The following is a 52254-nucleotide window of genomic DNA, read 5'->3' as shown; positions in this document are numbered from 1 at the left end:
CCTCGGTGACAAGGTGCGGGTCAAGGTGATGGGGGTGAGCCTGGACGATCGCAAGATCGACTTCGTGATGGTCGAGGAGCCCCTCAAGATGACCGGCAAGGGCGCCAAGCAGGCGGTGCGCAAGATGGCCGACATCAAGAAAGAGAAGGCCAAGACCGAGCGTCGCCGCGACAAGCGCAAGGCCGAGGGCAAGGAGAAGAAGAGCGGTGGCAGCGCCAAGCCGAGCAATCGCCGCCCCGGCAAGCGCGCCCGCGACAAGGCCAAGGGGTAACCCATGGCGTGGGTCTGGTGACCCCTGCCTTGGCCGTGAGGGGCTGATGGCCCCGGGTTATCTCCCTCAAAGCCAGACTGCCCCTTGAGAGCAAAAAAATCCGAACCCTGTTACCGGGGTTCGGATTTTTTATGGTCAGCGAAAAGGGGGGCTCAGCCCTCGGCGGAGCTCGGCCAAGCTCCGTGCCTATGGCGAGTGACTTTTCTTTGCGTGGCCAAAGAAAAGTCACCAATCGAGCGGCCAACCCCCGGCAAGTCGTCCGCTGCGCGGATACCCTCGGCTTATTGTGCGGGTCTGTTGGCTGTTACGCGGCACTCAGAATGGTGGGTGTCCCATTTTCATCCCATTTTCGGTCATTTTCGGTCGTGACATCCCTGTCTCGCGGCCTGGCAGCGTGCTTTCGTCTCGGCGAATCAGAGGGGGAACCAATACCGTGCCCGCCTGTGACAGGGTTGGCTGGCTGTTGAGCTGTTGTCTGCTACGCGGCGCTCAGAATGGTGGGTGTCCCATTTCCTTTGTGCCGTAAACACTAAAGTTGAATCAAACTGAGAATGCCAAGCGTTGTGAATCCGTCTTAAACGCTTTGTTAGCTTTGTTCCGCAATACCTTTGCCTAAATTATCCAAATACTCCTTTTGTTCAGGATTTAAGCGTCCATATTCTGTTAAAGGGAGGAATTTTGGTGAAAAAAACTTTGATACCATACCCACTGGAAAAACTTTATAAGAGTAGCTATCGTGCGAGTCTAACGCCTGAAAAACCCCCAAATTGGGCTTATCTTTGGCATGGTCTAATAAATGAGCACAAGCCATTAAAACTCTTTCTTTTGAACTATCTGATGTCTTAGGACCAAAGATAACTCCTTTTATGTGGCGACTATTTACTTTTAAGCAACGATGCTCTGAAGGCAGCTCTTCATGAGTCGGGAATAGTAAGCGAACCTCTTGCTCATACTTCCAATCAGTGAACTTAACTAACCCTACTTTATCTATTTCCATTTGGTCAATCATACCCAGAAAGCTTTCAGGTACATCGTAATGTGCTTCTCTTTCACTGAAACGGAATTTATGTATAAGCCTTTCAAAAGCATTAATTTTACAAGGTTGCCTAGAGTAGCTAACGTCTTTTAACATCAAACTTTCATTGGTATAGCTACCTATCTCATACCTCCCTTCTTCTTTTTTTCGATAACCAGACAAGTTGGACAATGTTGATTCAACGTCAATACAACCATCAGAGCTTTCATATATAACGACAAAACCAGTTTCGGCCGCTCCATAGTGTCCCCACATAGTAGGGTTTATCGCATTTTTGGAAAACGAACAAATGTGTTTGTTTTCCAAAAGTTCGCTCTCACTTAACCCTAACAAGTAATGCTCAGTATATTGTTTGATCTTCTTTTTTTCTTCTGGAGTAAATTCTTCGCCTAGAGCAGTATCGAAACCAAAATTAAAAAGCTGAACAGTATCATATACAGTCAAGTTTTTTTTCTTTATTCGTCTATAGCCAGATTCAAAAATAGGCTCAGCTAATTCAATCAGTTTGTGTGCATCTTGAGGCGAATGATAAAGACGGTATTTAGAGCAAATTTTACACAACACATAATCGACAAATCGAATCCAAACCTCTTTTGGAGCATTGAATAGGTATCTAGCTCTACACTCATGCCTATCATTCAACTCGCTTGCCGAGGCAAAATAGACTTCACCACGTTTTAGCATCATTAAAGATAGTGGACTAACACTCTGATATTTGTACAAGTACATCTATAAATATCTCAACTTATATACATTTGAAAAAGCTAACAGTGATTAGATGGAAGGCGGTACTAATCCATTAGCAGAGAATTCCATATAACTCCGTAACATCGTTATCGCCGCCAAGTGAAATCTATCATTAAATCATGATGTTACCAGCTTGCTGTTAGTGCCGAGCGTATTCGCTTGACTTCCTCTTTTTGCGCCACTGTTACTACTGTATGGAAAAACAGTGCACAGATCAGTCTTGGAAAGCGTCGTCTCATCACGCCAGCGTGAACAGCTCAGAAATAAGCATGAGGCCGTCACCATGTTGAGCCTGTCGTTGTGGGCAGCTCTTGTTGATCCATTCCAACAGGCAAGGCTACCGCCCCTGAATGTCAGCCTTCAGTCTGCTGCTATTAACCTGCGCGGCTTCGCTGGCCTGGCTCATGGGTGACTCCGACGAGACGGTTTCCAAACGGCTATGGTAGCGAGTGCCGTCGGGGAGAAAAGCGGGAGATGATGGTTTCCTGAGCAAGATCAATAAATTAATCATCCTGAGCAGTGTTGAAGTTGAACATCAACAACGACAGGACTCATCTTCAAGTACCTGTGCGAGCGTCAGAGGGGCAGGGTATTGGATAGCCCCTGCGATTCGCTGAGAGGAGGCGGCAGGTCCAGGCCGCGAGACAGGGATGTCGAGCGAGTGGCGGCGGGCCAGGGGCCAATTCGGATTAGGGCGAGCACTGCTCGACCCCGATTTGGCGCGAGAACAAGGAAGTTCGAAGCGGGCTTTGGCCGAAGCCATGGATGGCGTAGGCCAAAGGCCCGTCGGCGCGTGCCGTTGGACCTGACGGTGAGTCGAGGGAACTCGACGAAGGAGAGGAGATTCTGGGACACCCACCGTTTTGAGCGCCGCGTAGCGAGTCCACTTGGCCACTGTCGGGCACGGTATTGGTCCCCCCTGCAATCCGTCGAGGGGAGGAAGCAAGGTCAGGAGCGCCATCAGGGATGATGGCGCAGCCGCAGCGGGGCAGGGATGCCCCATCTGCGGCGGTCCGTCCGACCTGGTGACCGACCCGAGGGCAACCGCGTAGCGGCCGGATTGGCGGGGTTGGCCTTTCTTTTGGTGACTTTTCTTTGGCCACGCAAAGAAAAGTCACTCGCCACAGCCCGCAGGGCGGGCGAAACCCTTTCGAGGGCATCGCCCTCGAGTCCCATGCGGCGCAGCCGCATCGAGGGGCCAGCCATAGGCCAGGAGCTTGACCGAGCTCCTCCGGGTGGGCGGGGGAAGGCCTTTCTTTTGGTGACTTTTCTTTGGCCACGCAAAGAAAAGTCACTCGCCACAGCCCGCAGGGCGGGCGAAACCCCTATGCGCGCAGCCGCATCAAGAGCCGAGCCATAGGCCAGGAGCTTGACCGAGCTCCTCCGGATGGGCGGGCGAAACCCCGCACAGCGGCAATCCCGCAGGGATTGGGATGCTTGGCATAGGCGAAGGAGTTTGGCTGAACTCCCTCGCGACGGGTGTCTCTGGTATGATGCCCCATCATTATTTCGCGACCGGTGACGACGCCACCTTGTGGCGGTCAGGTTGCCGGTAGGGCCATTTTCCCCCGGGGCGCATTCATGCGACCCGACACCACGGATTTTGAACATGAGCAGTGAACTGATTTACGGCATCCACGCGGTGGCCGCCCTTCTCGAGCGCGAGCCGGAGCGTTTTATCGAGGTGTGGGCCCTCAAGGGGCGTGAAGACGAGCGCCTGCTGCCCCTGCTGACCGAGCTGGAAGGGCTCGGCATCCGGGTCCAGCCGGTGGGTCGCAAGGCCCTCGATGAGAAGAGCGAAGGCAATAACCACCAGGGGATCATGGCCCGGGTCAAGGAGGCGCCGCGTCTGTCCGAGCACGATCTCGCCACCCTGCTCGACGAGCTCTCTGCCACGGCCGAGGCCCCCTTCCTGCTGGTGCTGGACGGGGTGACCGATCCCCACAACCTGGGCGCCTGCCTGCGCAGTGCCGACGCCGCCGGGGTGCACGCCGTGGTGGTGCCCAAAGACAAGGCGACCGGGCTGACCCCGATCGTGCGCAAGGTAGCCTGCGGCGCCGCCGAGGTGATCCCGCTTATCCAGGTGACCAACCTGGCGCGCACCCTGCGCGAGCTGCAAGAGCGCGGCGTCTGGATCGTCGGCACCGCCGGTGAGGCGGATCACGATCTCTATCAGGCCAAGCTCACCGGCCCCATGGCCCTGGTGATGGGCGCCGAGGGCAAGGGAATGCGCCGCCTGACCCGGGAGCACTGCGACGAGCTGGTCAGCATTCCCATGGCGGGGGCCGTCTCCAGCCTCAACGTCTCGGTGGCCACCGGTGTCTGCCTGTTCGAGGCGGTGCGTCAGCGTCGCGGCTAATCCCCGATGATCGATCGTTCCCCCTTCGATTGGCGGCGGGTCTCGGATCAACAGGAGGCCGCGCGCCTCCTCTCGTTTGCCCGTCCCCAGGTGCTCCCCGCCAAGTCCTGCCTCTGGCACGCCGGGGAGCGCCCGGATCTGTTGGTGCGGGTGGAGCAGGGGTTGCTGCGGGCTCGGGTCGAGCTGGCCGACGGGCGCGAGTACATCAAGGAGTTCTACTGGGAGGGGGATGAGTTTGTCGATTTTCACCACCTGCTCAGTGGCGAGCCGGCCCGCTACAGCGTGGAGGCGCTGGAGCCCTGCCGGTTACAGCTGTTTCGGATCAGCGAGTTGCGCCGGCTGCCCCTCTGGGGCACCTGGTACCAGCATCTGCTCGAGGTGCAACTGCGCATCAAGGAGGAGAAGGAGTTGCTGCTGCTGACCGCCGGCCCGGAGGTCCGTTATCGCCACTTTCTCACCCACTATGCCCCCCTCGATGCCCGCCTGCCCGATCACCAGATCGCCGCCTACCTCGGCATCACCCCCATCAGCCTGAGCCGGATCCGCAGACGATTGAAATCCCTTAACCAAGGTTAATGTGTCCACCGTTTGTCCCGTTTATCCTGAGATCCCATCTGATAAGGAGTCGATGATGAACTGGAACCTGAAATCCTGGAGTGAACTCTCCACTGATGAGCTGTATGACCTGCTGGCCCTGCGGACCCAAGTGTTCGTCGTCGAGCAGACCTGTCCCTTCCAGGATCTGGACGGGCTGGATCGCCAGGATGGCGTGTATCACCTGCTCGGCTGGCAGGGAGAGACGCTGGCGGCCTATGCCCGTATCATGGCGCCCGGTGTGGCCGATGAGCAGGGGGCCGTTATCGGCCGGGTGGTCACGGCGCCGGCCTGCCGGGGTGGCGGTCTGGGTCATCGGCTGATCGCCGAGGCGGTGCAGGCCTGTGAGACGCACTGGCCCGCACACTCCATCTGGCTCGGTGCCCAGGCGCACCTGCAGGGCTTCTATGGTCGCCACGGCTTCGTGCCAGAAGGGGCCGAATATCTTGAGGATGACATTCCCCATATTGGCATGCGCAAGGGATGAGTGTCAGGGGTGGGCCGGTACCCCCTGCGGCCCTTGCCCGGCAATCGCAGTGAGCAGCCGCTGCTGCATCTGTCGCCAGCGGCCACTTAGCATCAGCCGCTGCTGGGCCTCTTCCAGTTGCCGGGCTGCCGGCTCCTGATCCCGTCTCAGATAGAGAAAGTAGTCGAGGCGAGCGAGCCGGTGCCCCTGCTCCCCCCCTCTCTCCTCGGCCCCGGGCCAAAATTGGATCAGCCACTGGATTCGCCCCCGCCTGAGCATCAACTCCCCCTGCTCCTGATCGTTGAGCCAGGTGATCTGCTGCGCCGGGAGTTGCCGGCGGCACCAAAGGGAGCCACGCAGGCAGCCATATTGATCGCCCTCGGCCGGTGGCCAGTTGCCGCTGCCGATGGCATAGACCCTGACGGTGCCGATGGGGACACCGACCGGTTTCAGCTCGGGGTGCGCACTCTCATAACCGCTTACTCTGACCAGCTCGCCATCGATCTCATCGCTGCCCTCGATCAGGCGCTCGCAACGGGCCGGCGTGCAGGGGGTGAGCGCATATTCCAGCCCTGCGGCCTCGAGCCACTCCTGATAGAAGGGGGTGAGCAGGGGTTGGTAGTGGGCGATCACCAGCAGTTGCAGGGGGCGTGCCCCGACCAGCAGCGGTAGCCAAAAGAGCGCGAGCACCAGCATGCCTCTGTTCATCCTCTGCCATCCTGTACCGCCCTGATGAGAGGAGTGTAGTCGCGGCCGTCGGGCCGGCTACTCTGCCTTCCCCCTGATGGCCAGGGAGTCGGAGGGCTGCAGGACACACTCCAGTGCATCCCGCTTGTTGCGCTCGCTGTAGCTGATCCCCGGGGGCGTCATGGCCCGGGAGAGGCTGATGTCGATCACCTTGTCTCCCCTCTGTGCCCGGTAGGCATAAGCCGTGAAGGCGTGCACGATCGCCATCTTGTCGTTGATATAGACCCGGCCATCGCGGGCCCATACCCGGGTATGGGGGGCGCAGAGGGCATCGAAATTCGGAATGGCGGCCATGCCCGGTGCCATGGTGAGGGCTGCGAGCATGACCAGAGGGGGGAGCCTGACGCTGTGATTCATGGTGTCCTGCTGAGGAGAGAAAGGGGTGCAAACGTGTGGGCAAGCTACCCCCTGCGCTCCCTGGCAGGCAGTGAAATAAAATGAAAAGTTATGTGGCCCTGTTCGAGATCATTCTGTTTTTAATCAGTATGTTAGTTATTTTGTTCGCCCATTTGGAGGCCGCCGGCCGGGGAGAGGGCGGCGGGGATCGGCCAGATGCGATCGTAGGCCCAGGTGAAGAGGATGATATAGACCAGATAGAAGCCGACGAAGCCGAGATCCAGGGCCAGCGCCTGCCACCATCCCATATCGAGCCAGAGCATGACGCAGGGCAGGGAAAAGGCCATGAAGCTGGCCTCATACCCAAGGGCGTGCAGCACCCGATCCCGTGGCCGCTTGTCGGTGCGCCCGCACCAGCGCAACAGGGCCTTGTCGAACAGCAGGTTCCAGCCATAGGTCCAACCGGTGGCGACCACGGAGAAGAAGATGGCGAGGCTGCCGACGGCGGCCACCTCTTTGTCGAATACCCGGCTGATGAGGGGGGAGACGAGGGCCAGACCGATCGCCTCGTAGAGAAACAGATAACGCAGGCGATCGCCCGTGCTGCGCAGTTGGGTGCTCATGATACTCCTCCTGTGGGAGGGGCATTCTAGTGAGCGGATGGTTAAAAGAGAAGCAATGTTCAAAAAAGAGGCGGGGGCGAGCCCCCGCCGACTATTGATCGAGCAGCCTGAGTGCCTCGGCCAGTTTTTCCACCGAACCCTGGTGATCCCCCTGCTTGTGCAGGGTCTCACCCTCGGCGCGCAGCGCCTTCACCCTGGCCAGCGCCTCCTGGCTCAGGGGTGGCTTTTGGGCCAGCAGTTCGTCGATCTTCTTCATGTCGGCCGGGCAGTGAAATGCCAGGGCCGGGGCCGCCAGCAGCAGGGCCAACAGGGTCATCCAACGCTTCATCGCTCACTCCTTGTGACAGGGCCTGGGGCCCTGCATCAAGGGTAGCGTCCCGGCGCAGGGTTACCTGGTCTGCAAGTCCAGTTTCAGGATTTCCACCGGCCAGCGGGTGCGGTTCTTGCCCCCCTGAAACAGTGAGACCCTGTCCATCTGGGGGACCGGCATCCAGATGACATTCTGATCGTCGATCACCGGCGCATCGACCCAGTGCAGGCGCTCATCCTGAATGACGGTCTCGATGCGCCCGTCCGGCAGGCGGCGCTTGAGTGCGCTCTGCTCCAGATCCGAGAAGTAGAAGGTACCATCTTTCCCCATGGCCGTTCCCCCGGTGGGCGGCATGTCGAACCAGACCTCAACCTGTTTGGCCAGTGCCGCGTCGTCGAGGGCCGGGTTGTCCAGGGCCCGGGTGGGGATGCGGTACATGGGGCCATTGAGCGGGCCATAGTAGAGCCATTGCCGGTCGGGGCTGAGCTCCAGCGGATCGGCATTGACCTTGAGCAGTGAGCCATCGGGCGTGAGCACCACGTTGTTGCCGGCCCAGATGGCCTTGTCGCTGGCCCGGGTCGAGGGGCTGTCGGTCAGCACGCGCCGCGCCGCACCGCTCTCCAGGTCCAGGACGATGAGCCCGGGCCAGCCCGCATCGGTGAGGTAGGCGTGCCTGCCCTTGATGCGCACGTCATCCACATAGCTGTGATCGCCGGCGATCTCGGGGCCGAGATAGTAGATCCGGTCGGTGTTGCCGGTGGCGATGTTGAACACCACCACCTTGGCGCCCTGCGGCAGGGGCTTGCCCCCGAAGTCGGGGGCGCCGGTGTCGACGACCCAGAGCTGATCGCCGATGCGGCGGATGGCATTGATATTGATGAAGTGCCGGGCGGCCGGTTGGCCCAGGGTCCAACTGTTCCACTGGCGATCGGGCCAGGCGTGTTCGTCGCCTGCCTGATCGATCCAGACCAGTTGGGAACCACGGGAGCGGGTCCAGCGGGGGGCGGCGGCAAACAGGGTGTTGTCCGCCCTGGGGGCCACCGCATTCCAGTTATGGGTGTGGCTGCTGGCGGCGACCGTCAGCTCGGTGCTCTGGGCCAGAGCGGGGGTCGCCAGGGCCAGGGCGATCGCCAGGAGAGAGGGGTTGAGTTTCATAGGGTCAATCCTGTTGGGGATCAGGCGCTCTGCCCGATCAATGGTTGCATGGCGGTGATGGCCTCAAGGGAGACCTGCTCCAGGGGGTCACCGAGGCGGCTGACCCGATAGTCGAGGCGCTCGATGAGCTCGTTACCGAAGCGCAGGGCGTCGAGAGCCGCGACGCACTCTGCCCCCAGGGCCTCGATATGCTCCTCCGGCGCCAGCAGCACGGCTCTGTCTGTGCCCCCCAGCAGGCCCTTGGGCTCTTGCAGTTCGCGAATGGTGTGGATGGCGTGCAGGAACTGGGGCCGCCACAGGGGGACGACCACCCAGCGCCCCTCTGCCACTGCCTGCTCGAAGGCGGCCAGGCAGTCGGCCTCACTGCCGCTGCGAAACTCATAGCCGGCCTCCTCCAGTTGGTATTCGGCCATGATGCGCCGGGAGAAGCGGGTGATGCCCGCCCCTTCGCCAATACCCTGGATGAGCGGTGTCATCTGCCTGACCACGTCGGGAGCGAGCAGGTCCTGCACCGAGCCCACCCGATCGGCGGGTACATAGTCGGGCACGCCCCAGAGGGCATAGGACTCATAGTGCAGGCCCAGCTCTCGCACGGCCCGGCGCTCCCTGACCCGCTCCAGGTAGCCGCCGTGACTGTGAGGCAGCCAGGCTGAAGTGAGCAGATCCAGCTCTCCGGCGGCCAGGCACTCGAAGTTGGCCTCGTGGGGGGCGTAGTGGGTGGTCACCTGGTGACCGTGTTGTTCCAGCACGGTACGCACCAGGGCGCCAGTCATATGGTGAAAGGAGAGATCGGTGACTCCGAGTCTGATGAGCATGTTGCCTCCCGGGCGGTGAAGATGAGCTCGATGGTGACCCCGTTGTTATCCTCCAGAAAGAGTTGCCACTCCTTGAGTTCGGGGACCAGACGACGGGTGTAGGGGGTGTGGTGAGCCTCGAGCCGGGCCGTCATGGCGGCAAGGCCCTCGGCCTGCAACGAGATGTGGTCGATGGCGCCGCTCCCGCTCAGGCCAGGGCGATAGCCGAGGTAGTCGGTGAGCCCCTCCTCCTCTGTGACCGGTAGCAGGTGCAGCAGGGGGCGCCCCTGGCTATAGAGCCAGTGGCCGGGAAAGGGGAAGGGGGGGCGTGCTCCCTCCTCCAGCCCCAGACGATCCCGGTAGAAGGCCAGGGTTTGGTCCAGATCCCGGGTGCGCAGGGTGAAGTGATCGATGGCATGAATCACGGCATTCTCTCCTGTGGGCCGCCCCGCAGGGCGGCGAGGGTGGATCAGAGGGCGCTACCGGGTTGCGGGGCCCGGCCCGTGCGCTCCTGGGTGAGGATAAAGAGCAGACCCAACAGCGGGAGCAGGGCGCCGAAGAAGGGGAGACTCGCCGGCCCGAAGTGGCTGTCGACCACGGCGCCCCCGATCACCCCTCCCAGGGCGTTGGCGACATTGAAGGCCGAGATGTTGGCGGTTGCCGCCAGCTCGGGGGCGCGGGTGCCGTGGCGCATGACACGCATCTGCATGGCGGGCAGGTTGGCGAAGGTAGCGACGCCAAACAGGAAGGCCGCCCCCAGGAAGAGCCACTGGCTGCCGGCGACCAACCCGACCAGCAGCATGGAGGCCAGGGTCATCAGCGGCCAGATCCGCAGGGCGCGCTGCAGGCTGTGGTCGGCACTGTGCCCCCCAATGCTGTTGCCGATGACCAGGCCGAGACCCACCACGACCAGTACTCCGGTGATGCTCTCGCGCTCGAAGCCGGCCACCTGCTCCGCGAGGGGGGCTATGTAGCCATAGAGGGCCATGAAGCCGGACCAGCCGAGGACGGTGAAGAGCAGGCTGGCGATCAGATCCCAGTTGCGAAACGCCCCCAGTTGATGACCGAGTGAGCCCCCCTGCTCCGCGGGTTGGCGGGGAATGGCCAGGGCGATGGCCAGCAGGGCGATGACGCCGAGCAGGGCCACGGCCAGGAAGCTGGTGTGCCACTCCATGGCGTTGCCAATCCAGGCGCCCGCCGGCACCCCCAGCACGTTGGCCAGGGTCAGCCCCGCAAACATCTGGCCGACGGCACGGCCTGCCATCTTCTCGCTCACCATGCGGGTCGCCACCACGGCACCGATGCCGTAGAAGGGACCCTGGGTCAGGCCGGCCAGGATGCGGCTCACGATCAGGGTGGTGTAGTCGGTGCTGTAGGCGGCGATCAGATTGGCGATCACAAAGAGCACCATCAGGGCCAGCAGCACATTGCGCTTCTCGAAGCGGGCCAGCCAGAGGGTGAGGATGGGGCCGCCGAAGACGATGGCCAGGGCATAGGCGGTGATGAGGTTGCCCGCCTGACCTGCGGTGACCCCCAGGGTGTCGGCCACCTGGGGCAGGATGCCGGCGATCAGAAACTCGGCGGTGCCGATGGCAAAGGCGCTTAAGGTGAGGATCCAGATCCGGGCCGGTAAGGTTTGACGCTGTTTCATTCTGGTCGCCTCAGTTGATCAGGGCGCCGCCATCGATGTCGATGATGGCGCCGCTCATGAAGGGGTTGTCGATAGCCAGCAGATAGCCGGCGGCCAGATCGTCGGCCCGACCGTGGCGGCCAACCGGCAGGGTGGCCGCAGCCCGGCTCAGCATCGCCTCTTTGGCTTCCCCGCTCATGGCACCGTAGGCCTCGGTGTCGGTGAGGCCGGGGCTGACCACGTTGACCCGGATAGGGGCCAGCTCGCGGGCCAGTATCTTGGCGGCCGCCTCGAGGGCGGCATTCATGGTGGTCTTGACCAGGGTGCCCGGGACCGTCTTGCGGGCCAGGAAGCCGCTGGTCAGGGTGATGGTGCCGCCGGGGGCCATATGGGAGGCGGCACAGCGAATGACGGCCAGGGTGCCCCAGAACTTGATGTCGAAGGCCGCCTTGGCCGCCGCCAGATCCAGACCGAGCAGATCTCCGCCCGGCGCCTGGGATCCGGCGGTGATCACCAGGTTATCCACCTGGCCGAGGGGGGCGAGGAGCGCCTCGATGGAGGCGATGTTGGTGATATCCAGGCCGCTTCTGCGGCTGGCGGTGATGACACGGCCGGGGCGCTGACCCAGGGCCTCGGCCACGGCGCGACCAATACCTGTGTGGCCACCGATGATGACGGACAGGGTGTGCTGATGAAATGGCATGGGCATGATCCTCTCTGAGACGGCGGACAATCCGCGCCTTTGTCTGCTGGAGAAGATAGATTGGACGGTGTATTTTGATAATTGCCGTAAAATCTAAAACATAATTCGGAATATCAATACAATCATGCTCGACAACCTCAACCTGTTTCTGGTCATCGTGGAGAAGGGGGGGCTGGCCGCCGCCGGGCGCGAGCTGGGCCTCTCCCCGGCCACCGTCTCGGAGCGACTGGCCGCGCTGGAGCGCTACTACGGTGCCACCCTGCTTAGCAGGACGACCCGCTCCATCAGCCTCACCGAGGAGGGGCGCCTGCTGCTCGAGGAGGGGCGCCACCTGTTGGCCCAGGCCGATGGTCTGCGGCGCCGGCTGCGTGACGGGGGAGACGAGATGAGTGGCCTGCTGCGCATCAGTGCCCCGCTGGACTTCGGCACCAGCCGTTTGGTTCCCCTGCTCGATCGCTTTATGGCGCAGCATCCGGGGATCGCCCTCGATCTCAATCTGACCGACGGTTATCTGGATCTGGTGGGACAGGGGGTCGATCTGGCCCTGCGTTACGGGGATCTGGCCGATAGCACCCTGAGAACCCTGTCGCTGGGAGAGAATCGCCGGGCCGTTTGTGCCTCACCCGACTATCTGGCGCGTCGGGGTGTGCCGACCCATCCGGAGGAGCTGTCCGCTCACGACTGCCTGCTGATGCGCTTCGGGGAGCATCCGGAGCGCTGGTGGTCGTTTCAGATAGGGGGGGCGCTGAAGCGGGTGATGGTCCAGGGACGGCGCATCAGCAACAACGGCCATCTGGTGCGCCAGTGGTGCCTGCGGGGGGAGGGCGTCTGCCTCAAGTCCCGTTGGGATGTGGGGCAGGATCTGGCCAGTGGACGCCTGGTGGAGATCCTGCCCGAGTTTGCGGCGCCGGCATCGCGCTTGCAGATTGTCTACCCCTCGGGGCGTCACCAGCCACGCCGGATGCGGGCTCTCATCGACGCCCTGGTGGCCGAGTTTGGTCGCCCCGCTCAGGGGTAGACCCGGGTCTCCATCACCAACCCCTCGTCGGTCGGGGAGAGGTTGACCTGTACCCGGCCCAACTCGGCCAGGGCGGTGGCGTGGGTGCCGCCGCAGGGGATCGTCACCTCGCGCCCGTCCAGGGTGCAGTGCCACCAGCGTGAATCGATGATGGCCTCTCCGTCGCGGCTGCGGCGGATCGCTCCCCCCGTGGCCAGCCAGTCGGTGAGCCGGGCGTTGACCGCCTGCTCGATGGCCGGCAGGGCCGCCAGCAGCTCGGGCCCCATCACCCCCTTCTTGCGCAGACTCTTGCCGATGCGGTAGTGCTCGCTCGAGCCGTGGGGCTCGACCCGGGAGCGGGTGATGGCGAGACGGTCGAAATCGGGTTGGTCGAGGGCATCGCGCTCGGTTGGCTCTTTCTTCCAGAAGGGGATGAGCGCCTGATTGAGGGCCAGGGCCGCCAGATGACAGCCGCTGTGGCCAAGGGAGAGGGGGAGGCGGTGGGCCCCGTCGACCCGCAGGGTCACCGGCGTGCCGGCGCTCAGGGCATGCACGCCCTGAAGAGGGTGCACCACCACGAAGGCCCAGCCCGGCTCACCGCGCTTGACCGGAATGGCCCGGTCGACGAAGAGCGCTCCCTCCGGACTCACTGCCCCCATGCGGCAGGAGGCGATGGGCGCTTCGCCCCCCTCCCAGTACACACTCCCCAGATCCCCCGGTTGATCGGGCCAGAGGTGGCTCTCGGGATGGAAAGGCGTGAGATCGGTAACCATCAGGGTCTGGTTGTCGGCGATCTGGGTGAGCAGTACATGGGCCTGCTCCTCCAGATGGCCCAGCACGAAGCTGGCGCGGGTATGTTCCATGGGATCCTCCGTCGATGATGGGGGGAGGATACCGTAAAAGCGGCGGACGCCTCATTAACCGATGTTAGTGGGCGCCCGCGATATCCGGGTGATGAGGACGCTACAGCAGGGAGACCAGGAGATAAGCGTTGAGGCCCACCACCAGGGTGACGATGACGCGCCCCAGGGCCTGGGTCAGGGGGTGGTTGCGGTGCACGCCCATCAGGGCGCGCTCCCCGGTCAGCATCAGCAGCGGGATCAGCGCCAGCGCGATGCCAAAGCTCAGCACCACCTGGCTCATCACCAGAATCTCGGTGGTGTTGAGCCCCATGGCGATCACCACGAAGGCGGGGGCCATGGTGATGGCACGGCGCAGCCAGAGCGGGATGGTGAAGCGCACGAACCCCTGCATCACCACCTGGCCGGCCAGGGTGCCGACCACGGTGGAGCTGACTCCCGAGGCGATCAGCGACAGGCCGAACAGGGTGGCGGCGGCCTGACCGAGCAGGGGCGTCAGGGTCGCGTAGGCGGTCTCGAGCTCGGCTACCTGCTGGTGGCCGCTGGCGTGGAAGGCGGCGGCCGCCATCGCCATCATGGCCAGGTTGACGAAGCCGGCGATGGTCATGGCGATGGCCACATCCACCCTGGTCGAGTGCAGCCGCTGCTCCACGCTGGAATCGGCCTGCTGGCCCTGGGTCAGGGCCGAGTGCAGGTAGATGACGTGGGGCATCACGGTGGCGCCGAGCACCCCGGCGGCCAGATAGATAGCCTGATCATTGGGCAGGGAGGGCAGCAGGGCCCCCTCGAGCAGGCTCGGCAGGTGCGGGCGGGAGAAGAGCAGTTCGACCAGGTAGGCGGCGGCCACAAACAGCAGCAGGCCCCCGACCACGAACTCCAGCGGCTTCTGGCCGCGGCTCTGCAGCATCAGTATTCCCCAGGTGATGACGGCGGTGAGGCAGGCGCCCTCGAGCAGGGTGACCCCCAGCAGCAGCTGGAAGCCGACGGCGGCCCCGATGAATTCGGCCAGATCGGTCGCCATGGCGATGATCTCGGCCTGTACCCAGTAGGCCCAGACGGCGGGGCGTGGCAGCCGGTCACGGATGTGTTCGGCCAGGTTCTTGCCGGTGACGATGCCGAGTTTGGCCGACAGGGTCTGTACCAGCATGGCCATCAGGTTGGCCCACACCACCACCCACAGCAGTTGGTAGCCGAACTGGGAGCCGGCCTGGATGTTGGTGGCGAAGTTACCCGGATCGATATAGCCGATGGCGGCGATAAAGGCGGGACCAAGCAGGCTGAGCCTGAGTTTTCTCTGCTGCGGCAGGGCCAGTGCGGTGGGTTGCATGATGTGACCTCCCAAGTCTGATGAAGAGAGGATACATGAAAGTGAGAATTATTATCAATTGGTTGTGGGTATCGGATCCATCGGCATCACCTTGCCTGTTGCAGTCGGGGCCTGCATTTCGTACAATACGCCGCCCTAGAAAGCAGCGTCTACACATACACGTTCCTTGCCTCCGAGGTTTGGCTGCACCCGGGCGGAGGCTGATTAACCCGTAAGGAGCTGATAATGCGTCATTACGAAATCGTCTTCATGGTTCACCCGGACCAGAGCGAGCAGGTTCCTGGCATGATCGAGCGCTACACCGGCGCCATCACCACTGCCGGTGGTAAGATTCATCGCCTGGAAGATTGGGGCCGCCGTCAACTGGCTTACCCGATCGAGAAGCTGCACAAGGCTCACTACGTTCTGCTGAACGTGGAAGCCGAGCAGGCTGTCATCGACGAGCTGGAAACCAACTTCCGCTTCAACGATGCCGTTATCCGCAACATGATCATGCGTACCAAGCACGCCGTGACTGAAGTTTCTCCGATGGCCAAGGCCAAGGAAGAGCGTTCTTTCCGCCGTGACGACGTTCGCAGCGAAGAGTCTGCCGAAGCTGCTACCGAAGCTTCCGCAGAAGAGTAATTCCGGATCACTGAATAGAGGATAAAGGCAATGGCACGTTATTTCCGTCGTCGCAAGTTCTGCCGCTTCACCGCCGAGAACGTAACCGAGATCGACTACAAAGATATCGTTACCCTGAAGAACTACATCACTGAATCTGGCAAGATCGTACCGAGCCGTATCACCGGTACCCGCGCCAAGTATCAGCGTCAGCTGGCTCGCGCCATCAAGCGCGCCCGTTACCTGGCTCTGCTGCCGTACACTGATCTGCACAACAAGTAATCAGTCCGGCGCTTACGCCTAACTCAACGAATTTAAAGAGGAAAGGTAATGCAAGTTATCCTGCTCGATAAGATCGCCAAACTGGGCGGTCTGGGTGATCAAGTCAACGTTAAGCCTGGCTTCGCCCGTAACTTCCTGATCCCGCAAGGCAAAGCCGTGATGGCCACCAAGGCTAACATCGCTTCTTTCGACGCCCGTCGTGCCGAGCTGGAAGCCAAGCTGGAAGCCACCCTGGTTGCCGCTCAAGAGCGCGCTGCCAAGCTGGGCGAACTGGCTGCCGTTGTTATCGCCTCCAAGGCCGGTGACGAAGGCAAGCTGTTCGGTTCCATCGGTACCCGCGATGTGGCTGACGCCATCACCGCTGCTGGCGTAGCCGTGTCCAAGAGCGAAGTTCGCATGGGCAACGTTCTGCGTTCCACCGGCGAGTACGAAGTTTCCGTTCAGCTGCACGCTGACGTGAAGGCTACCGTACAAATCCAGGTTGTTGCTGCCTAAGCAACAGGTCCTGGTTGAAAAACCCGCGCATTGCGCGGGTTTTTTATTGCCTGTGACAGGGGTAGAGTGGAGTCGTTATCACTGACAGAGGAGGCTTCCCATGGCCGACTGGGTCGAGGGTCGGGTGCTCGAGCGCATCGACTGGACCGATACACACTTCTCCCTGCGGGTACAGGCCGAGCTTCCCCCCTACAAGGCGGGTCAGTTCACCAAGCTGGCCCTCTGTGACGGCGAGCAGAAGGTGCAGCGCGCCTACTCCTTCGTCAATCCCCCCAGTGCCTCCTGGCACGAGTTCTATGTGGTCGAGATCCCGGATGGTCAGCTGACCCCCCGACTCGGCTCCCTGCAGGCGGGCGACAGCCTGCTGATTGCCGCCAACCCCAGCGGTTTTCTTACCCTCGACGAGATCCCCCCCGGCCGCGATCTCTGGATGCTCTCCACCGGTACCGCCATCGGTCCCTTCCTCTCGATCCTGGTCGATGGCGAGGTGGCGATGCGTTTTGACAACCTGGTGCTGGTGCACGGGGTGCGTCATGGGGAAGAGCTCGCCTATCAGCCCCTTATCGAGCAGTTGAAGGAGCGCTATGGGGGACGATTGTGCTATGTGCCCATGGTGAGCCGGGAAGCCTGGCCCGGAGCCCTCTCAGGGCGGATTCCGGCGGCCATCGAGGGAGGTGCCCTGGAGCAGAGGGTCGGCCTGACCATAGCCCCGGAGACGAGTCAGGTGATGATCTGCGGCAATCCCGAGATGGTACGCGATACCCAGCGGGTGCTCATGGAGCGGGGGTTGACCAAGAACCTGAGGCGAAAACCCGGCCAGATCAGCGCCGAGAACTACTGGTAAACAGACAGGGGGCCGATGGCCCCCTGTCTCGTTAGGTGCGGACGAGCAATCAGAACTCGTTGGAGAGCGCCTTGTAGCCCTTCACCAGATCGATGTTGGTGTGGGCCACATCTTCCGAGAACTCGGCGGCGTCCACCGTCACCCTGGGGATGGTGGCCAGATCGCTCTGCTGATTGATGCGGGTGGTGGAGGGGACGTAGAACTCGGGGGGCAGATCGCAGCCATCCACCACCGAGTTGTGGCGTACCACGCAGCCATCACCGATGTGGCAGTTGAACAGCACGCTGTTGAAGCCGATGAAGACCCGGTTCCCCACTTCGCACGGCCCGTGCACTATGCTGCGGTGAGCGATGGAGCTGTACTCGCCGATGGTGACAGCGGCTCCCGACTTGGAGTGGATCACCACCCCGTCCTGAATGTTGGAGTTGGCGCCGATGACGATGGGCTCCATGTCGCCGCGCTCGTCTACCTCGTCGGCGCGGATCACGGCGTAGGGGCCGACGAAGACATTCTCGTGAATGATCACCTTGCCGCAGATGATGGCGGTCTTGTCGATATAGGCCGATTCGTGGATGACCGGCAGGTGGCCGGAGGGGTTCTTGCGGATCATGGGGCTTTCCGTGGGTTGCTGACAGAACGCCCCAGCTTACTCCTAAACAGTATTAGGTGAAACTGCCACACTCCTCCGGACACCGGGGCCCCGAAGGGCCCCGCCTTACGCCAACGAGGCGGCCGGTTGACGGTCGCGACGTTCCTGGCGCCACAGCCAGAGCCCGACGAGGAAGCCGACGCCGCACAGGGCCGTCACATAGTGGGAGGGGGCCAGCACATCCTCTTTCATCCACAGGGTCACCAGCATGGGGGTGAGGCCACCGAAGATGGCGTAGGCGACGTTGTAGGAGAACGACAGGCCGCTAAAGCGCACCACGGGCGGGAAGGCGTTCACCATCACATGGGGCACGGCTCCGACGATGCCGACCGCGAAGCCGGCCAGCATGTAGTGGGTCACCATGTCGCCCCGTCCTGCCGCCAGGCCGTGATAGAAGAGGGTGACGCTGATGGCCAGCAGCGCGCTGCCGAGCAGGAAGGTGCGACCGCTGCCAATGGCATCGCACAGGCGGCCGTAGAAGATGCAGCCGGCGGTCAGGGCCAGTATGGCCAGAGAGTTGGCTTGCAGGGCGTCGGCCGGGGCGATGGCGTGAATCTTCTGCAGGTAGGTGGGGGTCATCAGGATCACCACCACGATGCCGGCGGAGAGCAGCCAGGTGAGCAGCATGGAGACGATGACGCCCCCCTTGTGTTCGCGCAGCACGGTGCGCAGGGGTAACTCGTCGGCCAGGGCCTTGTTGGCCTGCATCTCGGCAAAGACCGGGGTCTCGTGCAGCCAGCGGCGCAGGTACATGGCCACGATGCCGAAGACGCCGCCGAGCACGAAGGCCAGACGCCAGCCCCACTGGCTCACATCGGCCGGGCTCATACCCTTGTTGATGGCGGTGGCCACCAGGGAGCCCAGCAATATGCCGGCAGTCAGGCCACCGGTCAGCACGCCGCAGGCGAAGCCGATGCGCCGGGCCGGCACATGCTCGGCCACGAATACCCAGGCCCCCGGCACTTCGCCACCGATGGCGGCGCCCTGCAGGATGCGCAGGGCCAGCAGCAGGATCGGAGCGGCGATACCCAGCACCGCATAGGTGGGCAGCAGGCCGATGAGCAGGGTGGGCAGGGCCATCATGATGATGCTTAAGGTGAACATCCGCTTGCGACCGACCAGATCGCCGAAGTGGGCCATGATGATGCCCCCCAGCGGGCGGGCCAGGTAGCCGGCGGCGAAGATGCCGAAGGTCTGGAACTGGCGCAACCACTCGGGGATGTCGGCCGGGAAGAAGAGTTCACCGATCACCACGGCGAAGAAGACGAAGATGATAAAGTCGTAAAACTCCAGTGCGCCGCCCAGGGCGGCGAGGCCCAGGGTCTTGTAGTCCTGTCGATTGAGGGGGCGGGTCGTCATGGGTTCTCCTTGTGATTATCGCAGTGCGGTCCGTGCTCCCGTGCTGGGATGCCGAGTCTATGGAGGGTAAGATGCCCCGGCGTTCCAAGTAAATCGCGCAATCTGCAACACAGCCTTGCGTTTACCGAATGGAGCAGCTTCCTTCGGCACACAGTATGGGCGAGCATGAAGGAGTTCACATGGCCAAGGTTCTGCTCTCATGGAGCAGCGGCAAAGACAGCGCCTGGGCGCTGCACCGTCTGCGTCAGCAGCCGGGGATCGAGGTCGTCGGCCTCTTCACCACCACCAACGAGGTGTTCGAGCGGGTGGCCATCCACGGGGTGCGCGACGAGCTGTTGCACGCCCAGGCCGAGGCGGCGGGGCTGCCCCTGCAGGTGATCCCGCTGCCCTGGCCCTGCAGCAACGCCGACTACGAGGCGCGCATGGGCGCTTTTGTGGCCCACTGTCGCGAGATGGGGATTGATCACTTCGCCTTCGGTGATCTCTTCCTGGAGGAGGTGCGTCGTTATCGGGAGGAGGCGCTGGCGGGCACCGGCATTACTCCCCTGTTTCCGCTCTGGGGGACGCCGACCGACCAGCTAGCGCAAGAGATGCTGGCCGCCGGCCTCAAGGCGACGGTCAGCACCTGCGATCCGGCCCGGGTGCCGCGTCAGGTATCGGGCCACCCCTTCGACGGTGCCCTGCTCGCACTGCTGCCGGCCGGGGTCGATCCCTGTGGCGAGCACGGGGAGTTTCACACCTTCGCCTGGGACGGTCCCATGTTCCGCCATCCGGTGGTGTGCCACACCGGCGAGACGATCGAGCGGGAGGGGTTCCTCTACACCGATCTGTTGCCGGGACAGGGGTCACCAGGGGAGAGATAACAAAACGGGGATGCCTTGGCATCCCCGTGTCGTTTACAGCAGCTCTTCGATCTCGCTGCGCAGGTACTGGAACAGCTCGCGGTAGGCGGCGGGCGGCTTGTTCTGCTCGCGCTCCTTTTGCACCGAGCGCAGCAGCTGGCGCAGCTTCTGGCGATCCAGCTCGTGGAACTGGGCCAGCAGCTCGTTGATGGCGCCATCCCCTTCGCTGATCAGGCGCTCGCGCCACTGCTCCAGGCGGTGCTGGCGCGCGTTGGCGGTGGCATGACGGTTCTTGATGATGGCCAGCGCCTCGGCGATGGGCTCCACATCACGGCTGCGCATCAGGCGACCGATAAACTGCAGATGGCGGCGATAGGCTTCGTTCTTCTTGGGCTTGAGCTTGTGGGCCATGGCCACGGCGTCAGCCAGCTCCTCATCGAGGGGCACCTTGGCCAGCTCGCTGGGTTTGAGGTCGACGATCTCCTCACCCATGTTCTGGAGGGCCTCGGCGTCGCGCTTGAGCTGGCTCTTGCTGGGGCCGTCCCACTCGTCATGCTGGTCGTCGTTGAAATGACTCATTAATTCCGGATCCTGTGATGTTGTTCGCATCGGTTTGGCGGATATGGTACCAGCTTCTCCCGCCCTTTGCTGGGCTCTGTTATGCTTAGGCCCTTTCCCCACCTATCAGACTGGATGTATGGATCAGCAAGCGCAAATCCGCCAGGAGCAAGCCCAGCTCGAGAGTGCCGTGGCCGAGGCTCTCGACATTGCAAAGGCGTTGGGGGCCTCACTGGCCGAGGTCTCCATCAGCAAGCAGACCGGATTGTCGGTCAATACCCGTGGCGGTGAGCTCGAAAGCATCGAATTCAACAAAGACGGGGCGCTGGGCATCGCCGTCTATCGGGATGGCTGCAAGGGATCGTCATCCACCACGGATCTCGGCCGCGATGCGATCCGTGCCTGTGTCGAGGCCGCCATCGAGATTGCCCGCCACACCTCTCGCGACGAGGCGGCAGGACTGGCCGAATCCGAGCTGCTCGCCTGGGATGCTCCCGATCTCGAGCTCTGCCATCCGGTGGCTCTGGATCCGGCCGAAGGGACTGCCCTGGCCCTGGAGTGCGAGCGACTCGCCATGGGGCGCGATCCGCGCATCAAACACTCCGACGGGGCCGGCTTCACCAGCCATCTTGGGGTCAAGGTCTACGGCAACAGCCACGGCTTCGTGAAGGGCTATGCGGCATCGCGCCACTCCTTGAGCTGCGTGTTGATCGGCGAGCAGGACGGCGAGATGCAGCGGGACTACGGCTGGAGCTGCAGCCGCCGGATGGGGGATCTCTGGAGCCCGCAGCGCATCGCCGACGAGGCGGTGGAGCGCACCCTCTCGCGCCTCGGCGGGCGCAAGATAGGCACTCGTCATGCGCCCGTGCTGTTTCATCCTGACACCGCCTCGGGCCTGTGGGGCCACCTGGTGATGGCCATCAGCGGTGGCAACCTCTATCGCAAGTCGAGTTTTTTGCAAGAGAAGCTGGGTCAGATCATTTTGCCCGAGTGGCTCACCATCACCGAGCACCCGCACCTCAAGGGGGGACTCGCCAGCGCCCCCTTTGATGGGGAAGGGGTGCGCACCCGGGATCTCGATATCATCCGCGATGGCCGTCTGATGACCTGGCTGCTCACCTCCTACTCGGCGCGCAAGCTGGGGCTCACCACCACGGGCCACGCCGGTGGCATCCACAACTGGCAGGTCTCCCACAGCGGACAGGATTTCCAGATGTTGCTCAAGGAGATGGGCACCGGATTGCTGGTGACCGAGCTGATGGGGCAGGGGGTTAATATCGTCAATGGCGACTACTCTCGGGGGGCGGCAGGCTTCTGGGTCGAGAACGGTGAAATCGCCTATCCGGTGGAAGAGATCACCATAGCCGGTAACCTGAGCGATATGTTTGGCCAGATAGTGGCGGTGGGCAGCGATGCCGACGAGCGCTCCAGCCTCAAGACCGGCTCTGTGCTGATCGAAAACATGAAGTTGGCCGGGCATTAAGCGCCGGTAAAAACCAAAACGGCACCCGAGGGTGCCGTTTTTATTGGGTGCAAGGATTACTCCTTGATGCGCTCGATGCGACCACCCAGCCCTTGCAGCTTCTGCTCAATCTGCTCGTAGCCACGGTCGATGTGGTAGATACGATCGACAATGGTGGCCCCTTCGGCCACGAAGCCGGCCAGCACCAGGCTGGCGGAGGCACGCAGGTCGGTCGCCATCACCTGGGCGCCCTTGAGCTGCTGGGTGTCGCGGCAGATGGCTACGTTCCCTTGCAGCTCGATATCGGCCCCCATCCGCACCAGCTCGGGCACGTGCATGAAGCGGTTCTCGAAGATGGTCTCGGTGATCATGCCGGTGCCCTGGGCCACGGCGTTGAGCACGGTGAATTGGGCCTGCATGTCGGTCGGGAAGGCCGGGTAGGGGGCGGTCTTGATGGTGACCGGCTTGAGGGTGCGGCCGGTCATGTCCAGGCTGATCCAGTCCTCACCTTTCTCAACCAGGGCACCGGCCTCTTCCAGCTTGACCAGCACCGCCTCGAGCAGGCTCGGATCTGTGTTGCGGCAGACGATCTTGCCTCCGGTGACGGCGGCGCCGACCAGGAAGGTACCTGTCTCGATACGATCCGGCTGGACTGTGTAGCTGCCGCCGTGCAGGCGCTCGACCCCGTCGATGGTCAGGGTGTCGGTGCCGGCACCCTGGATCCTGGCGCCCAGGGTATTGAGGAAGTTGGCGAGATCCACCACCTCCGGCTCACGGGCCGCGTTTTCGATCACGGTGCGACCGTCGGCCAGGGCGGCGGCCATCATCAGGTTCTCGGTACCGGTGACCGAGACCATGTCCATCAGGATGTGGGCACCCTTGAGGCGGCCGTCGACACGGGCCTTGATGTAGCCGTCTTCGATGGTGATCTTGGCACCCATCAGCTCCAGGCCATGCACGTGCAAGTTGACCGGGCGGGCACCGATGGCGCAGCCACCGGGCAGGGAGACGTCGGCCGCACCGTAGCGGGCGGCCAGCGGGCCCAGAGCCAGAATAGAGGCGCGCATGGTCTTGACCAGCTCATACGGGGCCACGTGATTGTTGACGGCCCCGGCCAGTACGGTGACGTTGCCGTTCACCTTGGTGGTGGCGCCCAGCATCTCCAGCAGCTTGACCGTGGTGGCCACATCCTTGAGGCGTGGCACGTTGGAGAGCTGCACCTCTTCGTCGCACAGCAGGGTGGCGAACAGGATCGGCAGGGCGGCGTTCTTGGCGCCGGAGATGGTCACTTCACCGGAGAGGGTGCAGGGGCCGGTGATCTTGAATTTGTCCATGGTTTACTTCTTTACCAAATCAGGAGGGCAGCTGGAATTTACGCTCGCGTTTCCACTCGGCCTCGGTGTAGGCCTTGATCGAGAGCGCGTGGATCTCGTTGGTGGCGATCTTGTCCATCAGGGGGGCATAGATGGCCTGCTGTTTCTTTACACGGCTCATGCCGTCGAACAGGTCGGCCACGGCAATCACCTGGAAGTGGCTGCCGTCACCGATTACGTGAACCTCGGACAGGGGCAGGGCCTCACGCAGGATTTCTTCAATTTCAGAGACTTGCATAGTCGTCCTTAGGCTTGGGTAGAAAAGAGCCCGGCCACACCGTAGAGGGTGGCCAGCTTGTCGAAGTCGTCGGGCATGCCGATAAGGGCAGGGGTCTGGCCGCGCTCGCGCACGGCCTTGGCCCACTTGACCATGATGGCCACGCCGGCCGAGTCGATGGCGATGAGTTCGCGCAGATCCATGGTCTCGTCCTGCCACCACTGGTCACGGATGGCCCAGAGACGCCGGACCTGTTCCCCCTGCAGATCGCCGCTCAGCTTCATTTTTTCAGCACCAGCGGCTTGGCGTTGTGCTCATTGAGCTGTTTGATCACCGCATCGATGCCGTTCTGGCGAATGAGGCCACCCAGCTCGCTCTGCTTGGCAGAGAGCAGGCTGATCCCTTCGGCCACCATGTCGAAGGCCTTCCACTGTTCGGTCTTGTTGTTCTTGCGCAGCTTGAACTCGAGGTTGATATCGGGCTTGCCGGCCTCTTTCACGCTCAGGTTGACGGCGGTGATCTCCTTGCCATCGAGCGGCTTGGCCGGCTCGACCTTAACAGTCTGCTTGTCGTAATGGGCAAGGGCATCGGCGTAGGAGCTGATCATGTACTCGGTGAAGGCGCTCACAAAAGCGTCACGCTGCTCCGGGGTGGTTTGTTTAATCTGGTTGCCGAGCACCTTGTAGGCGGCGAAGCGGTTGTCGATGTAGGGCAGCAGCTCCTCGCGGATGATCACCCGCAGGTGGTCCGGATTGCTCTTGATCTGGGGTTGATCGCTCTTGAGGCGGGCAAAGGTCTTGTCGGCGGCCAGCTGGATCAGAGCATAGGGGTCAGCCGGATAGGTGTCGGCCCGGGCCACCAGAGAGAAGAGCAGGCCGGCCATGATGCCGAGCACTAACAGAATCTTTTTCATCGTGATTACTCCTTGCCGCTGTCTGACTTGCTGTAGAGGAATTTGCCGATCAAGTCCTCCAGGACGATGGCAGACTTGGTATCTTCCAACGTGTCTCCATCCTTGAGCTCACGGGTGCCCATCTCTTCATCGCTGAACCCGGGGACCAGGCCGATATATTGCTCACCGAGCAGACCGGATGTGAGGATGGAGAGGGTGCTGGTTTCGGAAAACTGGCCCGCCGATTTCTGCATCTGCATGGTCACCAGAGGTACCTGATTCTTGGGATCCAGGGTGATGTCGCTGACGCGGCCGACGACCACACCACCGACCTTGACCGGAGAGCGTACTTTCAGGCCGCCGATATTATCGAAATGGGCGTGAATGGTATAGGTTTCCCCTTCGCTCTTGAAGCTTAACCCCGCCACCTGCAGGGCCAGGGCCAGGATGGCGCCCATACCAGCCAGCATGAAGCTGCCGACCAGGAATTCTGTCTTGCTGAATTTCATCGATTTATCCAAACATGATGGCTGTGAGTACGAAGTCCAGGCCGAGCACGGCCAGGGATGAGTGGACCACGGTGCGGGTGGTCGCCTGGCTGATGCCGGCAGAGGTCGGTTTGGCATCGTAGCCATTGAACAGGGCGATCCAGGTCACCACCATGGCGAAGATGAGGCTCTTGATGGCGCCTTGCATGATGTCTTCATGCCAGTCGACGGCGGCCTGCATGGCGGACCAGAAGCCCCCCTCGTCGACCCCCAGCCAGTCGACCCCGACCAGCTTGCCACCCAGAATACCGATAAGGCTGAACATAAAGGCGAGCAGGGGCATGCTGATGACTCCGGCCCAGAAACGGGGAGCCACCACCCGACGCAGGGGGTCGATGGCCATCATCTCCAGGCTGGAGAGCTGTTCGGTCGCCTTCATCAGGCCGATTTCGGCGGTCAGGGCCGAGCCGGCGCGGCCGGCGAAGAGCAGGGCGGTGACCACGGGACCGAGTTCCCGCAGCAGCGAGAGCGATACCAGAGGGCCCAGGCTCTGCTCTGCCCCGAAGTCCACCAGTACGTTGTAGCCCTGCAGGGAGAGCACCATGCCGATGAACAGACCCGACACCAGTATGATGGCGACCGACTGGACGCCGACCACATAGAGCTGCTGGACCAGCAGTGGAAAGTGCTTGCGCGGGGCCGGCTTGCCCACCAGGGCGTGGAACAGCATGATGCCGGCCCGCCCGACGGCGGTGATGGCGCGCACTCCGCGGTGGCCCAACTGGCCAATCAAATCAATCAACATCAGAGATCCTGTAGCAGCTCGCCGGCCGGGAAGTGGAAGGGGACTGGGCCATCCGGCAGGCCGTTGAGGAACTGGGCCACCTCCGGGTTATCCTCGCGGCGCAACTGCTCCGGAGTGCCCTGGGCCACCACCTTGCGGTTGGCGATGATGTAGGCGTAGTCGGCGATGGTCATCACCTCGGTGACGTCGTGGGTGACGATGACGGAGGTGATGCCGAGGGCATCGTTGAGATCGCGAATGAGTTTCACCAGCACGCCCATGGTGATGGGGTCCTGCCCGACGAAGGGTTCGTCATACATGATGAGCTCGGGGTCGAGGGCTATCGCCCGGGCCAGGGCGGCGCGACGGGCCATGCCACCGGAGAGTTGGGAGGGCATCAGTCTGGCGGCGCCACGCAGGCCCACCGCCTCGAGCTTCATCATGACGATGGTGTGGATGAGCTCCTCGGGCAGTCCCGAGTGCTCGCGCAGGGGAAAGGCCACGTTGTCGAAGACGGTCATCCCGGTGAACAGGGCGCCGCTTTGAAACAGCATGCTCATGCGCTTGCGCAGCTCGTAGAGTCGGCTGCGCGGCAGCGCCGGAACATTCTCTCCATCGAACAGTACCTCGCCACTGGTGGGCTTCAATTGCCCGCCGATGAGGCGCAGCAAGGTGGTCTTGCCGATCCCGCTGGGTCCCATGATGGCGGTCACCTTGCCTCGGGGAATATGCAGGCTGATGCCGTCATAGAGGAGGCGATCCCCATGACTGAAGGTGAGGTTGTTGATGGTAATCAGGTCAGGATTCAAGCCTTGGTCCATCCAGTTGTGACAAGGGGCAAATTTTAGGGGCTAGTCTAGTGGGAAGCAATCTTCCGGAACAACTATTGAACAGGGGGAGATCGCCGCAGATGCGACAAATTTGTGTTGCCAAATGTGTCAATACTGATGAAAACGGAGCCGATTCGCTTATCCTGTCAGAGTTTTTTATAATCCCGCCTTTCCACCCTGTTTCGGAGCCCCCTTTTCATGTCCGATGTCAGCGAAAACGTCTCTGTGGTCTCCCGTTTCAAACTCAGTGCCAGCCGGGTGCTGGAGATTGAGCAGGAGGCGATCGCCGGCCTGCAGCAGTACCTCGATGAGGCCTTTGATCGGGCCTGTGAGATGATTTTGCATTGCGGGGGCAAGATAGTGGTGACCGGCATGGGCAAGTCGGGCCACATCGGCAGCAAGATCGCCGCCACCCTGGCCAGCACAGGGACCCCGGCGTTTTTCCTGCATCCCGGTGAGGCGAGCCACGGGGATCTGGGCATGATTTCAGAGGGCGATCTCATCGTTGCCATCTCCAACTCGGGAGAGAGCGACGAGATCCTGGCCCTGCTGCCGGTGCTCAAGCGTCGCGGGGTGCCGCTCATCTGCATGACCGGCAATCCGGCCTCCACCATGGCCCGTGAGGCCAATGTGCACCTCTGCATCCGGGTTGCTCGTGAAGCCTGCCCCCTCGGACTGGCGCCCACCTCAAGCACCACGGCGACCCTGGTGATGGGGGATGCCCTGGCGGTTGCCCTGCTCGAGGCGCGCGGCTTCACCGCCGACGATTTCGCCCTCTCTCATCCCGGCGGCTCTCTGGGCAAGCGGCTCCTGCTGCGGGTCTGCGACATCATGCACAAGGAGGCGATGTTGCCCCTGGTGAGCGTCGATGCCTCCATCAGCGAGGCGCTGCTGGAGGTGAGTCGCAAGGGGCTCGGCATGACCGGCGTAGTGGCTGCCGACGGTACCCTGGCAGGCCTCTTCACCGACGGGGATCTGCGCCGCATTCTGGACCAGCAGGTGGATATCCATCACACCCCCATCAGTCGGGTGATGACGGCCAACTGCATTACCGTGGGGCCTGCTATGATGGCCGCCGAGGCGGTGAAATTGATGGAAACCCGTAAAATCAATGGATTACTTGTGGTCGATGAGCATCGACGCCCGCTTGGGGCCTTCAACATGCACGACCTGCTGCGCGCGAGGGTCATTTGATGTCTGATGTGATGACGCCCTATGGCACCGTGCCGGCCGAGCTGATGGCCCGTGCCGCTCGCATCCGGCTGCTGGTGTGCGACGTGGACGGAGTGCTCTCCAATGGCTTCATCTATATGGGGAATAATGGGGAGGAGTTCAAAACCTTCTGCACCCGGGATGGCGCCGGCATGAAGGCGGTGATGAGAGCCGGCGTCGAGCTGGCCATCATCACGGGGCGCAGCTCACGTATCGTCGCCGATCGGATGGCGAGCCTGGGGGTACGGCACCTGGTGCAGGGCGCGGATGAGAAGCTGCCCCACTTCGAGCGACTGCTGGCCGAGCTGGGGCTGTCTCCCGAGGAGGCCGCCTACGTGGGGGATGACACCATCGATCTGCCCGTGATGCAGGCGTGCGGCCTGGGGGTGGCGGTGGCGGATGCGCATCCGCTGGTGCTGGCCAGAGCCCATATGGTGACCCGACTCGGGGGAGGGCTCGGGGCGGTGCGCGAGGTGTGCGATCTGCTACTGCAGGCCAGAGGGCTGCTCGATGGCGGTGCGGAGGTGTCCGTATGAACCGCCAGACCCTGCTCTTTGGCGTGCTCTTTATCGTGGCACTGGCCTGTTGGCAGGTGCTGAACAAGCCGGTTGCGACGGTGGAGCCGACGCAGAAAGAGCATTTTCAGCCCGATTTTGTCGCTCGGGACATGGTGACCCTTCAATATGACGAGGAGGGACGATTACAGGACCGTCTCGAATCTGTCTACGCCGAGTATTTCCGTGCCATCGAGATGGTCAACATGACTCAACCCATCTTCTATCGCTACGATGAGCAAGGGCGGCCCGAATGGAGCCTTACCGCCGAGGAGGGGGTGCTTAACGTCGGTGATAACGCCATCTTGCGCCGCAAGGTACAGGTGGACGGACTGCTGGAGGAGGGGCCGGTGAAGCGCCTCGATACCGAATATATGGAGCTGGACCTGAATAATCAGGACATACGCAGCAATCAAGAGGTCAAGATGCTTGGCAAGGACCTGCAGACCGAGGGACTCGGTCTCAGGGGCAATCTGGACAAGCGCTACTTTGAGTTACTGGAACAGAGTCATGCGATCTATTTCAATGAAAAACGTTAATCTCGCCCTGGTGGCCCTGCTCTGCTGCGGCACCCTGCAGGCCAAGCAGTCGGATTTCGCCGAGCCGGTCTATGTGGATGCGGTGACCCAGACGGCCGAGTTGCAGGATAACCGCCTCACCTTTACCAAGGATGTGATCATCACCCAGGGCACTATCAAGATCCACGCCGACAAGGTGGTCGTGGTGCGCGGGGCCGAGAAGGGGTCCGAGGTGATGACCGCTTATGGCAAACCGGCCACCTTCTTCCAGATCCTGGACAACGGCAAGCCGGTCAACGCCCATGGGGACACCATTCGCTATGAGCTCAAGAAGCGTCTGGTGACCATCACCGGCAATGGCCAGCTCAAGCAGGAAGATAGCCAGGTTAACGGCGATCTGATCCGCTATGACATCGTCAAACAGAAGATGATGGCCGAGAGCAGCGATACCGGCTCACGGGTCAAGACGGTCTTCCTCCCCGATCAGGTGGAGAGTTTTGACAAGCCGGCTGACGGCAAGAAGGAGTAAGCTCATGGCGGTATTGAAGGCGGTAGGCCTGCAGAAGAGCTACAAGAGCCGCATGGTGGTCAGCGACGTGAGTCTGGAGGTGGGCACGGGTCAGATCGTGGGCCTGCTCGGGCCGAACGGAGCCGGCAAGACCACCTCCTTTTACATGATTGTGGGCCTGGTTCAACGGGACGCGGGCCACATCACCATCGACGATCGTGACATCAGCGCCCAGCCGATGCACCAGCGTGCCCGTAACGGAATCGGCTACCTGCCCCAGGAGGCCTCCATCTTTCGTCGTCTCTCGGTCTACGACAACCTGATGGGGGTCATGGAGACGCGCAAGGGACTCTCCAAAGAGGAGCGGGTCGATCTGGTCGAGCAATTGCTGGAAGAGTTCAACATTACCCATATTCGGGACAACCTGGGCCAGAGTCTCTCCGGTGGCGAGCGCCGTCGGGTCGAGATCGCCCGTGCCCTGGCGGCGGATCCCCGCTTCATTCTGCTCGACGAGCCCTTTGCCGGCGTGGACCCGATTTCTGTGATAGACATCAAGAAGATCATCCAGCATCTCAAGGATCGCGGGCTCGGCGTCTTGATCACGGACCACAATGTCAGGGAGACTCTGGATGTATGCGAGAAGGCTTATATCGTCAGCCATGGCAAGATGATCGCCGAAGGAACCCCGGAGCAGATCCTGGCCGATGAACAGGTCAAGCGGGTCTATCTGGGGGATCAATTCAGTCTATAGTAAGGGTGATCTCCCCTCGCCTGAATGCTGAACATAAGGACATTCCAACGTAGATGAAGCCGACACTGCAGCTGCGTCTGGGTCAACAGCTGACCATGACGCCACAATTACAACAGGCCATCCGTTTACTCCAGCTTTCGTCCCTGGAACTTCAGCAGGAAATCCAGCAAGCCTTAGAGAGCAACCCATTGCTGGAGCAGGAGGAAAGTGATCTGGATCCGGATGGGCGAGAGCCTATGCCGGAAGTCGGCGATGCCAGCCAGATGGATAGCTCCGAGGCCATGTCCCAGGAGCAGATGCCTGACGAATTACCGGTTGATACGACCTGGGATGAGGTCTACTCGGCCGGCACGGCCCAGCTGGCGACGCCCTCCTTCGACGGGGAAGAGACCGTCTACCAGGGGGAAACCACCGAAAACCTGCAGGACTATCTGCTGTGGCAGATGCGTCTCACCCCCTTCTCCGATCTCGATGCCGCCATCGCCCTGGCTATTATCGATGCCATCGACGAGTCCGGCTACCTGACCGTGACCCTCGAAGATATTCAGATGGCAGTCAGCTCCGAAGAATACAGTGTGGAGATGGACGAGGTTGAAGCCGTGCTCAAACGGGTGCAGCATTTCGACCCCGTCGGGGTGGCCGCCCGCTCGGTGCAGGAGTGTCTGCTGATCCAGCTTGGCCAGTTTGAACCGACCCTCCCCTGGCTCAAAGAGGCGATCGAGGTGGTGACCGAGCACATGGATCTGCTGGGGGCCCGCGATTACCGGACACTGGCGCGCAAGACCCGGCTCAAGGAGAGCGAGCTCAAGGAGGTGCTCGACATGATCCTTCAGCTCGAGCCCCGCCCCGGTAATAGTGTGGTGCAGAGCGATTCCCAATACGTGATTCCGGATGTCTCCGTGGTCAAGAAGGGAAAGCGCTGGGTGGTCGAGCTCAATCCCGACAGCGCGCCGCGGATCAGGGTCAATGAGACCTATGCGGCCATGGCGCGTAACGCCCGCAGCAGCACAGATACCCAGTTTATCCGCTCCCATTTGCAGGAGGCTCGCTGGTTTATCAAGAGCCTGGAGAGCCGTAACGAGACCCTGCTCAAGGTGGCCAACTGCATCGTCGAGCAGCAGCAGGGCTTCTTCGAGTATGGGGAGGAGGCGATGAAGCCGATGGTGCTGAACGACATCGCCGAGGCGGTGGAGATGCACGAGTCGACCATCTCCCGGGTGACTACCCAGAAATTTATGCATACTCCCCGCGGTATTTTCGAGCTGAAGTACTTCTTCTCGAGCCATGTGAATACCGAAGGTGGGGGAGAATGTTCATCGACCGCCATCCGCGCCTTGATCAAGAAACTGGTGACGGCCGAAAACCCTGCCAAGCCGCTTAGCGACAGCAAGATCACCGATCTGCTGGCAGAGCAGGGGATCATGGTGGCACGAAGGACCATCGCCAAGTATCGCGAGTCCCTCATGATTCCACCCTCCAATCAGCGCAAACGCCTGGTGTAGGCAAAACAAAAGGAAGACGTTATGCAAATCAATCTGACTGGACACCATGTAGAGATCACCGAAGCACTGCGGGAGTACGTCAATAGCAAGTTTGCCAAGCTGGAGCGCCATTTCGACCATATCAACAACGTGCACGTGGTTCTCAATGTCGAGAAGCTCAAGCAGATCGCCGAGGCCAAGCTGCACGTCAACGGTGGCGAAGTCTTCGCCAACTCCGAGCATGCGGACATGTATGCCGCTATCGATACCCTGATCGACAAGCTGGATCGACAGATCATCAAGCACAAAGACAAGCTACAGCAAAAATAAGATGCAACTGGAACACATATTGAGCAGGGACTGCACCCGGAGTGCAGTCCCTTGTAGTAGTAAGAAGCGGGCGCTGGAACTCATCAGTGAGTTGGCGGCCGATCATCTGGGCACTTCTCGTCAGACCCTGTTCGAGTGCCTGTTGGCCCGTGAAAAGATGGGCAGTACCGGGATCGGCGGCGGTATCGCCATTCCCCATGGCCGTATCGGGGACGAATTTCCCCCGACCGCCGTGCTGCTCACCTTCGAAGAGCCCATCTCCTTCGATGCGATCGACAACCAACCGGTCGACCTTCTCTTTGCGCTGCTGGTTCCCGAGAGCGAATGCAAGCAGCACCTCAAGACGCTCTCCATGATGGCCTCGCGGCTTGCTGACAAAGGCATCTGCCGTCAGTTGCGCCAGGCGGCCAGCGATGAAGAGCTCTACCAGATCATGATTTCCGCCTGAACCCCGCCGCGGGCTCTCCAGGATGTAAGGAGGAAGTATGCAACTCATCGTCGTCAGCGGCCGCTCCGGGGCCGGCAAGACGGTTGCCCTGAGGGTTCTGGAGGATCTGGGGTACTACTGTGTCGACAACTTGCCGGTTGTCCTGCTGCCCCAGCTTATCGTGGCGCTGGAGGGGCAGTACGACAAGCTGGCAGTGAGCATCGATGTGCGCAACCTGCCGCAGGTGCCCGATAAACTCGATGAGCTGCTGCGCCAGGTGCGCAGTGAGAAGCGGGTGGACTATTCGAGCTTCTTCTTCGATGCCGACAACAGCACCCTGCTGCGCCGCTACGGGGAGAGCCGCCGTCTGCACCCCCTGTCACGCAATCAGCTGACGCTGGATGAGGCCATCCGGGAGGAGACCCACCTCCTCTCGCCCCTCTCCTCCAGCGCCGATCTGCGGGTGGATACGACCAGCCTCAGCATTCACGACTTAAGCGAGCTCATCAAGACCCGGGTACTGGGCAAGAAAGAGAGCGAACTGGTCATGGTGTTCGAGTCGTTTGGTTTCAAATATGGCATCTCCAAGGATGCCGACTTCGTCTTCGATGCCCGTTTTCTGCCCAACCCCCACTGGATCCCCGAGCTCAAGCCTTTCACCGGCAAGGACCAGCCGGTCGCCGACTATCTGGCCAGCCAGAGTGATGTGATGCTCTTTATCCAGCAGATCGAGAGCATGTTGACGACCTGGTTGCCCCATTTGGAGCGCAACAACCGCAGCTACCTGACGGTCGGGATTGGCTGTACCGGCGGTCAGCACCGCTCCGTCTTTATCGCCGAGCGTCTGGCCGAGAGCTTTCGCAAGCTGGGCAAGAATGTACAGCTTCGCCACCGCACGCTGGAGAAGAGCGCCGCTAAGGATAAGCAATGACCCTGCACGCCTCGGTCGAGGTGAAGAACCGGCTGGGCATGCACGCCCGGCCCGCCATGATGCTCTTCGAGCTGGTACAGAAGTTTGATGCCCAGGTGTTGCTGCGCAACGAGACCGGCGTCGAGGCCGAGGCGAACAGCATCATCGCCATGCTGATGCTCGACTCCGCCCAGGGGGGGCACATCGAGGTGGTGGTAGAGGGGCCCGAGGAGGTCCAGGCCCTGGAGGCCGTGGTCGTCCTGTTTGCCAGCGGCTTCGACGAGGATTAGTCGAGCAGCCGCCGGGCCGCCTTGTAAAACGCCGTGAAGTCGTGACAAGCCAGCAGATCTCTGCTGGCTTTTTCATTCATCAGCGTCAGGAAGATGTCATAGAGCCCCATCGCCTCTTCGTAGTCGGAGTGGCCGATGGCGAGCAGGAAGATGACCTGGGCTCTCTCCCCCTGGCCCCACTCTATCCCTTCCGGTGCCAACACCGTATAGACGCAGGTCTGGTGGGCCAGGAGGGCCAGGGAGTGGGGGGTGGCGATGCCATCTCCCAGCCAGGTGGAGACGATTCGCTCGCGCTCGCACAGGGAGGCGTGAAACTCGGGGGGCACGCTCCCCTCATGTTCCAGTTGATGACACAGATGCCTGAACAGGGCCGCCTGACTCATCGTTTCTTCCAGATAGAGGAAGTGATGAGGGGAGAAGTATTTGTTCAGCAGATAGGGGCGGGTACGATCGCTGAGTACCAGCTTGCCGAGCTGCTCGAGCTGGGCCTGGGTCGGGAAGGGGTGAAGCTGCAGCAGGGGCAGCCCCTTCTCCTCCAGGCGGCTGGTGCTGATGACGAAGTCGGCATCCAGCTCGGCCCTCGCCTCATAGTTGCGCAGAGACCAGATCACCTCCAGAGCGAGTTGGGGGTAATCCCGGCGGATACGAGCCTCGAGCAGGCGCGCCGTTGCGTTCTCTCCGTCACACACCAGCAGGGCGCGTGGCGGCCGGCGATAGCCGATGTCGTAACGCCGCTCCAGCCCAACCCCTACGTGGATCACCAGATAGCCTATCTCGTGGTCGGTGAAGTCGTAGTGTTTGTGGTGACACCATTCGGCCAGCGCTCCCAGGGTGATGTCGTAGGCGAGGGGATAGTGCTGCTTGATATGGTCGGTGAGGGGATTATGACTGGCGATGTGATAGCGCACCCGCAGCAACATGGGCAGCACATGATTCAGGAGATCCCGCGCCAGTTGATCGTCATCGCCCAGCTCATAGCCGTACTGGATCGCAATATGCTCGAGCAGGTGCTTCACCAACTCCCGCCCTTCCTGCTCCTGGAGCGCCGTGAGCAGGCCTGCGGGCAGACTGGCCCGACCCTGCAGCTGAATGGCGAGCAGGTTGATCTCGCCACTGCCCGGTTCGGTCAGGGTTGGCAGGGTGGAGAGGATGGTGCGGGCCAGGGTTACCGCCTGCGGGCAGATCTCGGGGCAGGATAGTGTCGGCTGGCTCTTTCCTGCGGCGAGACGGGCGAGCACGATGGCACAATAGAGGGCCAACTGTTGACGGCTATCGTCAGAGAAGCGCAGGGGGGAGAGGTCGAGCAGGGGCTGGATCTGCTCCCGTACCACACCCAGCGTGTGGCTCGGACAGAGCAGATGGAGCAGCGTCTGGATCGGCTGCCCCTCTCTGAGCTCCTGGGCCAGCAGCTGTGCCAGGCAGGCGCGAATGGCGAGTTCGTCGCCGACCAGCTGCAGCCCCTGATGGGCGCGGCTCTCCACCTGCAGGCCAAACCGGGCGAGGCGCTCGCGCACCTCCCCCATGTCACCCTGCAAGGCAGTACGGCTCAGGTACCAGGTATCGACCAGTTCATCCAGTTTGATCCCCCGCTCGGCACCGAGCAGCAAAACCATCAGGTGAATGACCCGCTCGCGACTGGTGCGCGGCAGTGCCAGCTCCTCATCGAGCCTTCGCTGCAGTCGCTCGAAGCGCGCCGGATCGAACCGGGTAAGCTGGTAGCCCTCGCCCCTCGAATGGGCCAGGTGGGCACCATGGGGAGCGATGATCTCGTTGAGAAGGGCGACATCGCTGCGCACGGTGCGTGTTGAAACCTGCAGGCGTCGGGCCAGCTCCTCCTGAGACAGGGTCTCCTGGCGAAGGGCTTCAAACAGCTGGCGCAGGCGGGGGTGTGGGAAGGTGGCCATGCATGCAACTCCTGCTTAATCGCCCCAGCATGCCTGCCAGACATGGCCGGGGCAAGTCGGGGTGTCTAGCCCAGGCGCTCTTTGACCATCAGCAGCAACTCGCTGACCTGTGAGGGGCGGGTCAGGCCTGTCTGAGGATCCATGATGGAGCTGTAGACATGAGGGATGATTCGGCCCACCCCCGCCTCGAGAGCGATGTCGAGGATGGCGCCGACGTTATCGGGAGTGATGCCTCCGGTGGGCTCCAGCATGAAGTCGTTGCGGGCACAGGCTTCGGCCACCGCCCGATACTCCTCCCGGCAGGCGAGCCCCCCCATGGGGAAAAACTTCACCGAGCTGCCCCCCATGTCCTTGAGCAGGGCGATGGCGGTATCGATGGAGACCACGCCATCCGGTTGTGCTGCGCTGAGTGGGCCGGTGGCGATCTTCACCATGCCCGGTGTGCCGGTGGGGGAGATGAGGCCATTGACCAGGCTATCGGCATCGCCCAGCAGGGCGCGGCTGGCGCCGACACCGGTAAACACCTGGTTGACGTGTTGTGGCTTGAGGCGCCCGGCCAGGGTCGCCACCATGGCGGACTGGCGCGGGTCACCGGCACCGAGACCAATAGAGAGGGCATTGTCGATGAGACCGGCATAGTCGCGCATGTCCGCCTCGGCGCTGTCGAGGTCCGGGTAGTTTTTGGAGAGGACCCCGACCAGCACATGGCCCTCGGCGGCGGTGAAAATATCGCGGGCATTCTGTTTGGAGCCGGCCAACACGTTGAGGCAGACACGGCCGCGGTAGAAACGATCGGAAAGAGACATGGGTTACTCCTGGCAAAGGTGGTGGATGGCATCACGGATCTGCAGCAGCTGGGTGGCCGATACGCTGCGCACATCGATCTCGATCACCCCCTCGTTGGCCCGGTAGCCGCGGCAGTAGATGGCCGGGTTGCCCCGCTCGAGACGTTTGACGACGTCGTTGGCGCTCAGGGGGAAGCGCTCGTCGAAGCGGATCTCGCAGCGGGCGATATCGCGTCCGGCGCTGTCCATCACAGGACGGCTGCTGACGCCGGGCAGGGCGTTCATGGCTTCGACCAGTGGCAGCATGCGTTCACCCATTGACTCTGCGCTTTCGGCATGGCGAGCCAGGTACTCCTCGATGGCTCGGGTCAGTCCCAGGATCCCCTCCTTGCCCACCTTCATGGCGCGGCCGATGCCGGCGGATTGCTGGCGTACCCAGGCGATATAGTCGCGTTTGCCGATGACCAGGCCACTGGTGGGCCCTTCAATGGCCTTGGCGCCGCTGTAGATCACCAGATCGGCCCCCAGCTCGTGATAGAGGCGCAGATCCTCTTCCGCAGCCGCATCGACGATGAGCGCAATGCGGTATGCCTGGGCCACGGCGGCGGCTTCAGCCACTCCCAGGATGCTCTTGTGCACACAGTGATGAGACTTGATGTAGAGGATGGCGGCAGTGTTCTCCGTGATGGCGGCGGCCAGCTGGGCGGCGGAACACTCGTTGGCATAGCCAGCCTCGACCACCTTGCCACCCCCCAGGTTGACCATGGTGCCGACCGGTGCGCCAAAGTTCACGTTGTGCCCCTTGGGCAGCACTATCTCGCACGGTACCTCGTGGGGGTGGGCGTGCAGGTGCTCGAGGCGATAGAGATCGCCGCGCACGATGAGGGCAGCCACACTCTGGGCGATGCCGGCGGCGGCGCAAGCCACCACCACCGCATCCTCCACCCCGATGAGGTGAGCCAGGTGGGCGCCGGTGCGTTCGACCAGATCGTTCATCTCGAAGTAGTGGCCGGCCCCCTGGGTCATGGCGGCGATCACCGCCTCGCTCGGGGTGGAAACCCCCAACTTGGTCATGCGGCCGGAGGCATTGATCACCTCCTTGAGGCCATAGCGGGCGTGCAGGGAATCAGGAGTGGAAGGCATGATGTGTAATCCCGTGGTCGGTGAGGGTCAGCTGGCCGGCCACGATGGCCGCCAGAGGTCGAATAAGCAGATGCCCGGAGCGCGGTGACTGCTCACAGTCGATAAAGAGATGGGGCTCGTCGTGCAGCTCGAAGAGCGTGAAATCGGCGGCCAGGCCAACGCTGAGGCGGCCCCGGTCGGTCAGGCGCAGGGCATGGGCTGGCGTCTCGGTCACGGCCTGGATCACCTGCTCCAGAGAGAGGCCAAGCAGCAGGAACTTGGACATGACGTGCGCCAGGGCAAACACAGGCCCCTGCTCGCGGTTCTTGCAGTAGATGTCGGAGCTGATGATGTGTGGGGCCATTCCTTGAGCCAGCGCCGCCTCTGCCACCTCGAAGCTGAAGCTGGCGCTGCCGTGGCCCACATCCAGCAGCAGGCCACGGTGCAGGGCCGCCGTGACCGCGGCGCGCACTTCGCCGCCCGGGTTCAGGATGCGGTTCGGCTTGCCGTTGTAGCAGTGGGTCAGAATATCCCCTTCTCCAAGACGGTCCACGATCTCGTCGAGGTCGGGGGGCGTATTGCCCACGTGCACCATGAGCGGCAGGCCGGGATGGCGGGCCTGCAACACCTTGGCCTGGGCGAGGGGCCAGAGTCCGTTCTCTCCCACCACGCTGGCGCTCATGCGCGCCTTGAGACCGACCAGGAAGTTGGGATGGCGGGCCAGGGCGGCCTCTGCCAGGGGGAGATCGAGATCGCGCCGGTCGGCCAGCTCATTCTGGCGCAGCAAGCCGATGCGTGACAGATTGAGCAGCGCGTGCACCCGTGTTTGGCAGCGGCAGGCTTGGGCCACAAAGGCATCCACGTCGTCGGCACCCGTGCTGCCGGCATCGATGACGGTGGTGACGCCACCGGCGACGCCGACCCGATCCGGCTCATCGCGATAGACAGGCGAGTCCGGGTAGCAGTGGGTGTGGCTGTCAATCCAGCCGGCGCTGAGCAGCACCTTGCCGGCGAGATCGAGGCTGTGGCTCGCCTCGGCACGCTCGGGCAGGGTGCCGAGGGCGGCAATGAGCCCCTCCTCGGTGGCGATGTCCAGCAATTGGCCATCCACAGTGCGAGCCCGGCGAATGATGAGATCGTACATGGTGCCGGCCTCAGGTCAGGGCGATGGGGAAGAGGGCACCGAGGGCCATGGCCCCCAGGATGGCGCCGCCCGTGATGGGTTTGCCCCAGATGTAGAACAGCAGGGCACCGAGCAGAGAGCCGATACCGATGGGGATGGAGGCGCTCATGGCCGAGAGGATGATGAGGGGGCCAAGGAAGCGTCCCGAGCTGTTGCCAGCCCCCATCATGACATCGGCGCCGTAGGTGGAGTCCCCCTGATTGATGGTGAACTTGCGCGCCAGGATGATCACGTAACCAATGGCCAGCCCCACGACCATGCCGGTGATCAGGGAGGCGAAGAAGTTCTCCACCGGATAGACGATGCCGGCCCCCAGCAGCAGGGCCGGAACCCCGAGGCCAACCCCGGTCTGGATGGCACCACCGATATCGAGGATCCCGACCAGGGAGCCCTCGATGATGCGGGCGAACAGGAAGCTGGCGCCGAAGGCGGCGACTGCCCCGTAGACGCCGCTGTCAATACCGGCTCTTAGCATGGAGACGAAGGCCACTTCGTTGAAGGCGCCAACCCCGTAGAGGTAGTACATATGGGTTCCGGCGAAGACACCGGCCGAGAGCAGCCCGACCAGAATGGGGAAGGACCAGTCGGCATACCAGAAGTTATTGCGTAATTTCTCGTCCATGGCTCGCTCCTTACTTGCCGCTCAGGGTGGTGTGGATGTAGTTCAGCCAGTCGGGAACCCCGAGCTGGAAGGACTCGATGAGCTTCATATCGAAGCCACGGAAGAAGGCACTCAGGACGAACAGCAGCACGATGGCCCCCATCATCACGCGGGTAACATGGTTCCAACCGCTCTCCTCGACCCCTTTGCCGATGAGGATCCCCAGCACCAGGCCAGGCACGGCGTTGCCCATGATGAGCTGGGCCAGGCCCCCGAAGATGGTGCCCCAGAAGCCGGAGCGCTTCCCCGCTTCGATGGCGGCGAGCCAGAAGATGACCGGCATGACGGTGTTGACCAGCAAGTTGGCGGCCGGTACCAGCACCTTGACGGCGGTCACCTGCAGGGCGGCGGGGACGGCGGCGGCTGTGCTGTTGAGGAAGGCGACGACGATGGCGCCAATGATGCCGCAGGCGATGGCCATCTTTCTGGGATCGTGCAGGGTGGTGGCGAGATCGCGGTTCTTCACCATCAGGGCGGCGGCCCCCCAGTTGGGCAGGATGCGGTGATCCACATCCTGGGTAAAGGCGCCGGCGGCCACGGTAGAGGCCCAGGCGTTGAAGAAGAAGCCGAGGCCGAAGGAGAAGTGGGCGGCCGGGTCTCCCTCGCAGGAGTTCAGCTCGCCCAGGGTTCTAAATGCCCCCATTCCCTGTACCGTGGGAGCGTGGAACATGCGGGCCGCACCGGCTCCGACCCCCACACCCACCAGTCCCCCTATGATGAGGGACTTGAGCAATATGATTGAAAGCATACTGTGTTCCTTGTTATTGATGCGACTCAGGTTCGGCTGAAGGTCACCGCGCTCGTATCCAGGCTGGTCATGCTCACCGTGATGTCGAGGGTGACGCTGTATTCCCGTTTCTCCCTTGGCAAAAACAGGAACAGAAAACGCTCGGTCCAGACGCGTTCCCGAGCCTCGACCACGTCGACCTCCAGCGGCTCGACGCGCAGGAGCACCTGTTCTCCTTCGCGCAGCAAGGTGGTCTGTACCTGTCCCAGGGCGGCTGCAAAGGCGTGTTGGCGTGAACTCCCCTTGCCGCTGACCCGGATCTGACGCCGGGTGACCACTTTCATCAGGCGACCCCGTGTTTTTTGATGAAGGCCTCGACCAGCTTCTGGCCCAGCTCCTCCTTGTCCATGAAACCAAAGCCCAGTACCACGCACCCTTCGTTGATGGCGGTGACGCCCTCTTCGACCGAGCGCATGCCGTAGCGGCAGCGGTAGCCATACTTGGTCTGGGCCGTGATGGCACCGGCACCGCCACTGCCACAGAAGGAGATACCGAGCTGGGCCTGCTCCTTGTTCATCACATCCCCCAGCTTCATGTCAGCCGCCATGCCCGGGATGACGGTGACGCTGGCTCCGGCGGATTCGGCTCCGGCCCCCACTTTCTGGCCCTTGCCGAGGCGATCGCCTATCACAACTTTGATTGCGGACATTTAGCACTCTCCTTTTACTGAGCTCAGTTCATTCTCTTTGGCCACTTCGAAGTGGACGGATAACAGGTGTGCCTCCTCGTAGGCCAGGCCATCGAGCCAGGCCGTGACCCGCTCGGCGAGCCGCAGCGAGAGAGGCGAGATCTCCTCAAACAGGGAGAGATCCACGTCGGGTAAGGGCTCGCCGCTGTGAGAGCGCCACACCATGGCCTTGAGGTGGGAGGCCAGCATCTGACGCTGGACATCGTTGGGGTGAATTCCATGCTCCGACAGCAGGTTCAAGACGCGGACCAGCAGCAGATCGGTTTGCCTCTGGTGGGCGAGGTCATCGATGGTCAAGGGTTGTCTCCATTACGACTGAAGAGGATGGAGACACCTTATGCAGAGGACGCGGTGAGAGGGAGGGGCTCTTTTTCCAGTTACATCTGGAAAAGCCTTGTCAGGAGAGGCGATGGGGTGAAGGCGGTCACAAAAACGGCGCCCCCAAGGGGCGCCGTGTGTGAGGAACATCAAATTTAAGGGGGTGGGGGGCGAGAGCCCGCGCTTGTCAGGGTTGTGATCGGGATCGTCTATTGCTGCGGGTAGCGCATATCCTCTTCGATGGTCACCGGCAGCTCCAGGGTCTTGCCGTCGCGCACCACGCTCAGTTGCAACTGGCTGCCGGGGCGGCTCTCGACGATGCGATCCATGGCACTGCGGATCCCCTTGATGGCCTCTCCGTTAATCTTGAGCAGCACGTCGCCACGCTGTAGTCCTGCCTTGGCCGCCGGTCCTTTGGGGTCGATGCTCTCGACCACCAGTCCACGCAGGTCACCGAGGTTCATCATGCGGGCGATGATGGGATTGATCTCGATGCTGGAGATGCCGAGATAGCCGCGGATCACTCGGCCGTTGGCGATCAGCTCGTCCATGATGCGTTTGGCCAGCTTGTAGGGGATGGCGAAGCTGATGCCATAGCTTTCCTGATTGCCGTTGATATGGTAGGCGGCGGTGTTGATGCCGACCAGATCGCCCCTGGCGTTGACCAGGGCGCCGCCCGAATTGCCCTCGTTGATGGCGGCGTCGGTCTGCAACAGATCCTGGCGGCCATTACTCTCGGGCCCCATGCTGGAGAGGCCGATGCGGCCTGTGGCACTGATGATCCCCTGGGTGATGGTCTGCCCCACGTTGTAGGGGTTGCCGATAGCCAGTACCACGTCCCCCACATCAGGCTGATGGTCGGGGTTTTGCGGGATCACCGGCAGGTTGTCGGCTTCGATATAGAGCACGGCCAGATCGGTGAGCTTGTCCGAGCCCACCAACTCGGCGGTGAAGATGCGCCCGTCTTGCAGGGCAACGATGATCTGATCCGCCTCGGCGATCACATGGTAGTTGGTCAGGATGTGGCCGCGCTGGCTCATAATGACCCCGGAGCCGAGTCCCTGGGGTCTCAGCTCGGATTGATTGTTGCTGTCGCGGCTGAAGCTGCGTGTGTAGATGTTGACCACGGCAGGCCCCGCCCGATGAGCCGCATAGGAGAAGCTCAGATCGCGCCCCGAGCCGATGGAGATGGGTTCACCGCCCCTCAGATTGGGAAAAAGCAGCAGCAGTATGGCTGCCATCACGAGACCAAAGCCGACGGCTTTGCCCAGGTAGCTGAGAAGAGGTGGGGTTTTCATGAAGTGTTTATCCAAAGCGCGCACCGGCCGAGAATACCATCATCCATGGATAAAAATAAGCCGCGGGGCAGGCCCGCGGCTCGATTGCACAGAGAGGAGGGGATTAGCGGATCACCAGGTAGAGTGACGCCTCGCCCCGCTGGATGTTGAGAGCCAGCACATCGCTCTTTTGCTTAAGCACCTTGGCCAGTTCGCTCAGGTTGTTGACGCGTACCCGGTTGATACCAAGGATGATGTCCCCCTTCTGCAGGCCGGTGGCCGCTGCGGGAGAGCGCGGGTTGATATCGCTGATCTCGACACCGTTCACCGGCTCGGTAACGTTGCTGAGCTTGGCGCCATCCAGTGCCGGGTGCAGTACATCGGCGCGCACATCGCTGTCGTCGGCCTGCTTGAGGGTCACCGTGGTCTCTTGCAGCTTGCCATCACGTACCAGCCCCAGTTTGACCTGTTTGCCGGCCCCCATGGTGGCGATCTTGGCGCGCAGTTCGCCGAAGGAGCGGATCTCCTTGCCGTCGATGCTGACGATGATGTCGCCGGCCTTGATACCCGCCTTATCGGCGGCCGAGCCCGGCATCACCTGATTGACGAAGGCGCCATACTGCTTGTCATAGCCGAACGTCTTGGCGATGTCGGAGGTGAGCTCCTGGCCCTGGATCCCCAGCTGGCCACGGCGGACCTCGCCAAACTTGACGATCTGCTCGGTCAGGTCACGCACCATGTTGGAGGGGATGGCGAAACCGATGCCGATGTTGCCGCCGTTTGGCCCCAGGATGGCGGTGTTGATGCCGATCAGCTCACCCTTGAGGTTGATAAGGGCGCCACCCGAGTTGCCCGAGTTGATGGCGGCGTCGGTCTGGATAAAGTTTTCGAAATTCTCGATGTTCAAGCCGCTGCGACCGAGCGCAGAGACGATGCCCGAGGTGACGGTCTGACCCAGGCCAAAGGGGTTGCCGATGGCGATGGCGTAGTCACCAACCCGCAGCTTGTCGGAGTCGGCCATCTGGATTTGGACCAGATTATCGGCCTTGATCTGCAGCAGGGCGATGTCGGATTGCTTGTCTTCACCGATCTTCTTGGCCTTGAACTCACGACCATCCTTGAGGCTCACCTTGATCTCGTCCGCCTCGTGAACCACGTGAGCGTTGGTGATGACGTAACCCTTCTTGGCATCGATGATGACGCCGGAGCCCAGCGCCTGGAAGGGCTGCTCCTGCACCTGCTCTGCCGGCATGTCGGGGCCGAAGAAGAAGCGGAAGGGTTCGGGCAGACGCTGCCGGGTGATCTTCTTGCCCGAGACAGAGATGTTGACCACGGCGGGGGTCACCTGCTCGATCATGGGGGCCAGACTCGGCATCTCGCTGTTGTTGGTGGCATTGTCGGAATTGCCAAACAGGGAAGGCAGTGCGGCCTGAGCCGGTGCGGCGGACAGGGCCATGCCGACACTCAGGGCGACAACACTAAGCAAGGAGAGAGATTTACGCATAGATAAGAATGCTCCCGAGATAAAAAACAGTGTTATACGACAAGGTCAGACCACGAGGCGGTGCGATTAGTTCAATCAGCCCTGTCCCGACTGCTTGAGCAGACCAGAAGCGCCGGCATAGTCGCGAGGCGGGAAGTCAGGTTCGGCGTTTTGGGGTTGGGGGGCTTCCTCGACCACCTTGAAGGGGCTCTCACCGTGCTTGGCCAGGAACTGGCTCTGCTGGGCCATGTGGCGATAGAGCTCCTGATACTGCTCGGCCATCTGCTCCATCAGGGCGGCGCTGTCGGCGAAGTGTGTGCTGATCTGGCTCTGATAGCTATCCAGCTCCTTATGGGCCTTTTTAAGCTCTTGCTCCAGACGCCCTGCATCACGACTGCGTACGCTGAGTCGCCCCAGCACTACGCCCAACACGAGGGCAACAACGGCGAAAACAATGGCACTTACCAGACTCATAAAAGCTCCTTAAAACCAGTACAAACAAGGGGTAACGACCATCCCGGCCGGTTTTATCCCGCTTGGCACTATACAGCGCCACCTGGGGGCGTGGTACCATTTTGTACCACATTCAGGGACTTGGAAGCGCGACATCGGGATGACAGTGCAACAGCGATATCAGCAGGATCTGCAGCGATCCGGTTACGTGGCCGACCCGGCCCAACAGGCCGCCGTGGTCGAGCTGGAGCGACTCTATCAGGATTTGCAGCAGCGCCCGACTCCGACCAGCCAGAAAGTGTGGTGGCGTCCCTGGCAAAAGCCTCAGTCGCTGGAGCCCGTCACCGGGATCTATATGTGGGGTGGTGTCGGCAGAGGCAAGACCTGGTTGATGGATCTTTTTTTCGATGCCTTGCCGGGCGAGCGCAAGCTGCGCATGCATTTTCACCGCTTCATGTATCGCATTCACGCTGAACTCAAGGGGCTTGGCGGGGTGCCAGATCCACTCAAGCAGGTGGCCGCAAACCTCGCTGCAGAGGCGGATATACTCTGTTTTGACGAGTTTTTTGTCTCCGACATTACCGATGCCATGCTGCTCGGTACCCTGCTGCAGGAGCTGTTTGGTCGAGGCGTCACCCTGGTGGCCACCTCCAATATTCCCCCTGCCGAGCTCTATCGTAATGGCCTGCAACGAGCCCGTTTTCTGCCGGCGATCGCTCTTATCGAGCAACACTGTCGTGTAATCAACGTCGATGGTGGCACCGACTATCGGCTGCGGACCCTGGCGCAGGCGGAGATCTACCACTCCCCTCTGGACGAGAGGGCGGCAGAGAACCTGGTTCATTACTTTCAGCAGCTCAGCGGGTCATCCCCCCAGCACGGGGAGATGGAGCTGCTTGGTCGTCGACTCTCGACACTGGGGGCGCACGATGATCTGCTCTACATGGAGTTTGCCGAGCTCTGCTGTACCCCTCGTTCCCAGGCCGATTACATCGAGATCTCGCGTTGCTACCAGACGGTGTTGCTCGCCAATGTCCAACCCATGGGGGCGGGTAGCGATGACGCAGCGCGCCGCTTCATCGCCATGGTCGACGAGTTCTACGAGCGGCATGTGAAATTGATCATCTCGGCGGCGGTGCCCATGGATGAACTCTATGGCCAGGGGACGCTCAACTTCGAGTTTGCCCGCTGTCTCTCACGGCTACAGGAGATGCAATCGCACGAATACCTTGCCAGAGAGCACCTTCCTTAGTCACAATACCGCGCCTGCCAGTCGGATGGGCATCTGCGGCAGGTAGGGCCGGGCGACACTCGATGGTTTCATGGGCAGTGAAATTGGAGAGTGATCTTTAGGGTAACTTCACTTATAATCGCCCGGCCCACGTTACAAGCTGCCAACCTGGCGGCACTCTATCAGGTTTTACTTGTATTCGAAGGGGTACAGGTAGGCCATCGTTTGTTGTTTGTGGGTGAGCCCCCATAAGCAATTGGGTCTGTAACAGGTAATTGGGTTTAACTTAATGAAAACTTTCGTTGCCAAGCCAGAAACCGTAAAACGTGACTGGTACGTTGTTGACGCAGAAGGCAAGACTCTGGGTCGTATCGCCACTGAGATCGCTGCCCGCCTGCGTGGTAAGCACAAAGCTGAGTACACTCCGCACGTTGACACCGGTGATTACATCATCGTTATCAACGCTGAGAAGGTATGTGTAACCGGTAAGAAAACTACCGACAAGATGTACCATGCTCACTCCGGTTTCCCGGGTGGTATCAAGTCCATCAGCTTCGACAAGCTGATTCAGCGTAAGCCGGAAATGGTCATCGAAGCTGCCGTCAAGGGCATGCTGCCGAAGGGCCCGCTGGGCCGTGCCATGTTCCGTAAGCTGAAAGTTTACGCTGGCGCCGAGCACAACCACGCTGCTCAGCAACCTCAAGTACTGGATATCTAATCGGGAACTGGCAACATGGCAGAAAATCAATACTACGGTACCGGCCGTCGCAAAAGCTCCACTGCTCGCGTTTTCATCAAGGCAGGCAGCGGTAACATCATCATCAACCAGCGCTCCCTGGAGCAGTACTTCGGCCGTCCGACCGCTCGCATGGTCGTTCGTCAGCCGCTGGAACTGGTTGAGATGACCGAGAAACTGGATCTGTACATCACCGTTACCGGTGGTGGCATCTCCGGTCAAGCCGGTGCGATCCGTCACGGTATCACCCGTGCTCTGATGCAGTACGACGAGACTCTGCGCTCCGAACTGCGTAAAGCTGGCTTTGTTACTCGCGATGCCCGTAAGGTTGAGCGTAAGAAAGTCGGTCTGCACAAAGCTCGTAAGCGTCCGCAGTACTCCAAGCGTTAATTCGCGAGAGTTGCGAACCCTTATCGGGTTTCAAAAAGCCTGGCGCAAGCCAGGCTTTTTTTATGCGCATAAATTTCACTAATTAAATCCAACCCCTCGTCACAAAAGAGAAAAATTCTTTTTGTTATCGGTTTTGCCCCCTGCTTGTCATTCTTGTCAACTTGTTATCTTTTCTTTAAAATTTCCTCGATTTTTCTGTGACAATTGTAACTCCTGCTTCCGCCGCTGTTGTCACCGGAAAACCTTGAACAGGGAAACTATAAGAATGCGCGGAGTCCACATGGGAGAGTTTTTGGATGAGCAATGCGCCAGTTGATACCGGTCGCCGCAGATTCCTGACCTGGTCAACCATTGCGGTTGGCGGGGTGGGAGCTGCATTTACCGCAGTGCCTTTTATCAAGTCATGGAATCCGAGTGCCAAGGCCAAGGCCGCCGGCGCACCGGTGGAAGTGGACATCAGCAAACTGGAACCGGGTCAGCTGATCCGGGTGGAGTGGCGTGGCAAGCCGGTATGGGTGGTGAACCGTACCAAGGCGACCCTCGACGCCTTGCCGGAGCACGATGGCAAGCTGAGGGACCCGGGTTCCGAGGAGCCGCAGCAGCCCGATTACGCCCAGAATGGCTATCGCTCCATCAAGCCCGAGATCTTCGTTGCCGTGGGGCTCTGTACTCACCTGGGTTGTTCTCCGACCTATCTGCCCGACAGCTTTGGCGAGCAGGTAGAGGGAGTCACCTCGGGCTTCTTCTGCCCCTGCCACGGCTCCAAGTTCGACATGGCCGGTCGTGTCTTCCAGGGGGTGCCCGCACCGCTGAACCTGGTCATCCCGCCCTACCAGTTCCTCAATGACACCACCATTTTGGTGGGTGCCGACGGCAAGGAGGCTTGATCATGTTTGCCAAGTTGATGGGGTGGATCGACGATCGCTTTCCGCTCACTGCCATGTACAACGATCACATGGCCAAATATCCGGCACCCAAGAACCTGAACTTCTGGTACTTCTTCGGTTCTCTGGCCATGCTGGTGCTGGTCAACCAGATCATCACAGGTATCTGGCTGACCATGAACTATAACCCCTCTGCTGAGGGTGCCTTCGCCTCTGTCGAGTACATCATGCGCGACGTGGAGTACGGTTGGCTGCTGCGTTACATGCACTCTACCGGCGCTTCCGCCTTCTTCGTGGTGGTCTATCTGCACATGTTCCGCGGCCTCATCTACGGCTCCTACCAGAAGCCCCGTGAGCTGCTGTGGATCTTCGGCATGCTGATCTTCCTGGTACTGATGGCCGAGGCCTTCATGGGCTACCTGCTGCCCTGGGGTCAGATGTCCTTCTGGGGGGCCCAGGTGATCATCTCCCTGTTTGGGGCGATTCCCGTCATCGGTGACGATCTGACCCTCTGGATCCGTGGTGACTACGTCATCTCCGGTGCCACTCTGAACCGCTTCTTCGCCCTGCATGTCATCGCGTTGCCGCTGGTGCTGGTGATGCTGGTTGCCATGCACATCCTGGCGTTGCACGAGGTGGGGTCCAACAACCCGGACGGTATCGACATCAAGAAGCACAAGGATGAGAAGGGCTGGCCGCTGGATGCGGTGGCATTCCACCCCTATTTCACCGTGAAAGACATGATCGGTGTGGCCGGCTTCCTCTTCTTCTTCTGCGCCATCATCTTCTTCAAGCCGGACATGTGGGGTTACTTCCTCGAGAAGCCGAACTTTGAAGTGGCCAATGGCCTGAAGACCCCGGCACACATCGCTCCCGTGTGGTACTTCACCCCCTTCTACGCCATCTTGCGTGCGGTGCCGGACAAACTGCTCGGTGTCATCATGATGGGCCTCTCCATCGTGGTGCTGTTCCTGTTGCCCTGGCTGGATCGCTGCAAGGTGCGTTCGGTGCGCTATCGCAGTGCCTTGCACAAGCTGAACATCGCCCAGTTCGTGGTCTGCTTTATCATCCTCGGGATTCTCGGGGTGCTGCCGTCGACCCCGACCCTGACACTGATCGCACAGATCTGTACGCTGGGTTACTTCGGTTTCTTCGTCCTGCTGTTCTTCTATAGCAAGAATGAACGTACCAAGCCGCTGCCGGAAAGGGTGACATCCAAATGAAAAAGATGATTATTGCCGTGCTCGCCCTGCTTCCGACTCTGGCCCTGGCCGCAGGGGGGGAGAATATCAAGCTCGACAAAGCTCACTATGACCTGACCGACAAGGCCTCCCTGCAACGGGGTGCCACCACCTTCATGAACTACTGCTCTGGCTGCCACAGCACCCAGTACCAGCGCTACAACCGGGTGGCCGAGGATCTCGGCATTCCGGAAGATATCATGAGGGAGAACCTCATCTTCAACGGCGCCAAGATAGGCGATCTGATGAAGAGTTCGGTCTCCGAGAAGGATGCCGCCAAGTGGTTCGGTGCCGCACCGCCGGATCTGACCCTGGTGGCCCGGGTGCGCGGAGCAGACTGGATTTATACCTATCTGCGCTCCTTCTACGTGGATCCGACCCGTCCGTTCGGGGTGAACAACCTGGTCTTCCCCTCTGTCGGGATGCCCCATGTGCTGGAGCCCCTGCAGGGCACTCCGCGTCTTCACTACTCCACCGAGGTGATCAACGGTGAAGAGGTGAAGGTGCCCCACAGCGTGGTCTCCGACGGGAATGGCGAGCTGAGCAACGAAGAATATGACCAGACCGTGCTCGATCTGGTAAACTTCCTGGTCTATTCGGGTGAGCCGGTCCAGCTCGAGCGTGAACGCATGGGCTTCTGGGTGCTTGGCTTCATCGTCATCTTCTTCATCTTTACCGTGCTGTTGAAGAAGGAATACTGGCGCGACGTTCACTAAGCGACCAGAAAAGGGTAAAATTGTGTACGGCAATGAGGCCCGTCGCTTCATTGCCGTTTCTGCTTTTAAATGACTGGAGGGGTCAATGGCTGTAGCTGCCAATAAGCGTTCTGTGATGACGCTGTTTTCCGGTGCCAACGATATGTTCAGCCATCAGGTGCGTATCGTATTGGCCGAGAAGGGTGTCACCGTAGATATTTGCCAGGTTGATATGGATCACCTGCCGGAAGAGCTGGCCGAGCTGAACCCGTACAACTCTGTACCGACGCTGGTGGATCGCGAGCTGGCGCTGTACACCTCTCGCATCATCATGGAATACCTGGACGAGCGTTTTCCCCACCCGCCCCTGATGCCGGTTTATCCGGTGGCCCGTGGTAACAGCCGTCTGATGATGCATCGCATCGAGCTGGACTGGTACACCCTGGCCGACAAGATCATGGCAGGTGTGGATGTGGAGGCTTCCCGCAACGAGCTGCGCGACAACCTGCTGGCCATTGCCCCCATCTTTACCGAGATGCCTTATTTCATGAGTGAGGAGTTCGGTCTGGTGGATTGCTACATGGCTCCGCTCTTGTGGCGTCTGCCGAGCCTGGGTATCGATCTGACCGGTCGTGGTGCCAAAGAGCTCAAGGCCTACATGGTGCGCCTGTTCGAGCGTGAATCTTTCCAGGCCTCCCTGACCGAGGTCGAGCGCGAAATCCGTCTCGGCGCATGAGCATGGAGATCAAGATGACGCCCAGCCGCCCCTATCTGCTGCGGGCGTTTTTCGATTGGCTGCTCGACAACGATCTGACCCCTCATCTGGTGGTGAACGTCAACGTGCCCCACGTCGCCGTTCCCCTGCAGTATGCCCAGGATGGGCAGATTGTGCTCAACATCGCCCCCCGGGCGGTGGTTGCATTCCAGATGGATAACGAGGCGGTGAGCTTTAGTGCCCGCTTCGGTGGTGTCTCCCAGCAGGTTTATATCCCGATGGCGGCTATCGTTGCCATTCATGCCCGTGAGAACGGGGTCGGTACCCTGTTCCCGCCCGAGCCGGCCTACGAGGCCTGGCTCGAGTCAGCCGGGGAGCCGGAGCAGCCGGACCCTGAGCCACCGCGCCCGAGTGGTCGTCCAACCCTCAAAGTGGTCAAGTGATGACGTAAAAAAACGCAGCCGATTGGCTGCGTTTTTTGTAGGCCGATAGTCACTGTTGGGTGTATTCGAAGGCCTTGATCACCTGCTTGACGCCACTGACATGGCGAGCGATGTTGACCGCCTGTTCTCCCTCCTGGCGTGTCACCAGGCCAATCAGGAAGACTTCGCTATTCTCGGTCACCACCTTTACCTTGCCACTGTCGAAATTTTTGGCGGCCAGCATGTCGGCGCGCACCTTGGAGGTGATCCAGCTGTCATTGCTGCGGGTTGAGAGGCTGACAGGCTTGCCAATACGCAGCTCGTTGTAGACGTGACGAACCCCTTCGATGCGGCTGACGATACGACCGGCTTCGGCCTTGTAGGCTTCAGTCGGTGTCTGGCCGATCAGAATGGCACGACCGTTGTTGCTGTAAACGCTGATCTTGCTGTTGTCCGAGAGGGCCTTGTTGCCACCCAGCAGGTTGGCGGCCTTGAGCTCGATATTCTGATCGTCCCATTGGGTTCCGACGGTGCGTCGGTCGCCGGCGACCTTGGCGGTCGTCGCGGCGCCCCCGACGAAGAGGGCGGCACACCCTTGCAGCAGCAGAGAGCCGGTCAAGAGAGCAAGGAGCAGTATTGGCTTGCGCATGGTCTTAGTCTTCCTGTTGCGGGAAAAGAGTCTGGTCGATGAGATCACACAGGCAGTGCAGGGTCAACAGATTGACCTCGAGAATACGGGGGGTCCGTGTGGAGGGCACGCGGATCTCCACATCGTTGGGGCCCAGCAGGCCGGCGATCTCCCCACCGTCCCCGCCACTGAGCACGACGATGGTCATGTCGCGGGAGAGGGCGGCCTCGGCGGCCTTGATGAGGTTGCGGCTGTGTCCGGAGGTGGTCATGGCCACCAGGATATCACCCGGTTGCCCCAGCGCCCGGATCTGCTTGGCGTAGATCTCTTCAAACCCGCTGTCGGTGGCGATGGCGCTGATGGTGGCCATGTCCGGGGTCAGTGCCAGGCCCGGCAGGGAGGGGCGCTCTGTCTCGTAGCGGTTGACCAGCTCGGCGATAAAAAGCTGGGCCAGTGCAGCCGAAGGGCCATTACCGCAGGCCAGCACCTTGTTACCGTTGAGCAGGCAGATGGTAATCATCTGGGCCGCGGTGTGGATGGCCTCTGAGAGCGCCTCGGCTGCCGCAATCTTGGTCTGAATGCTCTCGGTGTAATTCTCTTTGATGCGGTCTGTCATCTTTTCCTCTTAAAACGCATTGGGGATCCACTCCGGTGTCTCCCCTTCAAACAGCACCACATCGAAGCGGCAGGACTGGCTCGCTTCATTGAGTCCATGCCGTTGCAGGTAGTGGCGCGCGGCCAATTGTACCCTGTGTTGCTTGGCTTTGGTGATGGATTCGGCGGCACCGCCGTGACTGCGGTTGGCGCGATAGCGCACCTCGACGAAGACCAGGGTCTGTCCCTGGCGCATGATAAGGTCTATTTCACCACCGCGGCAGCGATAATTGCGCCAAAGAGGCTGCAGCCCTGCGGCCTGCAGCCTCTGCTCGGCCATCACCTCAAAGCGGCTGCCCGGATGCGTCGGAGACGTCGTTGGCAGCAGGCTCAGCAGGTGCTGCTGCACCTGCTTGAGGAGTCGCTTCATCGGTCACCTGGGG

65 protein-coding genes and 1 pseudogene are annotated in these 52254 nt (G+C 61.3%); 29 read left to right on the top strand and 37 right to left on the bottom strand.

Annotated features, from left to right (window positions below; translation table 11 throughout):
- Positions 1-271 (top strand): annotated as a pseudogene (locus tag AB5Y48_RS08640) (ribonuclease R); the annotation flags it as partial.
- A gap of 586 nt (positions 272-857) precedes the next feature.
- On the opposite strand, the gene AB5Y48_RS08635 reads toward AB5Y48_RS08640, so the two are convergent.
- Positions 858-2036 carry a DUF2971 domain-containing protein gene (locus tag AB5Y48_RS08635; protein ID WP_368164214.1) on the bottom strand — a complete coding sequence of 393 codons (1179 nt, stop codon included), beginning with the start codon at positions 2034-2036 and terminating at the stop codon, positions 858-860.
- A gap of 1627 nt (positions 2037-3663) precedes the next feature.
- Between AB5Y48_RS08635 and rlmB the strand changes: the two genes are divergently transcribed.
- Genes rlmB through AB5Y48_RS08620 form a run of 3 tightly spaced genes read left to right on the top strand, consistent with a single transcriptional unit; the run spans position 3664 to position 5494 of the window.
- On the top strand, positions 3664-4413 hold the full coding sequence (rlmB, locus tag AB5Y48_RS08630; protein WP_050666518.1) for a 23S rRNA (guanosine(2251)-2'-O)-methyltransferase RlmB: 750 nt from the start codon (positions 3664-3666) through the stop codon (positions 4411-4413).
- Between the two features lie 9 nt (positions 4414-4422).
- Positions 4423-4989, top strand: coding sequence for a Crp/Fnr family transcriptional regulator (locus AB5Y48_RS08625; RefSeq protein WP_368164215.1), 567 nt, complete (start codon positions 4423-4425; stop codon positions 4987-4989).
- Positions 4990-5044: 55 nt separating this feature from the next.
- Positions 5045-5494, top strand: coding sequence for a GNAT family N-acetyltransferase (locus AB5Y48_RS08620; protein WP_136614196.1), 450 nt, complete (start codon positions 5045-5047; stop codon positions 5492-5494).
- A gap of 3 nt (positions 5495-5497) precedes the next feature.
- Here AB5Y48_RS08620 and AB5Y48_RS08615 read toward each other — a convergent pair whose 3' ends face one another.
- From AB5Y48_RS08615 to AB5Y48_RS08575, 9 genes are all read right to left on the bottom strand, one after another.
- Positions 5498-6181, bottom strand: coding sequence for a hypothetical protein (locus AB5Y48_RS08615; protein WP_368164213.1), 684 nt, complete (start codon positions 6179-6181; stop codon positions 5498-5500).
- Between the two features lie 57 nt (positions 6182-6238).
- Entirely contained in the window at positions 6239-6577 is a 339-nt protein-coding gene (locus AB5Y48_RS08610) for a hypothetical protein (protein WP_368164212.1), read from the bottom strand.
- Between the two features lie 131 nt (positions 6578-6708).
- Positions 6709-7179: a PACE efflux transporter gene (locus AB5Y48_RS08605; protein WP_224162234.1), complete on the bottom strand. Its 471-nt coding sequence runs from the start codon at positions 7177-7179 to the stop codon at positions 6709-6711.
- 91 nt (positions 7180-7270) lie between these two features.
- Positions 7271-7507 (bottom strand): hypothetical protein, encoded by a 237-nt coding sequence (locus AB5Y48_RS08600; protein ID WP_368164211.1) that lies wholly within the window; start codon positions 7505-7507, stop codon positions 7271-7273.
- Positions 7508-7567: 60 nt separating this feature from the next.
- Positions 7568-8644, bottom strand: a complete 1077-nt coding sequence (locus AB5Y48_RS08595; RefSeq protein WP_368164210.1) for an L-dopachrome tautomerase-related protein — start codon at positions 8642-8644, stop codon at positions 7568-7570.
- 20 nt (positions 8645-8664) lie between these two features.
- Complete coding sequence (locus tag AB5Y48_RS08590; protein WP_368164209.1) at positions 8665-9459, bottom strand: glycine betaine ABC transporter substrate-binding protein; 795 nt, start codon at positions 9457-9459, stop codon at positions 8665-8667.
- Positions 9414-9863 (bottom strand): VOC family protein, encoded by a 450-nt coding sequence (locus AB5Y48_RS08585; RefSeq protein ID WP_368164208.1) that lies wholly within the window; start codon positions 9861-9863, stop codon positions 9414-9416. Before AB5Y48_RS08585 ends, AB5Y48_RS08590 begins: the two co-directional genes overlap by 46 nt.
- A 44-nt stretch (positions 9864-9907) precedes the next feature.
- A complete protein-coding gene (locus AB5Y48_RS08580; protein ID WP_050666526.1) occupies positions 9908-11089 on the bottom strand; it encodes an MFS transporter in 1182 nt (393 codons plus the stop codon).
- Between the two features lie 10 nt (positions 11090-11099).
- Positions 11100-11771, bottom strand: a complete 672-nt coding sequence (locus AB5Y48_RS08575) for an SDR family oxidoreductase (RefSeq protein WP_368164207.1) — start codon at positions 11769-11771, stop codon at positions 11100-11102.
- 124 nt (positions 11772-11895) lie between these two features.
- Between AB5Y48_RS08575 and AB5Y48_RS08570 the strand changes: the two genes are divergently transcribed.
- Positions 11896-12789 carry a LysR family transcriptional regulator gene (locus AB5Y48_RS08570; RefSeq protein WP_368164206.1) on the top strand — a complete coding sequence of 298 codons (894 nt, stop codon included), beginning with the start codon at positions 11896-11898 and terminating at the stop codon, positions 12787-12789.
- Here AB5Y48_RS08570 and AB5Y48_RS08565 read toward each other — a convergent pair.
- Together AB5Y48_RS08565 and AB5Y48_RS08560 are read right to left on the bottom strand one after the other, a co-directional pair.
- Positions 12780-13631 (bottom strand): hypothetical protein, encoded by an 852-nt coding sequence (locus AB5Y48_RS08565; RefSeq protein WP_368164205.1) that lies wholly within the window; start codon positions 13629-13631, stop codon positions 12780-12782. The genes AB5Y48_RS08570 and AB5Y48_RS08565 overlap by 10 nt on opposite strands.
- Before the next feature lie 100 nt (positions 13632-13731).
- Positions 13732-14955, bottom strand: a complete 1224-nt coding sequence (locus tag AB5Y48_RS08560) for an Nramp family divalent metal transporter (RefSeq protein ID WP_050666530.1) — start codon at positions 14953-14955, stop codon at positions 13732-13734.
- 225 nt (positions 14956-15180) lie between these two features.
- Here AB5Y48_RS08560 and rpsF point away from each other — a divergent pair, with 225 nt between their 5' ends.
- The 4 genes from rpsF (at position 15181) to AB5Y48_RS08540 (ending at position 17179) form a co-directional block, all read left to right on the top strand.
- Positions 15181-15579 carry a 30S ribosomal protein S6 gene (gene rpsF / locus AB5Y48_RS08555; RefSeq protein WP_005349590.1) on the top strand — a complete coding sequence of 133 codons (399 nt, stop codon included), beginning with the start codon at positions 15181-15183 and terminating at the stop codon, positions 15577-15579.
- 30 nt (positions 15580-15609) lie between these two features.
- On the top strand, positions 15610-15840 hold the full coding sequence (gene rpsR / locus AB5Y48_RS08550; RefSeq protein WP_005308890.1) for a 30S ribosomal protein S18: 231 nt from the start codon (positions 15610-15612) through the stop codon (positions 15838-15840).
- Positions 15841-15888: 48 nt separating this feature from the next.
- Complete coding sequence (gene rplI, locus AB5Y48_RS08545) at positions 15889-16335, top strand: 50S ribosomal protein L9 (RefSeq protein ID WP_050666531.1); 447 nt, start codon at positions 15889-15891, stop codon at positions 16333-16335.
- Between the two features lie 100 nt (positions 16336-16435).
- On the top strand, positions 16436-17179 hold the full coding sequence (locus AB5Y48_RS08540) for a ferredoxin--NADP reductase (RefSeq protein ID WP_060587291.1): 744 nt from the start codon (positions 16436-16438) through the stop codon (positions 17177-17179).
- A gap of 49 nt (positions 17180-17228) precedes the next feature.
- Here AB5Y48_RS08540 and AB5Y48_RS08535 read toward each other — a convergent pair whose 3' ends face one another.
- Both AB5Y48_RS08535 and AB5Y48_RS08530 read right to left on the bottom strand, forming a co-directional pair.
- Positions 17229-17789 carry a carbonate dehydratase gene (locus AB5Y48_RS08535; RefSeq protein ID WP_050666533.1) on the bottom strand — a complete coding sequence of 187 codons (561 nt, stop codon included), beginning with the start codon at positions 17787-17789 and terminating at the stop codon, positions 17229-17231.
- Positions 17790-17894: 105 nt separating this feature from the next.
- Positions 17895-19187 carry an MFS transporter gene (locus AB5Y48_RS08530; protein WP_050666534.1) on the bottom strand — a complete coding sequence of 431 codons (1293 nt, stop codon included), beginning with the start codon at positions 19185-19187 and terminating at the stop codon, positions 17895-17897.
- Positions 19188-19366: 179 nt separating this feature from the next.
- Here AB5Y48_RS08530 and AB5Y48_RS08525 point away from each other — a divergent pair, with 179 nt between their 5' ends.
- Entirely contained in the window at positions 19367-20050 is a 684-nt protein-coding gene (locus AB5Y48_RS08525) for an ATP-binding protein (RefSeq protein ID WP_050666535.1), read from the top strand.
- A gap of 33 nt (positions 20051-20083) precedes the next feature.
- Here the strand turns inward: AB5Y48_RS08525 and yjgA are convergent, their stop codons facing one another.
- Entirely contained in the window at positions 20084-20608 is a 525-nt protein-coding gene (gene yjgA / locus AB5Y48_RS08520) for a ribosome biogenesis factor YjgA (protein WP_050666536.1), read from the bottom strand.
- A 118-nt stretch (positions 20609-20726) separates the two neighbouring features.
- On the opposite strand from yjgA, the gene pmbA reads away from it, so the two are divergent.
- Positions 20727-22070: a metalloprotease PmbA gene (gene pmbA, locus AB5Y48_RS08515; protein ID WP_136614187.1), complete on the top strand. Its 1344-nt coding sequence runs from the start codon at positions 20727-20729 to the stop codon at positions 22068-22070.
- A gap of 56 nt (positions 22071-22126) precedes the next feature.
- Here the strand turns inward: pmbA and murA are convergent, their stop codons facing one another.
- From murA to mlaF, 7 genes are read right to left on the bottom strand one after another with little or no spacing between them, the layout of a single operon-like run.
- Positions 22127-23383 carry a UDP-N-acetylglucosamine 1-carboxyvinyltransferase gene (gene murA, locus AB5Y48_RS08510; RefSeq protein WP_060587287.1) on the bottom strand — a complete coding sequence of 419 codons (1257 nt, stop codon included), beginning with the start codon at positions 23381-23383 and terminating at the stop codon, positions 22127-22129.
- A gap of 19 nt (positions 23384-23402) precedes the next feature.
- A complete protein-coding gene (ibaG, locus tag AB5Y48_RS08505; protein WP_368164201.1) occupies positions 23403-23660 on the bottom strand; it encodes a BolA family iron metabolism protein IbaG in 258 nt (85 codons plus the stop codon).
- Positions 23661-23668: 8 nt separating this feature from the next.
- Positions 23669-23923, bottom strand: coding sequence for a lipid asymmetry maintenance protein MlaB (locus AB5Y48_RS08500; RefSeq protein WP_050666539.1), 255 nt, complete (start codon positions 23921-23923; stop codon positions 23669-23671).
- Complete coding sequence (gene mlaC, locus AB5Y48_RS08495; protein WP_368164200.1) at positions 23920-24552, bottom strand: phospholipid-binding protein MlaC; 633 nt, start codon at positions 24550-24552, stop codon at positions 23920-23922. The genes AB5Y48_RS08500 and mlaC overlap by 4 nt, the downstream gene beginning before the upstream one ends.
- A gap of 5 nt (positions 24553-24557) precedes the next feature.
- Positions 24558-25040, bottom strand: a complete 483-nt coding sequence (mlaD, locus tag AB5Y48_RS08490) for an outer membrane lipid asymmetry maintenance protein MlaD (protein WP_224162245.1) — start codon at positions 25038-25040, stop codon at positions 24558-24560.
- 4 nt (positions 25041-25044) lie between these two features.
- Positions 25045-25824 carry a lipid asymmetry maintenance ABC transporter permease subunit MlaE gene (gene mlaE, locus AB5Y48_RS08485; RefSeq protein WP_050666542.1) on the bottom strand — a complete coding sequence of 260 codons (780 nt, stop codon included), beginning with the start codon at positions 25822-25824 and terminating at the stop codon, positions 25045-25047.
- A complete protein-coding gene (mlaF, locus tag AB5Y48_RS08480) occupies positions 25824-26624 on the bottom strand; it encodes a phospholipid ABC transporter ATP-binding protein MlaF (protein WP_050666543.1) in 801 nt (266 codons plus the stop codon). The genes mlaE and mlaF overlap by 1 nt, the downstream gene beginning before the upstream one ends.
- A 207-nt stretch (positions 26625-26831) precedes the next feature.
- On the opposite strand from mlaF, the gene AB5Y48_RS08475 reads away from it, so the two are divergent.
- The 10 genes from AB5Y48_RS08475 to npr are packed head-to-tail and all read left to right on the top strand — an operon-like array spanning position 26832 to position 33614.
- Entirely contained in the window at positions 26832-27827 is a 996-nt protein-coding gene (locus AB5Y48_RS08475; RefSeq protein ID WP_050666544.1) for a KpsF/GutQ family sugar-phosphate isomerase, read from the top strand.
- Positions 27827-28381 carry a 3-deoxy-manno-octulosonate-8-phosphatase KdsC gene (gene kdsC / locus AB5Y48_RS08470; protein WP_224162246.1) on the top strand — a complete coding sequence of 185 codons (555 nt, stop codon included), beginning with the start codon at positions 27827-27829 and terminating at the stop codon, positions 28379-28381. Before AB5Y48_RS08475 ends, kdsC begins: the two co-directional genes overlap by 1 nt.
- A complete protein-coding gene (gene lptC, locus AB5Y48_RS08465) occupies positions 28378-28938 on the top strand; it encodes an LPS export ABC transporter periplasmic protein LptC (RefSeq protein WP_368164198.1) in 561 nt (186 codons plus the stop codon). The genes kdsC and lptC overlap by 4 nt, the downstream gene beginning before the upstream one ends.
- The gene (gene lptA / locus AB5Y48_RS08460; protein WP_050666547.1) at positions 28925-29446 is read left to right on the top strand and encodes a lipopolysaccharide transport periplasmic protein LptA; all 522 of its coding nucleotides are present in this window, start codon (positions 28925-28927) and stop codon (positions 29444-29446) included. The genes lptC and lptA overlap by 14 nt, the downstream gene beginning before the upstream one ends.
- Before the next feature lie 4 nt (positions 29447-29450).
- Complete coding sequence (gene lptB, locus AB5Y48_RS08455) at positions 29451-30176, top strand: LPS export ABC transporter ATP-binding protein (protein WP_060587281.1); 726 nt, start codon at positions 29451-29453, stop codon at positions 30174-30176.
- A gap of 53 nt (positions 30177-30229) precedes the next feature.
- Positions 30230-31678, top strand: coding sequence for an RNA polymerase factor sigma-54 (locus tag AB5Y48_RS08450; RefSeq protein WP_050666549.1), 1449 nt, complete (start codon positions 30230-30232; stop codon positions 31676-31678).
- 21 nt (positions 31679-31699) lie between these two features.
- Positions 31700-31987: a ribosome hibernation promoting factor gene (gene hpf / locus AB5Y48_RS08445; RefSeq protein ID WP_005349651.1), complete on the top strand. Its 288-nt coding sequence runs from the start codon at positions 31700-31702 to the stop codon at positions 31985-31987.
- A 1-nt stretch (position 31988) separates the two neighbouring features.
- Positions 31989-32435, top strand: coding sequence for a PTS IIA-like nitrogen regulatory protein PtsN (gene ptsN, locus AB5Y48_RS08440; protein WP_050666550.1), 447 nt, complete (start codon positions 31989-31991; stop codon positions 32433-32435).
- A 37-nt stretch (positions 32436-32472) separates the two neighbouring features.
- Positions 32473-33345, top strand: a complete 873-nt coding sequence (gene rapZ, locus AB5Y48_RS08435; RefSeq protein ID WP_050666551.1) for an RNase adapter RapZ — start codon at positions 32473-32475, stop codon at positions 33343-33345.
- Positions 33342-33614: a PTS phosphocarrier protein NPr gene (npr, locus tag AB5Y48_RS08430; protein ID WP_368164196.1), complete on the top strand. Its 273-nt coding sequence runs from the start codon at positions 33342-33344 to the stop codon at positions 33612-33614. Before rapZ ends, npr begins: the two co-directional genes overlap by 4 nt.
- On the opposite strand, the gene AB5Y48_RS08425 is transcribed toward npr, so the two are convergent.
- The 12 genes from AB5Y48_RS08425 to AB5Y48_RS08370 all read right to left on the bottom strand — a co-directional run bounded on the left by AB5Y48_RS08425 (position 33611) and on the right by AB5Y48_RS08370 (position 44296).
- Complete coding sequence (locus tag AB5Y48_RS08425; protein WP_368164195.1) at positions 33611-35518, bottom strand: transcription antiterminator; 1908 nt, start codon at positions 35516-35518, stop codon at positions 33611-33613. The two genes, npr and AB5Y48_RS08425, sit on opposite strands and share 4 nt — an antisense overlap.
- 65 nt (positions 35519-35583) lie before the next feature.
- The gene (locus AB5Y48_RS08420) at positions 35584-36324 is read right to left on the bottom strand and encodes a KDGP aldolase family protein (RefSeq protein WP_368164194.1); all 741 of its coding nucleotides are present in this window, start codon (positions 36322-36324) and stop codon (positions 35584-35586) included.
- A gap of 3 nt (positions 36325-36327) precedes the next feature.
- The gene (locus AB5Y48_RS08415) at positions 36328-37446 is read right to left on the bottom strand and encodes a DgaE family pyridoxal phosphate-dependent ammonia lyase (protein ID WP_050666555.1); all 1119 of its coding nucleotides are present in this window, start codon (positions 37444-37446) and stop codon (positions 36328-36330) included.
- The gene (locus AB5Y48_RS08410; RefSeq protein WP_368164193.1) at positions 37430-38569 is read right to left on the bottom strand and encodes an amidohydrolase/deacetylase family metallohydrolase; all 1140 of its coding nucleotides are present in this window, start codon (positions 38567-38569) and stop codon (positions 37430-37432) included. Before AB5Y48_RS08410 ends, AB5Y48_RS08415 begins: the two co-directional genes overlap by 17 nt.
- A gap of 10 nt (positions 38570-38579) precedes the next feature.
- Complete coding sequence (locus AB5Y48_RS08405; RefSeq protein WP_050666557.1) at positions 38580-39230, bottom strand: DUF4310 family protein; 651 nt, start codon at positions 39228-39230, stop codon at positions 38580-38582.
- Positions 39231-39240: 10 nt separating this feature from the next.
- Positions 39241-40017, bottom strand: a complete 777-nt coding sequence (locus tag AB5Y48_RS08400) for a DUF4311 domain-containing protein (protein WP_050666558.1) — start codon at positions 40015-40017, stop codon at positions 39241-39243.
- A gap of 26 nt (positions 40018-40043) precedes the next feature.
- The gene (locus AB5Y48_RS08395; RefSeq protein ID WP_050666559.1) at positions 40044-40340 is read right to left on the bottom strand and encodes a DUF4312 family protein; all 297 of its coding nucleotides are present in this window, start codon (positions 40338-40340) and stop codon (positions 40044-40046) included.
- A complete protein-coding gene (locus AB5Y48_RS08390; RefSeq protein ID WP_050666560.1) occupies positions 40340-40705 on the bottom strand; it encodes a glycine-rich SFCGS family protein in 366 nt (121 codons plus the stop codon). The genes AB5Y48_RS08395 and AB5Y48_RS08390 overlap by 1 nt, the downstream gene beginning before the upstream one ends.
- Positions 40706-41035, bottom strand: a complete 330-nt coding sequence (locus AB5Y48_RS08385) for a transcriptional regulator (RefSeq protein ID WP_224160295.1) — start codon at positions 41033-41035, stop codon at positions 40706-40708.
- A gap of 236 nt (positions 41036-41271) precedes the next feature.
- Positions 41272-42360: an outer membrane-stress sensor serine endopeptidase DegS gene (degS, locus tag AB5Y48_RS08380; protein ID WP_050666562.1), complete on the bottom strand. Its 1089-nt coding sequence runs from the start codon at positions 42358-42360 to the stop codon at positions 41272-41274.
- 103 nt (positions 42361-42463) lie between these two features.
- A complete protein-coding gene (locus tag AB5Y48_RS08375) occupies positions 42464-43843 on the bottom strand; it encodes a Do family serine endopeptidase (RefSeq protein ID WP_368164190.1) in 1380 nt (459 codons plus the stop codon).
- Positions 43844-43918: 75 nt separating this feature from the next.
- The gene (locus AB5Y48_RS08370; protein WP_050666564.1) at positions 43919-44296 is read right to left on the bottom strand and encodes a YhcB family protein; all 378 of its coding nucleotides are present in this window, start codon (positions 44294-44296) and stop codon (positions 43919-43921) included.
- A gap of 139 nt (positions 44297-44435) precedes the next feature.
- Between AB5Y48_RS08370 and zapE the strand changes: the two genes are divergently transcribed.
- The 8 genes from zapE to AB5Y48_RS08330 all read left to right on the top strand — a co-directional run bounded on the left by zapE (position 44436) and on the right by AB5Y48_RS08330 (position 50610).
- Positions 44436-45527, top strand: coding sequence for a cell division protein ZapE (gene zapE / locus AB5Y48_RS08365; RefSeq protein ID WP_368164189.1), 1092 nt, complete (start codon positions 44436-44438; stop codon positions 45525-45527).
- Positions 45528-45795: 268 nt separating this feature from the next.
- Positions 45796-46224: a 50S ribosomal protein L13 gene (gene rplM, locus AB5Y48_RS08360; protein ID WP_050666566.1), complete on the top strand. Its 429-nt coding sequence runs from the start codon at positions 45796-45798 to the stop codon at positions 46222-46224.
- Between the two features lie 15 nt (positions 46225-46239).
- Positions 46240-46632 (top strand): 30S ribosomal protein S9, encoded by a 393-nt coding sequence (gene rpsI / locus AB5Y48_RS08355; protein WP_050666567.1) that lies wholly within the window; start codon positions 46240-46242, stop codon positions 46630-46632.
- Positions 46633-46928: 296 nt separating this feature from the next.
- Complete coding sequence (gene petA / locus AB5Y48_RS08350) at positions 46929-47519, top strand: ubiquinol-cytochrome c reductase iron-sulfur subunit (RefSeq protein WP_050666568.1); 591 nt, start codon at positions 46929-46931, stop codon at positions 47517-47519.
- Between the two features lie 2 nt (positions 47520-47521).
- Positions 47522-48739, top strand: a complete 1218-nt coding sequence (locus AB5Y48_RS08345; protein ID WP_050666569.1) for a cytochrome bc complex cytochrome b subunit — start codon at positions 47522-47524, stop codon at positions 48737-48739.
- Complete coding sequence (locus AB5Y48_RS08340; RefSeq protein WP_050666570.1) at positions 48736-49473, top strand: cytochrome c1; 738 nt, start codon at positions 48736-48738, stop codon at positions 49471-49473. Before AB5Y48_RS08345 ends, AB5Y48_RS08340 begins: the two co-directional genes overlap by 4 nt.
- Before the next feature lie 85 nt (positions 49474-49558).
- Entirely contained in the window at positions 49559-50188 is a 630-nt protein-coding gene (sspA, locus tag AB5Y48_RS08335; protein ID WP_005349678.1) for a stringent starvation protein SspA, read from the top strand.
- Positions 50185-50610, top strand: coding sequence for a ClpXP protease specificity-enhancing factor (locus AB5Y48_RS08330; protein WP_193556649.1), 426 nt, complete (start codon positions 50185-50187; stop codon positions 50608-50610). Before sspA ends, AB5Y48_RS08330 begins: the two co-directional genes overlap by 4 nt.
- A gap of 49 nt (positions 50611-50659) precedes the next feature.
- Here the strand turns inward: AB5Y48_RS08330 and dolP are convergent, their stop codons facing one another.
- Genes dolP through AB5Y48_RS08315 form a run of 3 tightly spaced genes read right to left on the bottom strand, consistent with a single transcriptional unit; the run spans position 50660 to position 52241 of the window.
- On the bottom strand, positions 50660-51238 hold the full coding sequence (gene dolP, locus AB5Y48_RS08325) for a division/outer membrane stress-associated lipid-binding lipoprotein (RefSeq protein ID WP_050666572.1): 579 nt from the start codon (positions 51236-51238) through the stop codon (positions 50660-50662).
- Positions 51239-51242: 4 nt separating this feature from the next.
- Positions 51243-51833: an SIS domain-containing protein gene (locus AB5Y48_RS08320; protein WP_050666573.1), complete on the bottom strand. Its 591-nt coding sequence runs from the start codon at positions 51831-51833 to the stop codon at positions 51243-51245.
- Positions 51834-51842: 9 nt separating this feature from the next.
- Complete coding sequence (locus AB5Y48_RS08315) at positions 51843-52241, bottom strand: YraN family protein (RefSeq protein ID WP_368164187.1); 399 nt, start codon at positions 52239-52241, stop codon at positions 51843-51845.
- Positions 52242-52254: the final 13 nt, after the last annotated feature.

The organism is Aeromonas sp. R6-2 (assembly GCF_040908155.1).
Lineage (GTDB): Bacteria > Pseudomonadota > Gammaproteobacteria > Enterobacterales > Aeromonadaceae > Aeromonas > Aeromonas schubertii.
This window is presented reverse-complemented; position numbering and strand designations above follow the sequence as displayed.

What these genes read in the sequence shown, in the direction of transcription:
- AB5Y48_RS08635 (WP_368164214.1), bottom strand. Translation starts at nt 2,036, where the DNA reads ATGTACTTGTACAAATATCAGAGTGTTAGTCCACTATCTTTAATGATG.
- rlmB (WP_050666518.1), top strand. Translation starts at nt 3,664, where the DNA reads ATGAGCAGTGAACTGATTTACGGCATCCACGCGGTGGCCGCCCTTCTC.
- AB5Y48_RS08620 (WP_136614196.1), top strand. Translation starts at nt 5,045, where the DNA reads ATGAACTGGAACCTGAAATCCTGGAGTGAACTCTCCACTGATGAGCTG.
- AB5Y48_RS08615 (WP_368164213.1), bottom strand. Translation starts at nt 6,181, where the DNA reads ATGAACAGAGGCATGCTGGTGCTCGCGCTCTTTTGGCTACCGCTGCTG.
- AB5Y48_RS08610 (WP_368164212.1), bottom strand. Translation starts at nt 6,577, where the DNA reads ATGAATCACAGCGTCAGGCTCCCCCCTCTGGTCATGCTCGCAGCCCTC.
- AB5Y48_RS08605 (WP_224162234.1), bottom strand. Translation starts at nt 7,179, where the DNA reads ATGAGCACCCAACTGCGCAGCACGGGCGATCGCCTGCGTTATCTGTTT.
- AB5Y48_RS08600 (WP_368164211.1), bottom strand. Translation starts at nt 7,507, where the DNA reads ATGAAGCGTTGGATGACCCTGTTGGCCCTGCTGCTGGCGGCCCCGGCC.
- AB5Y48_RS08595 (WP_368164210.1), bottom strand. Translation starts at nt 8,644, where the DNA reads ATGAAACTCAACCCCTCTCTCCTGGCGATCGCCCTGGCCCTGGCGACC.
- AB5Y48_RS08590 (WP_368164209.1), bottom strand. Translation starts at nt 9,459, where the DNA reads ATGCTCATCAGACTCGGAGTCACCGATCTCTCCTTTCACCATATGACT.
- AB5Y48_RS08580 (WP_050666526.1), bottom strand. Translation starts at nt 11,089, where the DNA reads ATGAAACAGCGTCAAACCTTACCGGCCCGGATCTGGATCCTCACCTTA.
- AB5Y48_RS08575 (WP_368164207.1), bottom strand. Translation starts at nt 11,771, where the DNA reads ATGCCATTTCATCAGCACACCCTGTCCGTCATCATCGGTGGCCACACA.
- AB5Y48_RS08570 (WP_368164206.1), top strand. Translation starts at nt 11,896, where the DNA reads ATGCTCGACAACCTCAACCTGTTTCTGGTCATCGTGGAGAAGGGGGGG.
- AB5Y48_RS08565 (WP_368164205.1), bottom strand. Translation starts at nt 13,631, where the DNA reads ATGGAACATACCCGCGCCAGCTTCGTGCTGGGCCATCTGGAGGAGCAG.
- AB5Y48_RS08560 (WP_050666530.1), bottom strand. Translation starts at nt 14,955, where the DNA reads ATGCAACCCACCGCACTGGCCCTGCCGCAGCAGAGAAAACTCAGGCTC.
- rpsF (WP_005349590.1), top strand. Translation starts at nt 15,181, where the DNA reads ATGCGTCATTACGAAATCGTCTTCATGGTTCACCCGGACCAGAGCGAG.
- rpsR (WP_005308890.1), top strand. Translation starts at nt 15,610, where the DNA reads ATGGCACGTTATTTCCGTCGTCGCAAGTTCTGCCGCTTCACCGCCGAG.
- rplI (WP_050666531.1), top strand. Translation starts at nt 15,889, where the DNA reads ATGCAAGTTATCCTGCTCGATAAGATCGCCAAACTGGGCGGTCTGGGT.
- AB5Y48_RS08540 (WP_060587291.1), top strand. Translation starts at nt 16,436, where the DNA reads ATGGCCGACTGGGTCGAGGGTCGGGTGCTCGAGCGCATCGACTGGACC.
- AB5Y48_RS08535 (WP_050666533.1), bottom strand. Translation starts at nt 17,789, where the DNA reads ATGATCCGCAAGAACCCCTCCGGCCACCTGCCGGTCATCCACGAATCG.
- AB5Y48_RS08530 (WP_050666534.1), bottom strand. Translation starts at nt 19,187, where the DNA reads ATGACGACCCGCCCCCTCAATCGACAGGACTACAAGACCCTGGGCCTC.
- AB5Y48_RS08525 (WP_050666535.1), top strand. Translation starts at nt 19,367, where the DNA reads ATGGCCAAGGTTCTGCTCTCATGGAGCAGCGGCAAAGACAGCGCCTGG.
- yjgA (WP_050666536.1), bottom strand. Translation starts at nt 20,608, where the DNA reads ATGAGTCATTTCAACGACGACCAGCATGACGAGTGGGACGGCCCCAGC.
- pmbA (WP_136614187.1), top strand. Translation starts at nt 20,727, where the DNA reads ATGGATCAGCAAGCGCAAATCCGCCAGGAGCAAGCCCAGCTCGAGAGT.
- murA (WP_060587287.1), bottom strand. Translation starts at nt 23,383, where the DNA reads ATGGACAAATTCAAGATCACCGGCCCCTGCACCCTCTCCGGTGAAGTG.
- ibaG (WP_368164201.1), bottom strand. Translation starts at nt 23,660, where the DNA reads ATGCAAGTCTCTGAAATTGAAGAAATCCTGCGTGAGGCCCTGCCCCTG.
- AB5Y48_RS08500 (WP_050666539.1), bottom strand. Translation starts at nt 23,923, where the DNA reads ATGAAGCTGAGCGGCGATCTGCAGGGGGAACAGGTCCGGCGTCTCTGG.
- mlaC (WP_368164200.1), bottom strand. Translation starts at nt 24,552, where the DNA reads ATGAAAAAGATTCTGTTAGTGCTCGGCATCATGGCCGGCCTGCTCTTC.
- mlaD (WP_224162245.1), bottom strand. Translation starts at nt 25,040, where the DNA reads ATGAAATTCAGCAAGACAGAATTCCTGGTCGGCAGCTTCATGCTGGCT.
- mlaE (WP_050666542.1), bottom strand. Translation starts at nt 25,824, where the DNA reads ATGTTGATTGATTTGATTGGCCAGTTGGGCCACCGCGGAGTGCGCGCC.
- mlaF (WP_050666543.1), bottom strand. Translation starts at nt 26,624, where the DNA reads ATGGACCAAGGCTTGAATCCTGACCTGATTACCATCAACAACCTCACC.
- AB5Y48_RS08475 (WP_050666544.1), top strand. Translation starts at nt 26,832, where the DNA reads ATGTCCGATGTCAGCGAAAACGTCTCTGTGGTCTCCCGTTTCAAACTC.
- kdsC (WP_224162246.1), top strand. Translation starts at nt 27,827, where the DNA reads ATGTCTGATGTGATGACGCCCTATGGCACCGTGCCGGCCGAGCTGATG.
- lptC (WP_368164198.1), top strand. Translation starts at nt 28,378, where the DNA reads ATGAACCGCCAGACCCTGCTCTTTGGCGTGCTCTTTATCGTGGCACTG.
- lptA (WP_050666547.1), top strand. Translation starts at nt 28,925, where the DNA reads ATGAAAAACGTTAATCTCGCCCTGGTGGCCCTGCTCTGCTGCGGCACC.
- lptB (WP_060587281.1), top strand. Translation starts at nt 29,451, where the DNA reads ATGGCGGTATTGAAGGCGGTAGGCCTGCAGAAGAGCTACAAGAGCCGC.
- AB5Y48_RS08450 (WP_050666549.1), top strand. Translation starts at nt 30,230, where the DNA reads ATGAAGCCGACACTGCAGCTGCGTCTGGGTCAACAGCTGACCATGACG.
- hpf (WP_005349651.1), top strand. Translation starts at nt 31,700, where the DNA reads ATGCAAATCAATCTGACTGGACACCATGTAGAGATCACCGAAGCACTG.
- ptsN (WP_050666550.1), top strand. Translation starts at nt 31,989, where the DNA reads ATGCAACTGGAACACATATTGAGCAGGGACTGCACCCGGAGTGCAGTC.
- rapZ (WP_050666551.1), top strand. Translation starts at nt 32,473, where the DNA reads ATGCAACTCATCGTCGTCAGCGGCCGCTCCGGGGCCGGCAAGACGGTT.
- npr (WP_368164196.1), top strand. Translation starts at nt 33,342, where the DNA reads ATGACCCTGCACGCCTCGGTCGAGGTGAAGAACCGGCTGGGCATGCAC.
- AB5Y48_RS08425 (WP_368164195.1), bottom strand. Translation starts at nt 35,518, where the DNA reads ATGGCCACCTTCCCACACCCCCGCCTGCGCCAGCTGTTTGAAGCCCTT.
- AB5Y48_RS08420 (WP_368164194.1), bottom strand. Translation starts at nt 36,324, where the DNA reads ATGTCTCTTTCCGATCGTTTCTACCGCGGCCGTGTCTGCCTCAACGTG.
- AB5Y48_RS08415 (WP_050666555.1), bottom strand. Translation starts at nt 37,446, where the DNA reads ATGCCTTCCACTCCTGATTCCCTGCACGCCCGCTATGGCCTCAAGGAG.
- AB5Y48_RS08410 (WP_368164193.1), bottom strand. Translation starts at nt 38,569, where the DNA reads ATGTACGATCTCATCATTCGCCGGGCTCGCACTGTGGATGGCCAATTG.
- AB5Y48_RS08405 (WP_050666557.1), bottom strand. Translation starts at nt 39,230, where the DNA reads ATGGACGAGAAATTACGCAATAACTTCTGGTATGCCGACTGGTCCTTC.
- AB5Y48_RS08400 (WP_050666558.1), bottom strand. Translation starts at nt 40,017, where the DNA reads ATGCTTTCAATCATATTGCTCAAGTCCCTCATCATAGGGGGACTGGTG.
- AB5Y48_RS08395 (WP_050666559.1), bottom strand. Translation starts at nt 40,340, where the DNA reads ATGAAAGTGGTCACCCGGCGTCAGATCCGGGTCAGCGGCAAGGGGAGT.
- AB5Y48_RS08390 (WP_050666560.1), bottom strand. Translation starts at nt 40,705, where the DNA reads ATGTCCGCAATCAAAGTTGTGATAGGCGATCGCCTCGGCAAGGGCCAG.
- degS (WP_050666562.1), bottom strand. Translation starts at nt 42,360, where the DNA reads ATGAAAACCCCACCTCTTCTCAGCTACCTGGGCAAAGCCGTCGGCTTT.
- AB5Y48_RS08375 (WP_368164190.1), bottom strand. Translation starts at nt 43,843, where the DNA reads ATGCGTAAATCTCTCTCCTTGCTTAGTGTTGTCGCCCTGAGTGTCGGC.
- AB5Y48_RS08370 (WP_050666564.1), bottom strand. Translation starts at nt 44,296, where the DNA reads ATGAGTCTGGTAAGTGCCATTGTTTTCGCCGTTGTTGCCCTCGTGTTG.
- zapE (WP_368164189.1), top strand. Translation starts at nt 44,436, where the DNA reads ATGACAGTGCAACAGCGATATCAGCAGGATCTGCAGCGATCCGGTTAC.
- rplM (WP_050666566.1), top strand. Translation starts at nt 45,796, where the DNA reads ATGAAAACTTTCGTTGCCAAGCCAGAAACCGTAAAACGTGACTGGTAC.
- rpsI (WP_050666567.1), top strand. Translation starts at nt 46,240, where the DNA reads ATGGCAGAAAATCAATACTACGGTACCGGCCGTCGCAAAAGCTCCACT.
- petA (WP_050666568.1), top strand. Translation starts at nt 46,929, where the DNA reads ATGAGCAATGCGCCAGTTGATACCGGTCGCCGCAGATTCCTGACCTGG.
- AB5Y48_RS08345 (WP_050666569.1), top strand. Translation starts at nt 47,522, where the DNA reads ATGTTTGCCAAGTTGATGGGGTGGATCGACGATCGCTTTCCGCTCACT.
- AB5Y48_RS08340 (WP_050666570.1), top strand. Translation starts at nt 48,736, where the DNA reads ATGAAAAAGATGATTATTGCCGTGCTCGCCCTGCTTCCGACTCTGGCC.
- sspA (WP_005349678.1), top strand. Translation starts at nt 49,559, where the DNA reads ATGGCTGTAGCTGCCAATAAGCGTTCTGTGATGACGCTGTTTTCCGGT.
- AB5Y48_RS08330 (WP_193556649.1), top strand. Translation starts at nt 50,185, where the DNA reads ATGAGCATGGAGATCAAGATGACGCCCAGCCGCCCCTATCTGCTGCGG.
- dolP (WP_050666572.1), bottom strand. Translation starts at nt 51,238, where the DNA reads ATGCGCAAGCCAATACTGCTCCTTGCTCTCTTGACCGGCTCTCTGCTG.
- AB5Y48_RS08320 (WP_050666573.1), bottom strand. Translation starts at nt 51,833, where the DNA reads ATGACAGACCGCATCAAAGAGAATTACACCGAGAGCATTCAGACCAAG.
- AB5Y48_RS08315 (WP_368164187.1), bottom strand. Translation starts at nt 52,241, where the DNA reads ATGAAGCGACTCCTCAAGCAGGTGCAGCAGCACCTGCTGAGCCTGCTG.